The organism is Amycolatopsis sp. NPDC098790 (assembly GCF_044759945.1).
Classification (GTDB): domain Bacteria; phylum Actinomycetota; class Actinomycetes; order Mycobacteriales; family Pseudonocardiaceae; genus Amycolatopsis.
In genome coordinates, this window is record NZ_JBIWAI010000001.1 from 719,906 (window position 1) to 777,576 (window position 57,671).

Genomic DNA, 57,671 nt, shown 5'->3' on the forward strand with positions numbered 1-57,671 from the left:
TGTCGCTGACCGCGCCCGCCGCGTTCCGCTTCACCTTCGACGCGGCGCCGGACCGCCACCTGCGCGTCGCACGCCTGCTGGCGCCCGACTTCGAGTGGCCCGGCGACTTCGCCGACCACCTGCCCGCGGTGCTGATCGACCTGATGCGGCAGATCGGCATCCCGGACGGCATCGGCGCCGTCGGTTACACGGAGTCCGATGTGGACTCCCTGGTCGAGGGAACGCTGAAGCAGCAACGGTTGCTGGCGACCGCACCCCGCGAGGCGTCCGCGGAAGACCTGTCCGGCATCCTGCGCGAGTCGGTGTCGCTGTGGTGACGGGCTACCCGCACTGGCAGACGGTTCCGTTGCGCTGGAAGGACAACGACGTCTACGGGCACGTCAACAACGTGGTGCATTACTCGTTGATGGACACCGTGATCAACACGTGGCTGATCGAGCAGGGCGGGCTCGACATCGAAGCCGGGGAGGTGATCGGGCTGTGCGTCGAGTCGCACTGCGGATATCACTCATCGGTTTCCTTTCCTGGTGCGTTGCGGGTGGGTCTGCGTGTGGCAAACCTCGGGAAGTCCAGCGTGCGCTACGAGATCGGCATGTACGCCGCCGACGAGTCCCTGGTCGCGGAAGGGCACTTCGTGCACGTCTTCGTGGACCGCGAGTCCCGCCGGCCGACGCCGGTCTCCGGCAAGCTGCGCGAGGCGCTGGAAGCACTACAGCCCGGATAACGTCCACCGCCAGCGTTTCACCTCCTCTTTGACGGTGCCGGTTTCCGGCCGGGTTCTTCCCGCGCTTCCGATCATGCACGACGGCACCGACAGAACCGGCCGATCGTCGCGAGTTGTCCACAGGCAGTCGGAAACTCGGCGAGTTGTCCACAGATTCACATCGAGGGCTTCCCCACCCCCTCGACGGCGATAAGCTGGGAAGCGCACGAAATCGGTCCATAGTGGACGGGTGGTCAGCTCACTCGAGCGGCTCGCGACACGGATGGCGACCTAGGCGTCGATCCGGTGGCACCGTTGTGAGAAGGCGACCCGGTCGCAGGTCCGTCGCCGGCAGGCATGTCGGCCACGGAGTTTGTGACACCACGCGGACCACCAGCAGCTGCTGCCCCGTCGCCGGAAGGCGCCCCGGCGGCGGTCGCAGCTGCCGTGCCCAGTGACGGAGGCGCACTGGATGTGGGGCTGTTGCCGGTAGGCGCCCCGTCAACAGACCCACGACTGCCTGCAGGCCGCCGGCCCCCGGTACCGGGGGCCGGTCGGTCGCCTGCGTGGCCCTCCGGTCCAGCACCGGTGGCTGACTCCCCAGTCACCGGTGTCGTCCAGGCCTGCATGAGTTCCGCGTACCGCGCCGACCTGGTCATCAGGTCGGCGTGGCGGCCCAGAGCGGTCTCGCGGCCGTCCATGACGAGTACGCGATCCGCACGCAAAGCCGACGAAAGCCGGTGTGCGATAACCAACAGAACACCACCCCGCGCGGCGAAGGCCCGTTCCGCGCGGGCTTCCGACACCGGGTCGAGATGGGAGGTGGCTTCATCGAGGATCACGAATTCCGCCGAACTGGCGTAGACCCTGGCCAGCGCGAGCATCTGCGCTTCGCCTGCGGAGATTCCTTCGCCGCCGTGACCGATCTCGGCGTCGAGGCCGCCAAGGCGCTGCAGCAACGCGCCCGCGCCCACCGCGTCCAAAGCTGACGAAAGCGTGTCGTCCGAAGCGGACGAAGCAAAAAGGCCGACGTTGTCCCGCACGGTTCCCGCGAAGACGTAAGCCTCCTGCGGGATCAGCGCCACGAGCTCGTGGCGGAGTGCCGCGGGCACATCCCGGACCGGGACGCCGCCCAGCAGGACCCGCCCCTCCTGTGGCGTCAGCATCCCTGTCAACAAGCCGGCCAATGTCGACTTGCCGATGCCACTCGGCCCGACGACGGCTAGGTGCTCCCCCGGCCGCAGACTCAGGTCCAACCCACGGACCACGGGCTCAGAAGCCGCACCCCAGCCGAACGTCAAGCCATGGACCTGGATGTCGGTGCCGCGCGGGATCGCCGTGCCGTCGTACACGTCGGGCAGCTCGGCCGTCTCCGCCAGCCTGCGGAGCGCGACCAGCAACCGGAGGACGACGGTGCCAGCAGTGGCCGCGAGTCCGCGAAGGGCGGGCTGCATCGTCGTGGCCAGGTAGACCAACGCGCCCAGAGCCGCGCCTGCGGTCAGTTCACCACGAGCCACCAGTCCTGGCGCCAACGCGAGCGCGAGAAGCAACGGAACGAAGCCGCCGAGCGAGATCACCAGCGCCCGGAGGGCACTCGACCGCGCCACCCGGATCGCGGCGTTCGCCTGCTCGTCGACCGCGTCGTACATCGCCAGCGCGGCGATCGGCTCCGCACCACACGCCACGATGTCGCGCATCCCGGCCAGGGACGCACCGGCCGTCGCGGCGGTGTGCTCGTCGGCCAACGCCAGCGCGCGCTGCCGACGGGCAAGAGAAGGCAGAAGACAGACGAACGCGACCAGCGAAACAACCACCGGCACCGCGACCGGGATGACCAGTGCGCCTGCGACCGTCACGAGGCCGGCGAGTGCGGAGACTGTGGTCACGAGCATGCCGCGGGCCTGGACCAGCAGTCCGGCGGTCGCATCGCGGACCACCTCGACGTGCTGGGTGATCCGAGCGACGCCGCTGGAGTCCGGTTGATTGCGCGGCGGGGACTCGTCATGCAGCACGCCGCGGACGACGGCGGTCACCAGAGCGTCGCGCAACGGCTCGACCACCTTGCCGAGCTGGTGCCACACCATCCGCGCACCGAACGCGCCGAGGACGGCGGCCAGTCCGAACAACGCCAGCCAGCCGAGGCCGGCGGCCGGGTCACCGACTGAGAATCCGCGGTCGACCGACAACTCGACGAGCCGTCCCGAAAAGAAGGCAGGCACGCCTTCGAGCAGCGAACACACGAGCAGCACGACACCGCCACGCCACTGCCCGGCGAGAGCGGACCAGTACAACCGGCGCAGGCTCACTCGTCGTCCTCCGTGAAGACGCCCCGATATCCGGGCTCCTGCCAGAGCGCGGCGTGCGGAGCCACCGCGCGGATCCGGCCCTCTTCGAGCCAAACCACCAGGTCGGCTCGGGCGGCGGTGCCGGCGCGATGAGTAACGACGACACGCGTACGGCCGGGCAAAGCGTCGGCCACGGCGCGCTCGACCGCGGCCTCGGTGACCGTGTCGAGGCTGGCCGTGGCGTCGTCGAAGATCAGGACGCGCGGGTTGTGCACGATCGCGCGGGCCAGGCCAAGCCGCTGGGCTTCGCCGCCCGACAGCGGCGTCTCGGTCAACGGCGTGCGGTAGCCGTCAGGCAAGCGGACCACGACCTCGTCGACCTGCGCGATCCGGCACGCGTTGCGGATGGCGGACTCGCCGGCCCAGGAGCCGTAGCCGACCGCGTCGGCGACCGTGGCGCCGAGCAGCGCGGGGCGTTCGAAGGCGTAGCCGACGACCGCGCGCAACTCCTCGCGGCGGAGACGCTCGAGCGGGCAACCGTCGAGGAGGACCTGGCCCTCGTCAGGCGTGATCAAGCCGCCGAGCACGCCCGCCAGCGCGGACTTCCCCGCGCCAGAACGACCGACGACCGCGAGGAACGTGCCGCCGTCGATGCGGAGGTCGATCTCCGTCAGCGCGCCCGTGACGCCGACGTGGCGGAGGTCGATGGTGCCGTCGCCGGGCAGGAGCGGGAGCTTGCCCGGCACGGGTTCGGGCTCGTCAAGGACCTCGACGAGCCGCTCGGCGCAGCCGCGCGCCCGGGACAGCATGGTGAGCAGCGGGATCTGGGTGACCAGGCCGAGCCCGAGGGCGACGTAGCCGAGGGTCGCCACGACGTCGCCGATGCTGAGCCGGCCCGCCAGGACGCCGAAGCCGGCCGCGGCCAGCACAGACAGCTCCACCGCCGGCGTCAGCAGGCCGGCGCGCCAGACCATCCGGGCCTGGGTACGCCAAAGCCCCTGGCCGGCGAGCGTCAGCCTCGGCAAAGGGCGCAGGACCCGCTCGGCCTCACGGTCGGCGGTGCCGGACGCGGCGATGGTGCGGAGGCCGGCGACCGCGTCGACCATGCGGGCCGCGAGTTCGCCGGAAACCCGCTGGTAGGTGAGGACGTCGTCGGCGGTGCGGCGGAGGTGGCTGCGCGCCAGCAGCAACGCGAACGGGATGCTGCCCAAGAAGACGAGTGCGAGCCGCCAGTCCAGGAGGGCCAGCAGCACGACCGCGCCGGTGGAGATGACGAGCATCGAGCCGCACTGGATGACGATCGTGACGATGCCGCCGGCGCCGACGCAGTCGCCGGTGAGGCGGCTGATCGCGTCGCCCTCGGCGAAGCGGGAACGGGCGCCGAGCGTGAAGAGCTTGTCGGACACCGTGCGGCGCAGCCACGCCGACGCCGTCGCCGCGAGGCGCGTGGTCAGGATGCCGCCCACGACGTCGGCCGCGATCTCCGCGCCGCCGACCAGCAGCAGCCAGGAGACTTCGGGCCAGCTCGGGCGGCCCGCGACAACGCTGTCGACCGCTGCCGCGAGCGCGCCGGGAAGGAGCAGGCCGGCCGCGGTGGCGACCAGCGCGGTACCCACGACGGCGGCCAGCCGGGGGCGATCGAGTCCGGCCACCCTGGCCAGCAACCGATCGGCGGGGCCGCGCATCTCACTCCTTCGGACGAGGTGCCGCCGAGGCGGTACCGGGGCCACAATGAAGGTGCGGGAGCGGCGCACTTGGCCTGTGCCGCTCCCGCACCGTTCACCTAGGCACTACTTGCCGGCGATCCGCCAGGTCAGTGGCAGGTCAGCAGGCTGATGGTGCTGTCGGCGCAGGAGGCCAGCAGGCTCAGGTTCGACGTGCCGCCGCCGCCGCCACCGTGGCCGCCGTCGAGCACCTCGGGGGTCTCCATGGCCTGCAGGTCCAGAACGAGTTCCATCGGTGTTCCTTCCTTCGTTTCCTTCGGGGTCCGCCGGTCAACGACCGGTGGTCTGGGGGGACGGCGTGCCGCCCAGGAAGGGCAGCACCTCCTTGCCGTCCAGGAGGGCGGCGAGCGCGAGGAGGATCCCCGCGCTGCCGGTTTTGACGTCCATCGACAGGCGCAGCAGCTGGTTGCCGGGGAAGGCGAGGCCGCCCTTGAACGGCACCGCGTACCAGGCCAGCCGCGCCAGGTGCAGGTCGATCGCCGCGCGGATCGGCGGCGACGGGTCCGGGTTCATGCTCAGCGCGACCGCCAGCCCGCACCGGCCGAACAGCAGGCCGGGGTGGATGACGAACTCGCCGCGGCACGATTCGCGCAGGCCGGGGAGGCTCTCGCAGGCTTCGGCGTCCGGGCGGTGCCGGGCCAGCTGCTCGGCGACCAGCAGGATTCCGCTGCTGCCGATGCCGGCGTAGGGCAACGTCCGGGCCGCGCCGTCGCGGACCTGGAGTGAGCCGTCGTCGGACTCGACGCACTCCTCGAGGTCGCGGGTCAGCGCCTGGTCGGCGAAAGACAGCCACGCCGGCTCGCCCGTGCGCTCGAAGAGCCGGATGAACAGCAGCGCGGGTCCGGACCAGCCGGACAGCAGGCCGGCGCGGGCGAAGTTCCCCGGCGGCGCCGCCGTTTCCAGCGCCTCGGCCAGCCGGACGGCCGTGGTCAGCGCCTGGCGGCCGAACTCGTTGTCCTGCCGGACGGTCGCGAAGTGCAGCATCGTCAGCCCGATGCCGGCGAGGCCGCCCTCCAGGGCGTGGTCGGTCGTCTGCTCGACGAGCCGTGCGGACGATGCCAGCAGCTTGGTCGCCTCGGCGTGGTGGCCGAAGTTCTCCAGCACGTAGGCGATGCCGTAGCTGCCGTCGAAGAAGCCGGGCCGGGCCGGCGGTTCACGCCGGACCGAATCGATCAGCCAGCGCTCGTGTTCGGGGAACCGGCCGGCGCCGATGACGTCGAGGGCGTGCAGGACGCCCGCGGCGCCGACGCCGAAGCAGGCGCCGCCGACCCGGAACTGCTCGATGTCGCCGGGGAACAGCCGGTCCTGGCGCTCGGGCGTCGCGCTGGCCAGGATCGCTTCGGCGATCTGCTTGCGGACCAGCGGCCAGTCGGGTTTCTCCTGGTCGAGCTCCGTGTGGACCGGTGCCGGCTCCGCGGGGACGTCACGCGGGGCCAGCACCGCGACTGCGGCGTCCGCGTACCCCGCGGGCAGCGCGAACCGGCGTTCGGCGAAGTCGGCGATGCCGCGCAGCTTCGACGGAGCGAGCTCCATCAGCTGCGAGAGCGGCAGGAACAGCCACAGCCGCAACGCCGCGATCGCGTGCTCGTCGATCTCGAAGCCGACGCGGTCGGCCGGGGCGCGGAACCCCGGCGCGCCCAGCGCCGGGCGGTCGCCGGACTCGACGTCGAACGCCATCTCGAAGTCGATCAGGGAGACGCGGCCGCCGTCGTCCTCGTCGATGAGGATGTTCAGCGGGTGCAGGTCGCCGAAGACGACGCCGCGGGCGTGGATCGCCTCGATCGTCCGCTCGACGCGGGCGACGACGTCCAGCGCGCGCTTGGCGTACGCGGCGAGGTCGGCGTCCGTCGTGCCGCGCCTGGTCAGCGGGTAGTTGCGGGCCAGCCAGTTGCCCAGCGAGTTGCCCGGCATGTACTCCATGGCCAGGTAGTGGTGCTCCCAGACCGTGAAGTGCTCGAACACCCGCGGCACGCCGGGGACGTCGGCCAGCCGGTCGAGCACCTCGTGCTCGCGGCGCAGCCGTTCGACGGCGTCGATGCGCGCCTTGTCCAGGCCGGCGTACGGCCGGGCTTCCTTGAGGACGACCTCGTCGCCGCCCGCTTTGGGGTCGGCGAGGTAGACGCCGCCGCCGTTCGAGAAGTGCAGGGAGCGCGTCACCCGGTAGGGGAACTGCGCCGGGTCGCCGCCCTTGCGCGCGGCGACGCTGCTCTGCAGACAAGCCGGAATCTTCACCCAGTCGGGGACGGAGAACGTCGGTTCCCGCTTGTCCGGCACGAGCCTGCCGTCCGGCTTGCGGATGGCCAGGACGCGGTTGCCGTCGTGCTCCACCCACTGTTCGGCGAATCCGCCGTAACGGACGTAGAGCGGGCCGGCACCGTATCTGAGGTCGCTCAGGATATAGGCACCGTGCTCACCCTCGAGCCGGGCCGCCAGATCTTCCAGAACACGCTCCAGCTCGTCCTCGTCAGCCGGGTAAATGGTGATCAGCTTGGCGCTGCCGTCACGGGGAGCGTATTTCGAATTCCGGGCGAGCAGGATCATCGGCGAGCGGAGGTGCTTGTAGGAGATCCCGTGCTCGACGCAGTACTCGTGCACCTGCACGAGCACGCGCCGCGCGTTGTCCAGGCCAGCGGAAACGTGGATCTTCCACCCTTGGCCGGGAAGCAGGCGACCTTCGGGCCGCAGGGCCCGCCAGACCCCGCGATCGGCGGTGACCCAGCCCGCCGGCGCCGGCAGCGCCTGGGAGAAATCGTCGACCGGCGCACCGATTTCCTGTTGTTCGTCGTAGAACAACGGGTCGGCGAAGCAATAAGCTTCGTAGCGCAGGTCCATCGGAAGATACCCCTTCGTACGTTCTCCCGGGGCGCCGCGGCTCCGGGACGAGGAATATTCCCCCATGCCGGACGCCCTCACGCCTATCCGCCAACCCGGCGGTTCAACTGGGCTATCCGAGGTAGGCAAAAAGGTCACTTACCAGTCGGTAGCCGAACCCAGCGTAATTCTTGGCTGATCGCCAACCACCCTGTCGGGGTGTAACACGAAGCTTTTTCCGACATTCCCCCAGGTCCACACAAGGATTACCCGGAATAAACCGGCGAATTGGCAGAATGCCATCAAGACGTTCCGGTGATCAACTTTCGAGGCGCCGGCACACCTCGTCGGCACCCGATTATCCACTGTGGAACGGCGCGGGTGGCCCACGCCACGCCCCGGGCACCTCGGCGAACGGGCCCACCGGCGCCACGGAGTAAGTTGGCGGCCGGCTGACCGGAAGGAGGAACGGGTGATCTTCGGATTCGCCGTGACGGTCGCCGGGGCGGCCACGCTCGTCGCGCTCTGGAGCTTCGTCCAGTCGGCCCGCAACCGGCTGCCGGACAACCCGCTCCTGATCGGCGTCGCGGTCGTCGAGGTGCTGCTGGTCGTCCAGCTGGTGATCGGGATCGTCCTGCTCGCCGGCGGTGACAAGCCGGGCAGCCTGGCGACCTACCTGGCCTACCTGATCGGCTCCCTGGTCGTGCTGCCCGTCGGCGCCGCCTGGGCGCTGGCCGAGCGGAGCCGGTCGAGCACCGTCGTGCTCGGCATCGCCTGCCTGGCCATCCCGGTGATGGTGCTGCGACTGAACGAGGTGTGGAGTGGAGCAACAGCGTAGGACGGCCTCCGGCCCCGGGCGGGTGCTCGTCGCCGTGTACGCGATCTTCGCGCTGGCCGCGACGTCGCGCGCCGGCGTCCAGATCGGCACGAAGTTCCACGAAGCACCGCTGGCCTACCTGCTGTCGGCGTTCGCCGCGGTCGTCTACATCGTCGCGACGATCGCGCTGGCCAAGCGCGGTGACGCCTGGTGGCGCGTCGCGCTGGCCGCCTGCTCGATCGAGCTGCTCGGCGTGCTGACCATCGGCACGCTCAGCCTGGTCGACGCGGCCGCGTTCCGGCACCCGACCGTCTGGTCGGTCTACGGCGAGGGCTACTTGTTCATCCCGCTGGTGCTGCCGGTCGTCGGCCTGTACTGGCTGCGCCGCACCGCGCCGGCCGAGGTCACGGCCTGACGCCGCGCCCCACCTCGCCGCGGGCTGACCGCGGAACACTACGGGAACAGCACGTAGTCCATCCGGCGAAATAAATACGGACGCCACCGGACTTTCGTCGGTTCCGGACATTCCCCGAAAACTCGGACACTCTTCTCGTTCGGTCCCCACCGGCTTTCGCGTGCGGGCTCTCCGCACGAAAAGGAGTGAACGTGAAATTCGGGAAGTTCGTGCTGCTCGCCGCGAGTACCGCGCTGGCCGTCGTCGGCCTCGGCGGCCCCGCGGCGGCCCAGACCACCCCGCAGGCCCAGCCGTCGATCATCGGTGGCAGCACCGCCTCGAGCGGCCCCTGGGCGGCCCGGCTGTTCGTCAACGGCCAGCAGAACTGCACCGCGACGATCATCGCGCCGCAGTACATCCTGACCGCGAAGCACTGCGTCAGCAGCTCCGGGACGTACACGTTCCGGATCGGCAGCCTCGACCAGTCCAGCGGCGGGACGATGGCCACCGGCTCCACCATCACGCGTTACCCGGGCAGCGCCGACCTGGCGATCGTCCGGCTGACGACCTCGGTGAACGCCACGTACTCGCCGCTCGGCAGCGTCGGTGACGTCTCGGTCGGCCAGAACGTCTCGGTCTACGGCTGGGGCGCGACCAGCCAGTGCGGCTCCGAGATCAACTGCCAGTCGCGGTACCTGAAGGTCGCGACGGTGCGCGTGAATTCGATCGGCTGCAGCGACTACACCGGCGGCGTCGCGGTGTGCGCGAACCGAGTCAACGGCATCACCGCCGGCGGCGACTCGGGCGGCCCGATGTTCGCCTCCGGCCGCCAGGTCGGCGTCGCATCGACCAGCGACCGGTCCAACAACACGGCATACACGAACATCACGCGTTATCGCAGCTGGATTTCGCAGGTCGCGGGCGTCTGATTCCCGCCGGAAATGGGCCCGGCCACTTGGCCGGGCCCATTTCTCGTCAGGACGTCGAAATGTCGTCGAGCTGTTCCGCGGCGGGCCGGACCGGGTAGAGGTCACCACCCGGTTGCACGGGCACGCGCGGCAACGCCGTCCGCGCGGCTTTGTCACCGGCGTCGGCCGCCGCGTGCAGGACGTCGAGCGCGGCGTACTGCCGGAAGTCCAGCTCGGGGTAGGACCACTGACCCGTCGTCGCGCCCGGGATCAGGAAGTCGACGGCCTTGAAGAGCGTCGCGCCGCTGGGTGCGGTGTAGTGCCACAGGTCGACGCCGACGTGCTTGCCGATCTGCGCGAGCCGCGTCAGGGCGACGAGGTTGAAGTTGGAGTAGTGCCAGCTGCGCGTCCGGCTCGCTTCGGCGGGCTGGTAGCCGTCGGCGTCGATCTGCGCCGCGATGCGGTTCGACCCGGCGTCCTGGGTGATGGTCTTCGCCAGGTCCCGCTGCCCGGTGCCGAGCGCGAGCGCCGCCGCGAGCATGTCGTAGAAGCTGCCGTGGTTGTTCTGGGCCTTGGCCTCGTCGGTGCCGTTCTTGCTGGTGCGCAGCCAGGTCAGGAACTGCGAGTACCAGCCGGTCATGCCGGCCTGGTCGGTGTTCGTCCAGCCCGGGGCGCCGGTGGCGAGGATCGCGGTGGCGTCGACGACCTGGGTGAGCGTGTAGGAGAACTCGATGATGCCGATGCCGCGGCCGTCCACCTTGCACGGGATGCCCTGGGCGTAGTTCATGTTCGGGTTCATCTTCGTGGCCGCGTCGAGGAACCACGTACGCAGGTCGAGGGCCGCGCGCTGGGCGTAGCGCGCGTCGCCGGTGTAGTACCAGGCGAGGGCGAGCCGGTAGATCGCGGCGAAGGCGTCGCCGCGGTAGGCGTGGTCGGTGATCTCGTCGACGACGGGGTTGCGCTGGCCGTCCTTCTGCACGAACGGGCAGCCCCACGGGTTTTCGGCGGTCGGCGCGGTGGTGGGCCACCAGTAGGGCGCGAGGCTGAGGTAGTCGTGCTTGTCGCCGCTGGGCGGGACCTGCTTCTTGGTGGTGACGCTCCAGGGCCCGGCGGTGAGGTCGGTCTTGGCCTGCTGGAGCAGATTGCCGAGGGCGGTCTTGGCCGTCCGTTCCCCGACGAGGGCGGCGAACTTCGTGCGCAGCAGCTGGTTGCCGTCGAGAACGGCGGTTTGCGGCGCGCAGATCGCGCCGATGACCGGGACGGTGCAGCCGTGCGACGTCGCCGCGGCCTCGGCGGGCGTCGCAAGAGAGGTGACGATGCCCGCGACGGCGAGCGCGGCCACGACGGTGTGGCGGAGAACCATGTCCGCTCCATTCACAAATATGAACATCAAACCTGTGAGTGAATGGAGAGTACGCATGTGAACTTCACTTCGGCAATGCCCTTGCCGAAGTCAGTCGCGCGGACGGAAGAAGGCTTCGAGCTTCGCGGCGCCGAGGTTCGCCCAGGTGTCGGCGGTGAGGAGCACGGCCGCGGCGCCGGTCGGGAACTTGGCTTGGACCAACCGGGTGTCATCGCCGTAGCCGGCGAGGTCCAGGGTCAGTTCGCTGACGCCGGGCTCGTGCCCGACGAGGGCAAGGGTGGTGACTTCAGGCGGAACCCGACGGGCGGCTTTGAGGAACTCCTCGGGACCGGCGCCGTAGAGGTCTTCGTCGTACTCGACTGGCGAGTTCTCCGGAAGCGTCTCGCTGACGCGCGCCCAGGTTTCCCTCGTGCGGCGGGCGGTCGAGCAGAGGACGTGCTCGGGGAGGTAGCCGTTTTCGGCGAGCCACCGGCCGAGCTTGGGGGCGTCGCGGATCCCGCGTGGAGCCAGGGGACGTTCGTGGTCGGGGAGGTCGTCGGACCAGTCCGATTTGGCGTGCCGGAGGACGATCAGCCGCCTGGTCGCGTCCATGTTCACCGCCTGTCGCCCGGGATTGGTGCTCCGCTCACAGTAGCCGTGAGCTCGAGGTGCTCAGCCTGGCCGAGCACCTCGAACGCCCTAACACCAAAACCAAAGCCAGTGGAACATCAATTCCCTTTCGGAATGCAACCATCGGAAATATTACTGAGCACTGACAGCCAGAGGAATCCCGAGTGTCGCGCTCGCATTGACTGGGAGACTAGGACAGACAGCGCCGTGGACGCAACCCTTTTCCCAAGATCCAGTTACCTACAGTTGTGTCCGTAAATCCCTCAGTGGATCTCACTTGCTCGATAGTGGCTTACACCTGCACGCTTGCGCCACGGAGACGAATAGTTAGAGCCCACGAACGGTCGGTGACCACTCTTTCGGAGGCTAAGAAGAGCGCCGCCGGGGCGGGGCAGGCAGGGATACCGTGTCTTCGTCGCTGATCCGTGCGTCCGGGATCTCGGTCGCGGCGCCGAGCTCGGTCAGGTACCGCTCGACCCGCTCGGCACGGCGGTGACGTTCCCGGTCGCGGTACAGTCCGGCGGCACGGTTCCAGGCGGTTCGTGCCGGTTCCAGGTCGCCCCGCCGTGCCAGGACGTGGCCGAGAGCGGTGAGCGCGCGGGCTTCGCCGGTCGCGGTGCGGGACCGCTCGGCGAAGACCACCGCTTCGTTCGCGAATCCCAAGGCGTCGTCGAGGCGTCCTTCAGCGAGAGCCAATTGGGCTCGCGCGGTGTGAAGCCGCATGACCGCCGACAAGTCACGCACCTTTTCCAGCAACGGAATGGCCTCGCGGCAGTGCGCGTGCGCCGAATCGAATTCGGCCAGATCGGTGTATGCGCCGACGAGTTCGGTGTGCGTTTCCACCAGCGCTGCCGCATCTGCGAGGTCCCGCCGCAGGAGCAGCGCCCGCCGCAGGTGTTCGAGCGCCCGATACGGCTGATCGAGCTCGGCCAGCGTCTTCGCCAGATTGTGTTCGGCCTTGGCCTGCCGTTCGTCGTCCCCGATTTCCCGGGCGGCGACGGCGCACTCTTCGTACAGCGCAGCCGCCTGACCGAGCCGTCCCGCGTGCCGGTGCCGGTGCCCCATGTTGAGCTTGACGGTGACCACGGCGAACGGGACGGCGTGCGCCGTCGCGAGTTCGAGCGCCTGGCGCAGAGGGATCTCCGCGACCGCGTCGTGCCCGGTGAGCAGGTGGATGTAGCCGAGGTCGTTGAGGCAGGCCATGCGAGCGAGGTCGTCCCCCGACGCGCCGGCGGACCGGACCGCGATGGTCAGACCGGCGATCACGTCGTCGAAGTACCCGAAGCGGTTCAGGATCCCGCCGGTGACGTGCGGAAACCGCCAGGCGAGCTCGTGAAGGCCGTGTTCGGCCGCGAACTTGACCATCGTCGTGAGGTTGGCACGCTCGCGCAAGCACCAGCGCATCGCGGCGAGCGGATCGGTGAAGCGGTCGGGCCGGCACCCCGGCTCGACGGGAGGCATCTTCGGTCCGTGCCCGTTCGGGTGGACGATCCGGTGCGCGTTGTGGGCCGTGTGCAGGTAGTAGGAGACCATCCGCCGGCGCGGCCCGTCGACCGGCGTGCCCGGCGTGTTCAGCGCGCGGGCGAAGTGGTGGAACAGGTCGTGCATGCGGTAGCGGTCGCCGTCGCCCGGTTGCTGGACGAGATGAGCCGCGACGAGCAGGTCCAGCGCCCGCCGGCCTTCCGCGACCGAGACGCCGGCCGCGGACGCCAGCGCCTCGACACCGGCCTCGGGTCCCGGGTGCAGCCCGAACACCCGGAAGACGTGCCGCGCGAGCGATTCGAGGCACTGGTAGGACCACGAGAACACCTGGTACAGGTTCATCTCCTCGCCGTCGCCGTCGTCGCTGATCCTCAGCAGCGTGGCCGGGTCGCGGAGCTGCTCGACGACGGTTTGCAACCGGCTGCCCGCCCGGCTGGCGGCTCGTTCGGCGACGATGGTCAACGCCAGGGGGAACCCGTTGCACAGCGATGCGAGGTTCGCGACCGCCTCCGGTTCGCGCATCGACCGATCGCCCAGCCGGCGGCGGATCAGCTCGGCCGACGTTTCGGCGGAGAGCGGCGCGAGGGTGAGGATGGGGCACTGGTGCCGCCGGGCGAGGGCTTTCAGCCGCCGCCGCGCGGTGACGATCACGGCGCAGTCGGACAGCACACCGAGCAGCGGCTCGATGTGCGCGGTGTCCTCGGCGTTGTCCAGGACGATCAGCATCGGCCGATCGCCGAGGAGACTGCGCAGGCGGGCGGCCCGCCCGGCCGCGCCGACGATCTGGTCGACCGGGTAGTTCAACGCGGACAGCAGGGCGCCGACGACGTCGGCGGGCTCGACTCGCGGCGCGGGACCGACGCCGTGCAAGTCGATCAGCATGACGCCACCGGGGAAACGCGCTGCCGCCCTCCTGGCCCAGTGCACGACGGTGCTGGTCTTGCCGACGCCCGGTGGCCCCGTCACCGCGACGACGGTCGGCACGAAGGTGTGGCCGGCCGGCGTCAGCGCGGCGTCCAGGTCCGCGAGAACGCCGGCACGGCCGGTGAAACCGGCGACGTCGCGAGGCAGCTCGCCCAACGGCGCCGGTGGCGCGTAGGGCCGTTCCGCCGGACCCGGATCCGCGCCCGCGGCCAGCGGTTCGGGCGCACGCAGGTGCTCTTGCAGAGCGCGGAGGTCTTCGGCGGCCTGATCGTCGCCGATCCTGCGGAAGTACCGGTACGCATCGAGGTAGTACTCGTTACGCGCCGCGTAGCGGCCTACGGCGGTCAGGGACTGCAGGCGCAGCTTGGCGAACCAGAGCTCGGTGGCGCACTCGTGGCTCAGTTCGTCGAGCAGGAGCAAAGCCTCGTCCGGGCGGCCGACGGTGAGTAGTTCCGAGAGCAGGAACGTATTCGCGGGAACCCAGTAATTCGCCGTGACGGATGCCCGCCAATTCCGCGCTGGTTCGGAGGTGATACCGGCGAGTGGTTCGTCGCGCCACAACGCCAGCGCGGCGCGAGCCGTTTCGCACGCTTCCCGGTGCTCGTCCCGGTCACTCAGTTCGTGCGCCCGCCGCATCGCCGAGCGAAAAGCGTGGAAATCGATCAGTTCCGGATCGATTTCGAGCTGGTAACCCCCGCTGATCGCGACGATCTTCGCCGGTGCTCCCGCCTGGCCGAGCGCCTGACGGATCCGGCCGACGCACTTGTAGAGCGCCCCTTTCGGCGCGCGTGGCCGTTCCTCGTCGTCGTTCCAGGCCCAGTCGACGAGGGTGTCGATCGACATCCGCCGCCCGGGCTGGGTCAGGAGAGCCGCGACGACGTTGCGTTCGCGCCGGTGCGTCCACCTCACGCTCAGATTCCCGTGCACACGCATAGTCGTCTGCCCGAGAATTCCGAACGTGATCTCCATTCTGCGTCCCCTCCCGCAGAGGTGGCACGGCCCACCCGCTCCACCTGACGAGTTTTCCACCCGTCGCCCGGAAACGCTATGACAAGCGCATAACGACGCATGCCGGAAACGGGCTGTCGAACGGTTGTCAGTTTTTTGTCCAACGCACGCAAGGGCCTTGTCGAACGGTCGCTGCACGCTGGCCGCATGGTCGCGACGAATACGGGAGGGTGCGCGAACATGGACAGGTGGATTCGTGGGCCGATCGGGCTGGACGCCGATAGCCGGGTCACCAGGCCGGGATGCCGGAACGCGGTGGTGGTCGTGCCCACCATGACCGCGGGCACCCGGTTGCTCGACGTGCTGCCGCTGCTGGAGGCGGATCACCGGGTGCAGACGGTGTTCACGGTGCCGCACACCGGCGACGGGTGGCACGGCGTCGAGGAGTTCGTCCGGGCACAGCACGGTCTGGTGCTGCCCTGGCACCAGGCTGTGCACCACCGCTTCGACCTGGTGCTGGCCGCCAGTCACCGGCACCTGGAAGAGCTGCACGGCCCGATCCTGCTGCTCGCACACGGCGCCGGGACGGCCAAGTCGCGTCGCTACAGCCGGAAGGCCGGCGCGGCGACCAATCCGGCGACCGGGCTCGACCGGGACCTGCTGACCTACCGCGGGCGGATCCTGCCCGCCGTGCTGGGGCTGGCGACCGACGCGGAACTCGGGGCGCTGCGCCGGTCGTGCCCGGAGGCGCTACCGCGTGCCGAGGTGGTCGGGGACATCTGCCTGGACGAGATGCTCGGGAGCTTCGAGCTGCGGGACAGCTACCGGCACGCGCTGGGCATCGAGCCCGGGCACCGGCTGGTCACCGTCAGTTCGACCTGGTCGGCCGACTCGGTGTTCGGGCGGCTTCCCCGGCTTTGCCGGGCGCTGCGGGACGCGTTGCCGTCCGGTCGCTACGCCGTGGCCGCCATCCTGCACCCGAACATCTGGACCGTGCACGGACGACGCCAGGTCACCGCGTGGTTCGCGGACTGCCTCCGTGACGGCGTGCTGCTCATCCCGCCCGACCGGGGTTGGCAGGCGACGATGGTGGCGTCCGACTGGGTGATCGGTGACTACGGCTCGACCACCGCCTACGCGGCGGCGCTCGGCCGGCCGGTCACCGTCGCCGCGGACGGCGGCTCGGCCATTCGGCCCGGCAGCATCGCGGATCTCGTGTGCCGCAACGCGCCGGCGCTGCGCTACGACGTGTCCTTGCCCGTGCAGGAGGAACTGGCTTCGAGGGCGAGTCGTCGGCTTTCCCTGGTGACGCGGGCGGCCATCACCTCCCGGCCGGGGCAGGCCGCGGCCATTCTCCGGCAGGCGATCTACGGACTCCTCGCGTTGCCCGAGCCGCAGGGTGCGGCGTGCACGCGGTTCGTATCGGCTCCGAACCCGCTGAAGGACGTCGCGTGACCGGCCGGGACCGCCTCGCGGTTGTGGTGCGGCGCGAAGACCAGGTGCCCGGTGTCTGGCACCTGCGCCTCCTCCGGCCGGGCTGGATCGCCGACGTGCTGGTCGTCGCCGAACACGCGCCGAGCGCCTGGCGGGAGGCGGGCGACCTGGTGTTGTGCGGGCCGTCGCCGGACCACACGGCGGCGACCTCGGCGGCGACACGGACGTTGTCCTCAGCCGCCGGAGCCGGCGCCGCGATCGCCGTGTTCCCCGGCGGCTGCGTCTGCGCGACCCGGGGCCGCGATGTCGTCGGCACGTGGGTCACCGAGCCGGGCGTAGAGCTCGCGCGCCTCGGCCTGGTGACGACGGCCGCCCTCTTCGTGGCCGGCTTCCAGCTCGACCTGTCCGAGGGCCGACAGCACTTCGGCGGTGTAGTAGGGCGAGTCGAGATCGCGGATGACCCCTAACGCTTCCAGGAGGACGTTCCGGGCTTCATCGTGTTGTCTTCGCGACGAGCGCAACGAGGCGATGGCCGTGACGGCTCTCGCGTGCTGGACGGGATCCCCGAGCTCGGCCATGGCGTTCGCCGCCGCGGTCAGCTCGGTGATCGCCTCCTCGTCCTGGCCGAGCTCGGCGAGGACCTCACCGCACCGGCGCCGGCACAACGCGACCCCGCGGGGGATCCCGAGCTCGTCCTGCAGCTGCGCGGCCCGCCGGTAGTACCCGAGCGCGGCGAAGAGGTCGCCTTGGCCACGGGCCGCGCGTCCGAGCTGCGAAAGCGCAGTCGCTCGGGTGGGTCCGTGCGCCTGCTGCTCCCCGAGACGCAACGCGATCAGGTTCTGTGCGACGGCATCGTCGAAACGGCGCAGTTTCGCGTACGCGAAGCCGAGCTGCGAACGCAGTCTCGCCTCCGCCAACGGGGCGTCGCACCGCTGCGCCGCGGCCACCCCGGCTGTGTGCATCGAAACCCAGGGCGCGTAGTCGCGGTGGTGCAGGAAGAAGCCCCATGACGCTTCGCAGAGCTGCCAGAGCTCTTCGTCCCATCGCCGCCGGTCGGCCTCGGCGACCACCGCGCGGATCGATCGGAGGTCACGCCGCCACCAGGCCACCGCGGCGGCCCGGTCGGGGAACGCCTTGCCGTGCCGGCTCGGCGGGGTGACGCCGAGCCGGGGACGGTGGGGGTGGATCAAGTCGTCCGCGGCCTGCGCCCGGCGGAGGTACCACCGGGTGAAGCCGCGCACGACGGCGGCCTGGTCGGCCGGCTCGAGTTCCTGTTCGGCGCGCAGGCGAGCGTCACGGCGCAGCAGATCGTGCTGGGCGACGCGGTCGTCCGCGGCGTCGGCCAGGAGGTTGACCGACACCAGCGCGTCGACGGCGTCCTCGACCTGCGCGGGCGGCTCGCCGAGGACGTCGGCGAGCGCGTCGACCGAGACGTCCGGGCCGGGGTGCAGCCCGCACGCGCGATAGATGCGGGCTGCTCCGTCGGGCAGCTCGGCGTACGACGTGTCGAAGACGGCTTGCACCTCGCGCACGTCTTCGGGTGCGCGGGAGCCGGCGCCGAGATGACGCGCGTAGTTGTTCGCTTCGCGCGCCATGCTCCGCAGCGGCCGGGCCCGCAGCCGCGCGCCGATGATCCCCAGCGCAAGCGGCAAGCCACCGCAGATGTCGACGATCGTCGCGGTGGCGTCCGGGTCCGCGGCGATCCGCTCCGGTCCGACGACCTCGCGGAGCAACCGCCGTGATTCGTCCGGGGTCAGCGGGGCGAGGTCGAGCAGCTGCGCGCCGTCCATCGCGATGCCGGTGAGCTGCCGCCGGCTCGTGACCACGACCATCGCCGTCGAGGTGGCGGGCAGCAACGCGCGCACCTGCGCGGCCGAGATCGCGTCGTCGAGCAGGATGCCGAGGTACCGGCCCGCGGCGGCGGCCCGGAACATCGCCGAACGCTGCCCGGGGTCCGGCGGGATCGTGTCGGGAACGACACCGATCGTGACGAGGAACCCGAAGAGGATCTCGCCGGTGGCCACCGGGGCACCACCGGGCCCGGACAGCCTGGCGTGGAGGAGCCCGTCGGGGAACCGTTCCCGGTGATCGGTCAGCCACCGCACCGCGGCAGCCGTCTTGCCGACCCCGCCGATGCCGCTCAGCACCACGATGGGCGGCCGGTCCGCCCGGCGCAACCACGCTCGGTCCAGCAGGTCCAGAGCGGTCTCCCGACCGACGAAGCCCTCCGCCGGTGCCGGAATCTGGACAGGCGGCGTGGGCTCAGGTGTATCGTCCATCCGAGATCTCCCCGTAGGTCTCGAACTTTCCGTTCTACCCTGCGTCCACGCAGCCGACGGCGGTTTCCCGACAATTCCACTCGAACGCGCGTGCACGTGCACTCGCCTTCGCACACGGTGCTGAATCAATACGGACAGCCTGTGATCTCGTACACATTTCAGGTGTCTTCACGCTTAGCGCGGGTGGACGGGCGCAGCTCGACACCTTCAAGCAACAGGAGTTCCCTGACGCGCTTGTAGTAAAGCCCGTACGTCTCGGCGAGGGCGAGGATGCTCGTTCCCGCCCGGTACTCCTCGGCGAGTGTTTCCGGCGGGACGGGCGACTCCCTCGGCCGTGACCGGGACCGCAGCTCAACCCCGGCTTTGAGCAACCGCCGACGTAACCAGGAGTAGCTGAGCCCGCTCATCCGAGCGAGCTCGGCGAGCGAAGAACCGCCCGCGTACAAGTCGGCCAGCAGATCGTCTTGTTGATCGTGAGTGAGGTCGGCGAACGTTCGGTAGTGCGGTGTCCTTTCGTCCATGATGCCCCCGATGCACCGTGTTTGGCGAGGCGGTCCGCGTTCAGGCATGTACGACAGTCTCAATGTCACATCGGAGCGACGGCAAGTTGAGTTACTGCGCATTCTGGTGAATTCAAGCGAAAACCCTGCGAAATCATCGGCCGTACCGAAGACAGTCGATCATTGCGAATTCCATTGCGGATCTCCAGCGGCGCGGAACGCAACGTGGGAATCCCACACCCGGGAAAGCACTGCGATGAGCCCGGACCGGGGCGGCTCGGTGGGAGCCACGGCTGTCGGGACTCCGGCCAGGTCGAGGCTGCCCCTGGGAAGGGACTCGCAGGGATGGGGAGCACGCGCTCAAGCCGCGGCTGTGCAGCCTCACCGACGATCTGGCCCACATCGCACGCCACCGCACCGAGATCGTGGCCCGGCTGAGTGGCATGGTGGAGATAGCGCTCAAAATCCTGCGCACCGCTGAAAGGTCAGCGCTCTGCCGGAAACGCTCGGTGACTGGAAGCCTGCGGTTGCTGCCGGCAACTTCCTCGCCGACCTCGGCACCCACGCCGCGAACAGCCTCGCCTCGTTCGGCAACGCCATGTTCAACCACCTGGTCGACACCGCCGCCGCGGTCGGCGGCATGGCGCTGACCGCGATCAGCTCAGCGGGCGAGGGCGCCGGCATCGCCCTCGACGCCACCGGCGTCGGCGCTATCGCCGGCGTACCGCTGAACGTCGTCTCCGCGGCTGGCATCGCCGTCGGCGGAACGATGACCGTCGGTGCCGTCGGTGACCTCGCTCGACACGCCATGACCGACGACCACGTCGAACCCGTCAAACCACGCGCCAACCCCGACCAAGCCCACAAAGACGGACCGGCTCAAGGAACACCTCACCGATAAGGACCTCGACGGAGCCCGCCGCGAGTTGAACGGCGAGGTCGTCGCCCGAAAGGGTGACGCCACACCTTGGGACCACGTCACCGAAGTCAGGGAGGCCCAGAACGGCCTCTCGAACCAGATCAACCGGTTGAAACGCCAGCTCAGCGACTCGCGGCTGTCGCCGGAAGACCGTCCCGCGTCGAGGCCAAGCTGTCCGAGGCCAGTCAGCTGCTCGACTACAGTGAGCAGTGGGTACCACGCGGATAGCAGCCTCACCTAAACGACAGCTGACACGAGGAGCCGTGGGGATCAGTCCAGACGTCGACGAATCGCTCACCCTCGAGCAGATCGAAGACCACCACTGGGGCAACCCACCAGCCGACGCAACCCGGCTGATTAAAGCCGTCTACGGGCTGCGCCACAAACCAGTCGGCGCCATGGACACCGAAGACCTCCGCGTCCTGCTGCTCCAGCAGGAGAGCGTCGACGTACTGGTCCCCGTCGCGCTGACCCACCTCGAGCAGAACCCGCTCGCCGAAGGCGACTTCTACCCCGGTGACCTGCTCACCGCAGTGCTGAAGATCCCGCAGGCGTACTGGCAGCAGCACCCTGACCAACGTCGCCGCGCTTCGGCCGTGATCACAGCAGTCGAGGCCCTTGGTAACCTCGACGACCACGACGCACCACACGACACGATCTGGCAACAGATCAACGCGTTCCGCAGGCTAACTACAGCCTGATGTAACACATGCCGCACGCGCACGACACTGACCTGTTTGGGCTCGTCGGCTGCGTCGCTTATGAGTCCATGGCCGTCTTCGTACCGCCGCCGTGTCGGGTGATCCTGGGTCGCAGCTGAACCTTGATCGCGCTGTGGGTGAAGGCCAGGTCGCTGGCCTTGCTGGACCAGATATATGCCTCGCCTGGGCGCAGCGCGGTCATCTTCGCCGGGGACAGGTCGGCGAGTGCGGCGTTCGCCTTCTGCAGGTGCTTCAGCCAGGCAGGCGAGTTGAACTTGTGCAGGATTATATGGTTGGACAGTTCGATCAGCGAGATGGGCACCGAGGGTGGATCCTGGCTCGCCACCAGGATACTCATTCCCTTGTGGCGCATTTCGCGAACGCTTTCTACCAAGCCGTCTACCAGGTCGGCGCTGTCGATGTACTTGTGAGCCTCGTCGAAAACTACGAGCTTGTTGAACCGCTGACCGCCGGCGGTGGCCTCGGCGAACAGTTGCATGAGGACGACGAACAGCCCAAGCGCTTCGTCCTTAGCGATGAGTTCGTCCCGCAGGTCCACAATGATCACTCTGCCAGGCCGGACGATGTCGGTGATCCGGACGGAGTCATCGATGTAATCAGCAGCGAGATCCAGCCGGTCCTGTGCGAGCTGTTTGATGTGGTCGGCCATAGCCGACTCGTCGATGCCTTGGCGGATTACGGCCAGGGACAGGTCCCGCCGGTTCGCCCGGACAATCCGCTTGAGCTGGCGGATGTAGGTTGACTGGTTGCCGACCGCGCCCATGAGGAACTGCCAATGTTCGATCCTCAGATCCTGAGAGCCGAACTTCAGTGGCCGGATCTCGATGTCAGGGTATTCGTCAATGCGCTGGTCGATCTGGTCTTCCGGAACGAGCATCACTACATCGGTGAGGGCGTTTGGCTGAACGCCATACCGCTCGCGGAGCTGCTGGACCTGTTGCTCGTCGGAGTTAGGGGCGGTCATGCTGGTGAATTCGGGGGCGTAGTCTAGGGTCGGGCTGTAGTGAAACACAATCGTGGCCAGCGGTCGGGTGAGTACGTTCACCGGCGCTGCGGGTAGTGCCGCGGCTTCAATGATCGAACCTAGGGTGTAGCTCTTGCCTCCCCCTTGCACCCCAAACAGACTGATGGTGTGAGTCTCGTTGAGATCCAGCGCGACCCGCTTGCCGCTGCACTCTCCAAGCACTCCGTACTGAGGTGACTCACCGGTCGTTCCCAGGTAGATATCGGGTCGCCACGCAGGAGTATCCGACGTGGCCGACGAGTCTCGGCTGACAACGTCCACTGTCATGGGCTGTTGTGTTGATCGTTGACGACCTTCCTGTCCTGGAACAGTAGGTTTTGAAGAACTACGGTCCTCATGCACTTGCTCCCCCCGAGTCGCGGTCATTGCATTCTGGGCCGACTCAGCCGCCCTGTCTTCGGGTCCCGGCTCGGCGACCGTGTCCGCTCCCCTATCTCCATCCCTATTCTGGGGAGAAATGCGATGCTCATCGGGGATGGTGTGCGGCCGGACCGGCGCTCTGAACGCAACGTCGCTGAGGCGCGGCAGCGTGAGATCCGACGCAGCTAGCGCAGCGGAGGTCGCCGTATGAGTTGTCTGCCCCTCGGCGAACGGAAACTCTGTGGGGATGGCGTCGAGGAGTTGCTCGATCAAGTCGCGACCGATGCGGTGGAACTCGACCCCATCCTCGCTGAACTGCTCTGTTCCAGCCGAGCCCAGATCGAAGATCAGGCCGGTGCGTGTGATGTCGAACTGGAATCCCCAGTCGAGGTGGTCCAGCAGCCACGATGCCTCAGCAGCCGCGGCCGTCGTCATGATCCCATGCCGGACTGCTCGTCCCACATAGAAGCGTAGGAGAGTGGCGAGTTCGGCGTTGCGAACGCTCCGGTCTGGTCGGTCGTTTGCCGTCGCTGCTGGATCGAAGTTCTCCGCGAGGACCGCGGCGCTCCCGTCAAGTTGTGCCGTGATCGTGTCGCGCAGTCTCTGAACGTCGCCAAGGCCCGACAACGACCCGACGCACTTAACCTCGATAAGTCTGCAAGTAATGGTCTTCTGAGCCGCGTTAAGGGTGAACAGGGCCAGGTCGGTGCGCCGCAGGCCGACACTTTCGGCAATCTCGTTGGCGCGCCGACGCGCGTCGCGGTAGAGCTCGAGGTGGGCGTCGAGGGGAACGAGCACCTGATCGGCGAGCACGTCCTGATACTGCAGGTAGAGCCGGGCCAACGAGAGCCCCAGCACCTCCGTGCGCTGGTTGGGGGCCGCAGAGGCAATCTTGAACGCAAGACTGCCGGAAAGCAGGCGGAGCTGGTCGAAGAAGGTCCGCACGTGCCGGTCCTCGATTCGCAGGCCGTGCTGATCGGTCACCGGCGCAAGCAACGCTTGCAGTTCGTCCACCGACCGGGAACTGACGACCAGGTGGTGTGTAAGCCCTTCGACCGTTCCAGGAGCCACATCGATGATGTATGCGGCGTGACGGCTACTGGCGGGGTTGTCAAAATACTCCACACCCAGGGTCCGGTCGACTGTGATCACCCAGTCGCTGCACTGGTGTGCCTGGAACAATAATGCTCCATCGGACGGTGTGAGGCTGAGGGTTACCTGCGGTACCTGACCGGTGCCGACCTCGCCGGTTGTGACGGCAGCTGCGGCTGCCGACATCACGGCAGGCAACCGGGAAAGCAGGTCTGAGCATTCCTCGGCACCCGGAAGATCGCGGCCGGTGCCGTGCCGGGGACGCTTGTGCCAGGCTACGGCTCCGCCGTTCTCGACGTAGTTGACCGTCATCTGTTGCACCAGCCCGTGGACCGGGGCGGGCGCCGCAGACGGAAGTGCACCGACCTCCGCACGTTCCCCGCTGAAGGCGTCGAACAGCACGGTGACGTGTGCATTGTGCCCGCTGGTCGCGGAGCTGAAGTCGTCCAACGGGAGCACCGCCACGGACAGTTTGGGGGTGCCGCCCGCAGCAGCCGGCGTGGCGAATATTTCTGCCTCGGCGACTGTGCTCCATTGCCCGGTGAGCAGGTCAGCGAGCGCCTGCCCGGCGTCTGGTTGGTGTGGATCGGCGGCGAACAGCCGGACGTCGTAGGTGAGATGCTGCAGTTCCTTGCGGCGTTGCAGGGCGACCAGGGCGCCGGCAATGAGGTCGGCCCGGCCGGCGTTGACGGCGCAGATCACGAGGGTGTGCACGTACGGATGCATACGTACGTAGCGTTCCAGCCGGTCAGCCATCTGGGCCGGGCTGACGGAAAGCTCCGCGCTGCCACGGTCCGGGATTGCGAGCGCAGCGGTCACTTCGGTCAGCAGAGTGTGCGGATCGCCGGTATCGGTGGGGAGGTAGGCGGCCCAGTACGGCGTCAGGTCTGCGGCAGAAACAGAAAGGGTTCCATCGTCGGCGGGCACCACCAGCGGGAACCCCGCCGGACGCAGCGTCAGCAGGGTCCGGTGTGCGGCGACTACGACGGCGCGGTCAGCCCCGGCGGCGTCGACCAGCCAGCGATGACCGAGTTCAGCCCAGGTCACCAGCCACAGCAGCCGCAGGGGGTGGGTCGGGGCTAATAGAGTGACTCGGTAGTGATGACCTCTGATGTCGACCTGGTCGACGGTGACACTATCGATCTGCAGCAATGGGGCCACTTGTCGCAGCAAATCGGGCGCGCCGGCTCTCTCAGCTTGCCGCATCTGCTGGGTCAGCAGCTCGGCGTAGGCCTCGGCGTAGGCGAGTGCCAGTGTGCGTAGTCCGGCTATGTCGCGTCCGGCGAGGACCATCTCATCGCGGCCGCGGACGGCACTGAACACCGCAGCCCTGGCACGCAGGAACGTGCGCAACTCCTCCCCTGCGTCGGCGCCTACCACGCGGACGGCGCGCACATCCTCCCGCATTGCATCACTTTCGGACGCACCGGTACCGCTGTCACGCACCTGGGCCTGCATACCCGGCACAATGTCCACTTGGTACGGTGCGAGGCGTTCCGGGTTAGCCAGGATCGACCGTTCCAGCTGAACAAGCACAGGCGACAGCGGAATCTCCACAGCGCCCCGGCCGCCGAAGCCCGCCTCGACAACGCGACCAGGCTCCTTCCAGGACAAGTGCTTACATTCGATATCAGTCCACTCGCGACGTTCGGCCAGGGCCTCGTAGCGCTGACGCATCAGTTCCTGAGTGACGCCTACGTTGCGCAGCACACGAGCACGCGGCGGTGCCTCGTCGAGGTCGTCATCATCGGCAAGGACGAAGAATCGGGCGGTCTCGTTGTCTGGATGAACCCCGTCGTCGCTGTTGCGGCGGCGAGTCTCGTCGTCGGCGAATAGCATCACCGGCAGCGGCACTCCCGTGGCATCGAGCGGCTCGACACGCAGATAGTGCCATCCGTCGTCTAGTACGGCGGTGCGTAGCTTGGTCAGCCTGGCCCGGTATCCCCGCCTTGTTCGGGAACTGGCCTTCACCGTGGCCCACACACCGGTTGGTCCGGACTCCTCGGACATCAACTCGACTCGGAACGTGGCGAGGCCGCTGATCTCCTCGGGAGCGGGGTCCACCGTGAAGGTCGTCGACACCTGGGTAAGGCCGGTCCTGCCCGCGATCAGGTAGCGTTGACCGATGATGGCGCCGAGGATGTTGTGGTCGGCGTGGGCCGCATGGTCGCCGGCATAAGGCAAGTCGATATCAGTCACCGCGATGTGGATCGGTTGCGCGGTACGGTCCTCCGGTAGGGGCCACCGGTGGAACGACAGCCCCCAGTTGGTGTGGTCCACCACGATTCGACGGGCCCAGTCGCGAGGGTTGTCCAAGTCACTGGCGACCAGGAACGCAGCCAACCTTGATCGAAACGCAGGGTCGGTGAGGTGCAATTCGACTACACGCTGCCGGGGCGTGTGGTCAGCTCGAGTGAGAACCCGTACCTGCCGGGCATTGCGGGCAGCTCGGGTACGCACCTGTGTAGGATCGGTGAACAGCTCGAAGTCGGGTACCAGGCCGAGTTCGAACACTGCAGCACCGGCTACGTCCCGATTGTGGTTGTTCAACCTGAGGGTCAGCAAATACCGGGCCTGCTCCAAGCTGCCTGCGATCGGCGCTCCTGGCTCGGCCGCATCGTGGGCCAAGACATCGAAGACCTCGTCCACGCCGGATCGCAGTTCCGCAGGCAACGCGGCGTGGAGCCGATCAGCCAGGTCCCGATACACATCACCAAGATCGGCCTGCTCGAACGTGGCCACGCCAAAGGAGTCCTCGGCGCTGGCATGAGTACTGGGCGGAATGAACACCAGCAACGGTGGCCGCTGTCGGCCGTCGGCGGCAGGGTTGCGAAGCTCGACAAGCTTCGTACCGGTGACCGCGAGCTCGGCGGGCACGACCGGCGGTGTTCCGAGGACGTGGATCTGTGCACTGGCGCTCGTGGCTGCCCGCAGCCGGCCACACAGGCGCGCTGCGAGCGCCGCAGGTAGGGCCGTGACCCGGACACAGTGACCTGGCTGCCGCGAAGCCAACAGCGACAGCAGCCGGGGAAACAACACGCCTTCCAGCGCGTCGTCGAGGTCGGCGTCGGCAACTTCACGTAGTCCGGTTGTGGTCATCGTCGGGTGGTGTCCGCTTCGATTCGGTAGCGAGGGGCGATGGTCTGGGTGAGGTAGGCGTCGGAGAGATCGTTGTAGAAGCCGATCTCCCGTAGCCGGGCGACGAAAGCGTCCCGGTTAGCCTGCAACGCCTGCTGGTCGGTAATGCTGGTGCCGTCGAAGCCATCGCCCGTTGGCAGGCGGTCGACGTAGAGGCCGTAGCGCGTACGCAGCGTCTCGAGGAGCTCATCGATCCGGATCGGACGCGTATGCAGACCACCCGACCCGTCGCCGCGCAATAATGCCAGCTGTAGGAGGACTTCCAGCAACCGACTGTCCAGCACGAACCGGCGTTGCCCTCCCCGTGGTTGGGCGATCATGGCACCGGGCCGGTTCTTCAGCAGCAGACTGTCGAGACAGTCGGTGAGGTAGCGGCGGTGGAATCGGACCCGGTAGGCGGTGATGATCTCGATATAGGTGGTGAATGGGTCCAGGCCGAGTTCCAGGATGTCGGTGATGTCCCGATCCACGCCCTCTGCGCCGGTTGCCGCGGTGTCGGTCAGACCGCTGAGACGGTTCTCGGCGAACGCCGTGCGGTCGTCTCGGCGTTTCGGGCCAAGCAGGTCCAGCAGATTTTCGAGGGTGAACATCCCACCGGGTGGACGGCTCAGTTTTCGAGCGTTGACAAGTTGGGTCGCCAGCTCGTCGAGTTTCTTGACAGTGAAGGTGGCCAGCACGAACCCAGGAATACGCGCATACCAGGATCGTGCGCTGCGTTCAGCCAAGTGCGCTGTGGCTGTACCCGGGATCCCACCTATGTCGAGAAAGAAACCCCCTTCGGGCGGTGTCGATTGCCGAGCGAGCCTGCTGGGCAAGGACTTCATGATCCGGAAGTGGTATCGGGCGAGGTGGAAGGCAAGGAGAATCTTCAGGTGGTCGACGATCACTGATCGTGGGATGAAGTCTTTGTGGTACAGCAGCCTGATGATGTCGTCGGCCAGCAATTCGGACGCGGCGATCTCGAGTGGCGGGTAGCTTCGGCGGTCGTCGGAGGCGGCCCGGTCCGTGATCTGGTTGCGGAACGCTTCGTTCATGTTGATCAACGTCTGGGTCTCGACGTCGATGTCGGCGCCCGCAGCCGGCCGGTCGGCGAGCAAGTCCATGCCGGCGAAGAAGAAGTCCCGCAGGAGTCCGAGGGTTTTTGGGCCTTTGCCGTCGGGGGCGTGGTGGATCATCCAGTACAGTTGCTCATCGGCACCGTAGGGGCGGGATAACCTACCAACACGGAAGCGGTAGGTGAAGCCGTGCAGCGGCCGCAGTCCCGCGACAGCTTGGGTGGGTTTGCCCCGGTTGACCAGATCAAGCAGGTCGGTTTCCAGCCACCGGCGGGTGATGTCGGGGTCGAAGCCCTCGAACCAGTCGGGACGCTTCATCATCTCCGAGACGAACCGTTCGACGGGTTGGTCACTCGGTGCTCCTTTGAGCACGCTCGGTGGCCCCTTGAACCACAACCTACCCAACAGCCCAGTCAGCACTCGGTCCATGTCGAGCTGCTTGTAGTCGACGTAGCTGACTGCCGCATGGCGGAATTCCTTGTCATTCCTGCGCAGCCCCACCCTGAACCCCCTCCTCGGCAGTCAACGGCTCCATGCGTACTTTCCCGCCCGGTTCCCGGCTCACCCGCCATAGGTCGGCGCCGGTCGTGGTGAGCAGCAACTCCTGGTAGGGCGCGGCAGATAACTCGTTCTTGAAGATTGTTAGTCCAAGGTTGAGACCCTGCCGCTCGGCGACCCCGGGCAGGTAGCCCTGGCCCAGCCGCCATAGCAGTTCGAATAGGTCCAGCCGTACGCGCAGGCGTGCCTGATGACCGCCTGCGCCGTGGTGGACAAGTACCAGTTCCGCGGCACTGCCTTCCACGTAGGGGGTTGTGGGCGCACCGGTGGTGCTGAGCGTGAGGTTTTCCGCCGGGAACAAGCGGTAACTGCGGATCGTTTCTTTCGGCATCATCCGCAGTCGCAGGGCCAGCGCGTCGCCGGTCCTGGCCAATTCTCCAAGACCTTCGCTGCGGTTCAGCGCCGCGATCACGGTGCCCAGCCGGTCTCCGACGAGATCGGGGGTAGACAGCCACGCGGCGAACCGGGCAGCCGATCGGTAGGGCAGCATCCCCGATGAGCGTTCATCGTCCACACATTCGAAGTAGAATCGCCCACGCGCCGCGGCGAGGTAGCGAGTGTGCTCGGTCACCGCGGCTGCGCCGAGCTTGGGGTCTCGGGGCAACTGCCTGGCGAGCTGGGCGAGCATTTTCTCGTCGTGGTTGCCGCGCTGGTCGATGGTCATCAGAGCGCGTCCTCCGTCGGGGCCGACGAAGTCAAGTTTGCGGTCCAGCGCGGGGTCCGTGCCCCTGACCACATCCACTTCGGATAGAAGGGCGAGTAGTCGGTCCGCGGTACCCGATCGTCCAGCCCAGCTCGTGAAGTAGAACCCGGCGAGAATTTCGTCTGCCTGATCGCGGGCGTAGAGCCGGTGGATCTGAGTGCAGTCGCGGCCCGACGTGAGCATGAATGCCAGGGCGGACTGCACGTCCCGGACCGTGATGTGCTGCACGCCTCGCAGTTCGGCAAGCCGGTAGAGCCGTCGCAGGCGAGCGGTGATCTTCGGGCCTGCGCTGCTGTGGGCGAATGTACGAGCGTTGTGCAGCGCATAGCACTGATTGGCTAGATCGCACCCTGCACACTCTGCCCATGCATCGGGATCGGTTAGCCTGGCAAGCATCCTGTCGAACACCGGGGTGTGCCCGGCGTCGTCATCGGGGTCGCCGTGGCTGTCAAGGGCGCTGTGGAACAGACTGCGCCGATTGAGGTTGATCAAGACAACGGTTTGGGCGTCGCTGTCACCATGCTCATCTTCGTCGACTTCGTCGGCCAGGCCAGCTCGCACTCGGGCTGACAGAGCCGGAAATTCGTCTCGATAGCTGTCGATAAAGTCGACGAGCCTACCCTCATTGATGGCGATGAGGCGAGTTTCTCCCACATCCCCAGCCAGGTCGTTGCCGGCAAACGGGCCGAAGAAGTCTCGGAGGACATCGTCGTTGACCTGATCACCCTCGTCTTGGCTGCCATCGTGATTGGTGAGCAACCGCAGGCCGCTCGGCAATCGACACTCGGAACCATTGTCACGTCGGGTCACCAACGTCGAACTGTCGGCATCGGCTTCTGTCAGCAGCCGTTCCAGGTAGGCGGTCTTGCCATCGCCTGCGTTGCCCGTGATGATCACCAGCTGATAGGCGCCGCCCAGCACATCCGGGGTCAGCCTGTCATCCAGAGCAGTTCTGACATAGAGGTCGTACGGCTGATGCGCGCCGCTGCGGGTTCCCGCGTTGCTGCTCGTGCTCTGACTGTAGAGCGTCTTCAGGTGAGCGACGAACCGATTCTCGCCCACGACCACATCCGGCACAGACGATCCCGAGGGCCCTACCAATCCGGTCAGCCCGGTGGAGCTGGTCGCACCAGCCCCCCGTGCGTTCGACGCCTCGTCGGTGCTACCCGTCGGGAGTGCCTGGCCGACAGGAGGTTCGGTTGGGCGGTGGACCCGGTCACCGATGGCTACCAGGGCGTCCCGGAACTCGCGAGCGCTGCCGTACCGGGCGCTGCGCAGCGGCGAGATTGCCCGCAGCAGCACAGCCACCAACTCGTCGGACAGGTCAGCTAGAACCGGACGAGTTCGCGGGTCGACAGGTTCCTGACCCACCGGGCTGACCAGATCGGAGAACGGCCACAGGCCGGTCAGCACCTCATAGAGGGTGAGGCCGAGCCCGTAAATGTCACGGTCGGCGAGATCGGCCAAGGTTACCGGCCTGCGCTCACCGAAATCGGGCGGGGCGTACCGGGAAGTACCGCCAACCCGGGACAAGGTGGAGTCGGCGGCTACCGCGACGTTGAAGTCGAAGATCTTGCAACCCGTGTCCGTGTGCAAGAGGTTCTTGGGCTTGATGTCGCAGTGATAAATACCATTGTCGTGCAGATAGGTCAGACCCTCGGCGACGTCGACACCCAACCGTACGGTGTCGGCGGGGCCCAGAGTGCGCCGCTTGGCCAGCAAGTCAACCTGGGTGCCGTCGACGTAGTCGAAGACCAGATACGGCACCTCGCTGCCATCAAGATAGTTGGCATCGATAACTCGGACCACGCTGGGATGCGACAGTCCCAACAGAATGCGGTATTCAGTCGTGAGTCTTGCGACCACTGACTCACGATCCCGGTACACGATCTTGACGACCCGGTCGAGCCCAGCGAGATTGTCGAAGGCCAGGTATGCGGTACCGAATGATCCGGTGCCCAGAAACCGGCGGATAGTGAACTTGCGGGTCAGCTGGTGCCCTACCGGCAGCGCCGCGTAGTCCAGCCGCCCAGGCGCCGAGGATGAGTCATCTCCTCCTGACCGCGAACCCGCTCCCGGTCTGGACAGGCGCGCCAATTCCCGCAACGCCTCGCTCGCCGACGGCCGAGCCTTGGGCGAGCGCGCGCACATCCGTCGCAGCAGAGCAGTCAAGGCCGGGGATAGTCCAGCCGCCGCCATCGGTGCGGATGGCAGTTCGCTACCGCTGCTGATCTGCTCGGTACTACTGGCAAACGGAAGCTCTCCGGTGAGAAGTTGGAACGCGATCACCCCCGCCGCGTAAACGTCGGACGCTTTGCTCATCCCTTGAGGACGCTGTTGACACTCGGGAGCCACGTAGGCGGCGTCCAGCCGTGCCGCAAGGGCACCTAAGACGGTGTGCTCTCGGGGTTCCTCGGGCTTGCCATAGTCGAACCCAGTCAACACAGCCCGGCCGGTGTCAGCCGACACCAACACCGCAGCCGGGGACAACGCGCGGTGTAGCACGTTGTGCCCGTGCACGTGAGCCAGGCCGCGCAGTAGGTCGGTGGTGAGCCGCAGCCGCGTGTCAGTGCCCAATGCCCGGCGGGGGTTGGCGAGGTACACGGTGAGCGCCTGGCCCCGCACGTCCTCCAATACCAGTACGAACTGGCTGTCGTCCTCGACCGGGAAGAAGTCACGCCGCCCGATCACGTAGGGATTGGGCGGCATCTTCGTCAGTACTTCATAGGCGTTGGCGATCGCGTGTTGAGTGGCGACTCGCTGGTCCTCAGCGGCGAACGCGTCCACGTTGTACACCCGTAGCAGCACGGTATCGGCCGAGCCGACGGTGGCGTTGCGGGCCCGGTACTCCGTGACCTCGTCGTCGCCGCCAAGCGTGTCAACGACCTCCCAGTTGTTAAACCGCTTCGGCCCGGTAGGAACTCGCACCGATCCCCACAGAGCAGCCATTACTACGTCGAAGTGCTGCCGGATGTCACGGTTCATGCCGGTCCGCACGCGCGCGAGATCGGCCAGCATCGGGATCAGACCGTCAAGATCTGTGACGTCCCTGCCGTCAGCGTCATCCTCGGAGCTGCGATCCACCAGATAGGCGCCAGGGACGGGCATGACGACTAGCTGATCCACGTACATACGGGATAACTCGGGGTGGCGGCCGGCGAGCTTGCCCTTCAACGCCCGCGCGTGGCCCCGCAACTTGCGCACCGGAGAGCCGTAGCTGTTTCCGCGCTCCGGGTACCACTTGTACCGCTCGACGACGACGCGCCCGTGCACACCCTTCACATCGATCAGGCACAAGTTGTGGCCGGTCACGACCACGATGTCCACCTCGTAGGCAACGCCGCGCACCGGGATCTCGATGTTGTGCACGACCTGCCACTCGTCTGGACCGTGATCGCGCAGGTGTGCGATGACCAGACGTTCCGCGTCATTGGCCGGGGTACCGCCCCCGACGATCCGTGCCATGTGTCAGCGGGCCGCCTCTCGTATCGCGTCGTCCAACAGGGCGAACGCCTGGTCCTCCTTTCTATCAGCCTCGTCCCTGTCTCGGTATGCATTTCGGACAGTCTCCGCGATCCGCTCCCGGTCGGCCGGGGTGCACTCAGGGACCGGGATCTCTCGTCGCAACGCCTCATGGAGATCCTGCTGTTTGCTTCCCGTACTCATGGACCGAAGCATACGAAATGCGGCTTCTGATCGAAAGAAAGCAAACAGATAGGCGCCTGGATAGTCCGTATCGCCGGACACAACACGCAGAAAGTGCTGCGTGTAGACATTCTTCAGCCAACGTCCGGTGACGAATATAGGTCGACAGAAAACCTCGGTTTCCCCAAGGGTTCCCTGTGCAGCGATCAGCACGGATTCATTCGACGCATATATGCCAGCAGGAGCCTGACGAGGATCTATCCACCGCCCTTCCGGGCGCATCCAGAAACCTTGCCTCTGACCAATAAGCCGTGCACCGTGTCCAGGGTCACTGTTTATGCGCTTGAAGCGGGCCCCAGAAGTAAGAGAACCACCTTTACAGATGTCCGCAAGTCGACGATGTGGCACGGTACTCAATTTAGACACGATCCGCTGAACGCGGGGAGCGAAATTGATGGCACGTAGCGAGGTGGCAGTGGGGCTGGGAATGCTGAAGCCTAGGTCGCGACCCTGCTCATGCCAGTGAAGGTCAAGAAGTTCAGGTATTCCAGCACTTCGGAAGAGATCGTCCGTGGCCGCCGAGACGCCGTCCTCGTAGCGCTGCCGCAACGTCATGGCGTTGGCGATCAGGTCGTCGATATCCTGCTCAACTGAACCTTCGAAGCGGGGCACCGGAAGGTTCGCGACGTGTTCGGCCTCGATATGCCGGACACTAGTTCCATAGATGCCGCCCTTGATGATTGGAATCCCGTAGCGGCTGGCCAGGAAGGTGTAGAGGTAGCCGGACGGAACTCGAGCAAGATCCGGAACGATCCGCAGTACATCCTCACTACAGGCGTAGCCACGCATGCCGAGCCGCGCGTAGGTGACCCGGCCCGCGGTCATGCCAGAACGAGTGACCAATGTCCAGCCGGGCTCCAGTGCGAGCCTGCGGTTTCCTCGGAACGCGTTCTCCGTGATCATCGCCGAATTTGACAGATCAGCTTCGAAGATGTCAGCGCTACCCAGGAAGGGCACCCCGCACTCCGGGGCAGTCGTCCATTCACGACGGAACCGGCCCGGTTGAAAGATGCGCTCCGCAACCTCACCGAGAGGTTCCGTGTGCGGAACGCGGCGAAGGTGCATACGCGCGGCGTATGCCTCAGAAACGTACGGACCAGAGTCGAGGCGACATCCCTGATCAGTCAGCCAGCTCGCATGGACCGGGTCATCGAGGGCTGCGAGTTTCACAGGATCTCCTCGGGTAGCCAATTGCGCAGCGTCTCACGCAACTGTGGGAAGGTGTGTGCCAATCCGTGGACTCGGTCGTAGTCAAGGGAGAGCGAGGGTCTGCTGCGGTCGCGGTATGCCCCGACGTCCATAATCACGCCACTGTTCCAGGTTCGGGATACCGAGCCCGGAACTTCTCGTACGCCTCAGCGATCGTGGGAAGGTCGTTGTCGACGACGGGTTCCATGCGCGTGAACTCGATTGGCCGGCCGCCGTCACCGCGACGCGTGGCTACTTTCTGGCGGCGCTCCACCAGGATCTCCCGTCCGTCCGGGTGACGCTGATAGATAGTATTGCCACGTCTGTCGAAGCCGACCTTCTCGGCTACCGCCATAAAAACGGGATAGTCTTCCTGCTCTCCGAGCATCGCTGCCATGCGCTCCCGCTCTGTCTTCCTCTTCAAGAATAGCAACGACGTTAGAATATTGACATTCGCGTCAACGACGAACGTCTCTACTGGCAGTTCCACACTGGCCAGCACCCAGCAGTTCTCTAGGATCCAACGCCTGACCCCCTCATCTACCGGGCCAGGGTTGGACAGGATCCCGTTGGGCAGGACGATACCGATCTTGCCGCTCGGTTTGACCCACTCGACTGCCCGCTGGATGAACAACTGCTCTGGAGACATCGCAGTTACCCGCCCGGTGGGGCTCGTCCCCACCTCGCCTGTCTCCCGGTTACGCACCCATGGTTGTGCCACTCCTGTCCGGTAATTCTCGAGGATCTGCTCGTCCTCGACCTTGATGTCGGTGCCGAATGGTGGGTTCGTCATCAGCACGTCGACTGTGCCCAGGTGGATGTTTTTGCGGACCTGGTTGATGCCTTCCCGGTGGTGCCCGTTGGGGTAGGCCAACGAGTCCAGATGAAAGACGTTGCCCGGTTCACCGGTGGCCATCATGATGCTCATCTGCGACACCCGCACTAGGAACGGGTCAAAGTCGGCACCGAACAGGAAATTATCAGCATATTCAGCGAGCCGGTCCTCGTGCTCGACGAGTTGTTCACGAGTGTCGAGGTGGCCGGCAGTGCCCTCGGCTGCGCGCCAAGAGTTCAAGCGGTGGCGCAGAACCTCACGAAGAAAACCACCAGTGCCACAGGCCGGGTCTAGAACCGTTTGGTGCTCGCCGGGATTAAGCATGCGCACCATTAGCTCAACTGCGCCCTTGGGAGTGAAGTACTGCCCACGGTCGCCACGCAGGTTGTCTCCGACCAGCTCCTGGTAGGCGATGCCCTTGACGTCGATGTCGGTGTGCGACAGATCGTAGGAGGCGAGTTCGCCCACGATGAACGACAGGGCTCTCGGTGACAAAGTGATCTCGTCCCGCGCGGTAAACATCGAGTGGTCACGCTTGACCTCCTCGAACAATGCGAGCACTCGATCCCGGATCGCCCCTTGTCCTTCTTCACTAAAAGGTTCGTGGGCAAGAGCGTAGAACCTGGGCGGCGTGCCGTGACGCTCAGTAAACCGTTCGTCGTGGATCTTGGCGTAGATCAAGTAGAGAAATTGCCAGAACGCGGCATCCTTGGGCAATCCCTCGTTGCCGTGTACGTAGTTGTGGCAGCGCCGGAACGCGGTCTTGAGCATGGCAGCTTCGCCGCGACGCAGGCGGGACGCCGACCCGAGACTGCCGCCAGCGCCGTCGGTGACATCAATGGGCCAGTCCGCGCGAGGCTCCAGCCTTACCCCGAACGTGGCGGACTCACGATAGAGGAAGAAGAAATCCAGACCATTGGTCCACATGCCATAACGCACGTTGGGCGTCACGGGCGTTCCCAGCAGATCTTCCAACTCTTCAAGGTCGTTCTTGGCCTGGTCGTGAGTCCGAATCTTAGTGACCGCCCGACTCCCCTTGGGCTCGGGCTTGCAGAGCACCACCCGTTCAACGTTTTCCAAAGTGTGCGGAGAGCCGGAAACGAACACGGCGATGTCGGCCCGCTTGGTACCCCGCCGCCTACCTTCGACCTCGATAGGGATCGAGAAATCGCGTTCCATATCATCCAGCGAGATTCCGTACTCGACATACAGCGCCCGAGCGATCCGCTGACGGACCTCCTCGTTACCCTTCTTCTTGACAGGACGCCCTGTAATGAAGTCGATGATCTCGTTCTCACCGAGAGACTCCACCGCGCTGTCCGGAGTTGGGTTGGTCGGCTGGACGCTGTTGTTGTCGTCATATTCGAAGAGCGGTAGCGTCGATTTGTTGCCGTCCGACATCCTGTTACATCCCACTTCTCATCCGATGACTGACCTCGCTGCGGCGCATCTGCGATCTTCGTGCTGGTGGTGCGCCTCGTCGGACCAAAATAGCGGGTCCTCTGACAGGACTGCGCTGCCAACGACGAGGGCAGTGACCGCAGTGTGCCGACCAGACCGTAGCGACCTACCGGCTGGTAGGTCGCTACGGGGCTCGAGCGCCCAACACCTGAAGGTCGAGCCGCTGCCGTTCACTGCCTCGCGCGTCACAAGACGGCAGTCAGGTCGCCGTGATTGTCAGCAATGTTGCTGTTCAGACTGGTAGCCATCATATGTTTATTATAGGTTATGACGGTGGTGAAGTCGAGATGAGGCTGTACCGCGGGAAGCGGCGCAGCACGCTTGTCCACTGGCCGGAAAAGGTCGATCACCGCCTCGACCTGCTGCTGCACCTCGTAGAACAAGCGGGAGAAAACGCGAGTCGCGCTCAGCTCCTCGCCGCGTTGGTCGCGGCGGCACCACGCGACGGCGGGAAACTGGCCACCTTGCTGCGCAAGTACCGCACGCAAGACGAAGCGGCCTTCACACGCGACGAAGAGGAAGCACCGCCGTTGCCGCCAGGCAGACGGAAGCCCGGTCCGCGAGGCTCCTCGCTGGAACAGACCCGACCCGAACAGTAGGACGGGTCCACCGCCGGTGTTCGCCTCCGACCGCCGAACTCACGGATATCGACCGACCAGGGCGAGGTGAGCCGAAACGACGTGGACCATGGTGTCCGACGCCCCGCAGCGGTGCCGCCTCGCTCGTGGAGGACCTCGGAGGGTGGGTGCACAGCCATAATTCGTCGACTAGAAACCACCTATCAGCGCCAGAGTGTCCGGCTTCGACCGACTCTCGCGGACGATTTCGCAGTTGCCGACCGGATCGAGTGCGCTCACAGTTCGATCTACCCGAACTGATCGAGAGGTGCGACATGGTGTCGAAGGGCGTGTTCAAGCGGTGTGGGTGCCGGTGCCCGGTGACAGGGAAGCAGCTGGGTGCGCGTTGTCGCCGCTTGGCTGAGCAGGGGCACGGGTCGTGGTGGTTCGCGGTCGAGGGCGCCAAACTCGTGGACGGGTCTCGTTCCCGATTGCGCCGCGGCGGCTACGCCTCGGAGGCGGCGGCGAAGGCCGCTCAAGATGAGGTGGCGGCGACGATCAAGGGCATCGGGCTAACGACCGGTCACTGGCTGGAGCACTGGATCCACATCATCCGATTGCGTCCCAGTACGCGCCGGAGCTACCGGCAGCATGTCCGCTCGTACCTGATCCCACAACTGGGTCATCTGCCGTTGGTGACCCTCAGCGTGAGCGACGTGCAGAAGGCGTTCACCGCGATCGCCTCCGGCAGCGGCTCCCGATATGGGCGGCTGGCCCCGTCGACGGTGACGCGAGTCCGCGCGACATTGAGCTCCGCCCTGACCACCGCGGTAGGTCACGGACTACTGGCACACAACCCCGCAAGAGGCCGCGAGATCGGCCTCCCGGAAGCGGTGAAACCGCGACCGCACGTGTGGACCGAAGAGCGGGTAGCACGCTGGCGGGCAACCGGATGGCGTCCAGGCCCGGTGTGCGTGTGGACGCGAGAACAAACGATCGAGTTCCTCAACGCCATCGCCGGACACAAGCGCTACCTTTACTACCACCTCGTCGCCGTCACCGGCCTACGCCGCGGCGAAGCCGCTGCCTTGCGCGAGGTCGACGTGGACCTGCGACACAATGAACTATTCGTCATCACCAGACCCGACCCCGAAGAGCAGGAAGACGACGACGGGAAGTTGAAGAGTCCCTGCAGCACGCGGACCATCGCTCTCGACCACGTCACCGCCGGCCTAATGCGACGCCACCTCACGGCTCAAGCCGGGCTGCCTGCAGGACCAGACGGGGAGCGATACCTGTTCACCACCCCCACGGGGATGCCATGTCGGCGTGACCGGTTCACCCACGAGTTCGAGGACCTGCTGGTCGAGCGCACGACCCTGCCGCCGATCCGGCTGCACGATCTCCGACATGGCGCAGCCTCGCTGTCGCTGGCCGCCGGAAACGACCTCAAAAGCGTCCAGGACATGCTCGGACACGCCTCGATGTCCTTCACTGCTGACTACTACGTCTCGCTCTACCCCGGCATCCGCCACCAGGCCGCCGAGAGGATCGGAACGTCCCTGTTCGCCACACCGTCCGGCCGTCTGCACCGTGCGCGGCTCCAACTCCACTGCCGACGCGTAGCGGGCAGTGCCGCCGAGTGTCGGAACGTGCCACCTACTGCCTCGAAACTTGACCCTCGGATGGTGAATCCGCAGGTTCACCCCCTTTCACCAAGCACCAAATATCGCCCCTGAGCTGGGGAAACACGGTCACACGGTGGTGACGGCCCAGCACTCGGGGGCTCCGATGCGTCTCCGTTGCTCACGCCGTTCGGACCGCTCCGGCGCCGTCGGCCTCACGCACGGACACACCACGCCCGACGAACACAAGTGCGGAAACCACGACAGGAGAGCGTCACCCGTCCATCGCCGCGACGACGATTTCCCCGCAGCAGCAACAAATAACGACCGCTGCCCCAGATCGAACATCCACTGCCAGCATGCGTTCGCAGGCCGATCCGAGCACCACGACCGGCGACCTCGGCCACACAACGGGCCACACGCACCCGCCCGACCTGCGAAAAGATCGTCAAATCGACCGTTTCAGCAGGTCAGACGCGTGATCGTAGTGGGCCGCCTGGGGCTCGAACCCAGAACCTACGGATTAAAAGTCCGCAGCTCTACCAATTGAGCTAACGGCCCGCGCCCCAAGTCTAGCCAGGGCCCCGGCACCCACCTGCACTCCGGGTCCGGCTGACGCCGTCGGCAAGGTCAAGACTGGCCCTCCGCCCCGGCCGCCCCGCATGATGCCTGCATGTCCGGTTCGCTGCTCATCCTCACCGGCCCGCCCGGGGCCGGGAAGTCCACCGTCGCGAAGCTCGTCACCGAATGCGCGCCACGACCCACCGTGCACCTGCACACCGACAGCTTCTACGTCTGGATCCGGACCGGGCTCGTACCGCCCTACCTGCCCGAGGCCGCGCGGCAGAACGACGTTGTGCTCGGGGTCATCGCCGAGGCCGCCTGTGGCTATGCGCGCGGTGGCTACGATGTCGTCCTCGATGGTGTTGTCGGGCCCTGGGCGCTGGGTCCCTTCCGCGATGCCGCGAAGCGGGACGGTCTGGACCTCTTCTACGTCGTCCTGCGGCCGAGTCTCGCGGTCACCCTCGCCCGGGGGACCGCTCGGGATGCCGGCGAACTCACCGACGTCGAGCCGCTCACCGGCATGCACGGCGCCTTCGCCGACTTGGGTGAGCTCGAGAAGCACGTCATGGACACCGGCGAGCAGACCGTCGAAGAGACGGCGGACGCAATACGGCGCCGAGCTCGCTCGGCGCCGTATTCGCTCTGATGTGGACTCAGCAGGTCACGTACAGACCTGTGTAGGCCGTGCACTTCTTCGACGCCGTGTCGTTGGCCGCCGCCGGGTCGGCCGGGGTGCTGGCCGCGCGCTGGGCCGTCGCCGTGAACGCGCCCCAGGCGAAGAAGCCGCCCTCCGACGTGAACTTCGCCTTGGCCGACGCGCCCGGTGCCAGCGTGCCGATCGCGCAGCTCAAGCTCGCGCCGGAGCGGGTGCAGCCGGTCATCGAGGTGATCGTGCGGCCCGTACCGGCGTTGGCCGTCACGCGGACGCCCGTCGCGGTCGCCGGGCCGCTGTTCGACACCGTGATCACGTAGTCGACGCGCGCGACCAGGCCGGCGCGAGGCGTGGCCGTCAGCGCGACCTTGACGTCGGCCTTCGCGGGCGGCGTGACCGTGACGGCCGGGCCGTCTTCGACGCCGAACGCGTAGTTGTCGCCCGCGAACTGGTGCTGCAGCGTGAACTCGCCGGCGACGTCTTCCTTCACGCGGAAGGTGAACGTCACGGTGCGGCTTTCGCCCGCGCCCAGGTCGCCGACGCCGCCGCGGTAGCTGCTCAGGTACTGGTCGCAGCCGATCACGCCGGCGCAGGAGACCAGGTCCACCAGCTCGACGATCGGCTTTTCCTTGGCGTAAACCGCCGCCTTCGCGCCGGTGACGGTGAAGTCCGTCGGGTTGTACAGCTGCTCGGTGACCGTGAACGTGTCGCCGGGGTGCAGCGACGAGTCGCTGACGTCGAGCGTGCTGGGGGCCGGCGCCGCGGACGCGACGGCGGGAGCTATGAAGAGGGCCGCTGCGGTCAACGCGGCCAGCACGGCGGTTCTTCGACCGGTTCGCTCCATGGTCGTGATCTCCTGATTCCGGACGAGGGGTGCCGCTCCAACCGGGGTGGGGACGGGTGATCGCAGCAGCTGACGAAGATCAGATCGCCGCACCCGAACATTCGTTACCGACTTCTTGAAACCGTGTCTGAACTGCGGTTTCGCGCCGTTGCCGGGTCACCGGGCACGCCGACGGCCCGAAAATTGTCGGACCCCCGTGGCACGCTCCGCACATGACCGAACACACCACCCCAGTCGTCACCCCGGCCCGCCTGACCGGCGATCGGAAAGACCCGACACCGGTCGCGGACGAGCGGCAGGCCCTGACCGAAAGCCTCGACTACTACCGGCGCACCTTCGAGATGAAGTGCGAAGGCCTGGACCCACCCAGGCTGTCCGAACGCTCGGTACCACCGTCGACGTTGACGCTGCACGGCCTGCTGCGGCACCTCACCGGCGTCGAACGCTGGTGGTTCCGGATCCAGTTCGCGGGCGAGGACGTGCCGAACCTCTACTACTCCGACGACGACCCGGAGCAGGACTTCACGGCGCTCGACGGTGACGTCGGCGAGGCGTTTTCCTTGTGGCACGCGGAATGCGCGCGTTCTCGCGAGGTCGTTGCGGCGAGCGCGATGGACCGGACGGGGACGCGGATCAGCACGGGCGAACCGTTCACGTTGCGGTGGCTCATGCTGCGGATGATCGGCGAGTACGCGCGCCACATCGGACAGGCCGATCTGGTCCGCGAACGGATCGACGGCGCCACCGGCGAATGACGGCTCAGGCTCGGCGGAGCCGGACGAGGAGGTTGACTACGAACGAAATGACGATCCAGCACGCGTAGGCCCAGTGCGTGAAGGCGGCCATCACCGTGCCGAGCGCCAGCCGGCTGTGGGACGGCAGCCGTAGGCGGGAGCGTGCGATGCTGACGCCATGACCGTCGACCCCGATTCCGGACTCCTGTCCCCGGTCCGGGCCGGTACGCCGGCCGAAGCGTCGACCGGCGACGAGGCCTGGTTGCGCGCCATGCTCGACGCCGAGGCTGCGCTCGCGCGGGCGCAGGCGCGGCTCGGGACGGTGCCGGCCGAAGCCGCGGACGCGATCACGGAGGCCGCGGGCAGCGCGCGGATCGACGTCGTCGAACTGGCGCGGGAGTCGCGGGCGACCGCGAACCCGGTGGTCGGGCTGGTGAAGGCGCTGACGTCGGCCGTCGGCGCGATCGCGCCCGAGGCGGCGGAGTACGTGCACCGCGGCTCGACCAGCCAGGACATCGTCGACACGGCGATGATGCTGGTCGCCGACCGGACCCTGCGGCCGCTCGTCGCCGACCTCGACGCGACGGCCGAGGCGCTGGCCGGGCTCGCGCGCGAGCACCGGGACACGACGATGGCCGGCCGGACGCTCACGGCGCACGCGGTGCCGACGACGTTCGGGCTCAAGGCCGCGGGCTGGCGGCAGCTGGTGCTGGACGCGGCCGTCCGGGTCAGGCGCGTGCTGGACGGCGGGTTGCCGGTCTCGCTGGGCGGCGCGGCCGGGACGCTGGCGGCGTACGTGGAGTACGCGCGGCTGGCGGACGCCGAGCGGGCCGGGCACGCGGCGGGGCCCGCGGGCAGTGGGCAGGGCGAGGTGGCAGGGGAGGCGGGGCGACCCGGCGCGGCCGGCGCCGGCGAGCGGGAGGGGTTGGGCGAGCGGGAGGGCGGGGGCGGGGGCGGGGGCGGGGGCGGGGGCCAGGATCTCCCCGATGCGACCGCCGCGGCCGGGCGCACCAGCAACGCCGAAGCGGCCACCGAGGCTGCGCGCACCAGCAACGCCGAAGCGACCGCCGAGGCCGAACACGCCGCCTGCGACATCGCCGGTGGCAGCCACGCCGAGGCGGGACACGCTGGCCGCGGCATCGCTGCCGACGGTGACTACGCCGAACGGCTCGTCGCCGCGTTCGCCGACGAAACCGGGCTGGCCGCGCCCGTGCTTCCCTGGCACTCGCTGCGCACGCCCGTCGTCGATCTCGCCGGGGCGCTTGCCTTCGCCGCCGGGGCGCTGGGGAAGCTGGCCGTCGACGTTGCGACGCTAACCCGGACCGAGCTCGGGGAGGTCGTCGAGCCGGCCGCCGATGGGCGGGGTGGCTCGTCGGCCATGCCGCACAAGCGGAACCCCGTGCTCGCGACGCTCATCCGTTCAGCCGCGCTGCAGGTGCCCGTGCTGGCCGCGGGTGTCACGCAGTCGATGCTGACCGAGGACGAACGCTCGGCCGGGGTCTGGCACGCCGAGTGGCAGCTGGTCCGGGAATGCCTCCGGCTGACCGGCGGCGCCGCGCACACCGCCGTCGAGCTCGCGCGCGGGCTCACGGCCCAACCGGACCGGATGCGGGCGAACGTGGCCTCGACGCACGGGCTGATCGTCTCCGAACGGCTCTCCGCCGTCCTCGCGCCGCTGCTCGGCAAGGCGAAGGCCAAGGAGCTGCTCGGCGAGGCCTCTCAACGCGCCGTGCGGGACGGCCGGCCGCTGCGGGACGTGCTCGACGAGCTGCCCGCCATCACCGACGTCCTCACGCCGGCCGCGTTGGACGCGCTCCTCGACCCGGCCTCCTACACCGGCGCCGCGGGGACGCTCGTCGACCGCGCGCTGGGCGACACCTTCTGACCTGGGGCGAACCAGCGGCGAAAATTCTTTGAACCGCCTCTGGCGGGGGTCCGTGTAGTGGGTATCAGGCAGCCGCACCGAGCGGCGGGAAACCCCAACGGACACAAGGAGAACTTCCATGCTTCGCACGCGCATCGCCGTCTCCGTCGCCGCGGCGGCAGCCGGGCTGGCAGTGCTCACCGCTTGCTCGGGTGCCGAAACTGCTCAGCCGGTCATCGCCCCCGCAGCGGCGGGTGGCACCGGCGGCGGCCAGATCGCCAACGGACAGGTCGGGAACGCCGCCCCGGCGTCGAACGAGTCGAAACTCGTCGTCGCGGACGTCGCGAGCGTCGGGCAGGTGATCACCGACCAGAACGGCATGACCCTCTACCGGTTCGACAAGGACACGGCCAAGCCGCCGAAGTCCAATTGCGACGGTGACTGCGCGAAGGCATGGCCGCCGGTGCTGGCCACCGGGGACGTCCAGGTGCAGGGGATCGACAAGAACCTCGTCGGGAAGGTGACGCGGTCCGACGGCACCGAGCAGATCACCGTCGGCGGGTGGGCGCTCTACCGCTACGCGAAGGACGCCAAGGCCGGCGACGCGACCGGCCAGGGTGTCGGCGGCGCCTGGTACGCCGCCAACGCCAAGGGTGGCAAGGCCGGGCAGGCCGCGAGTGAAGCCGGCGTCGTCAAGCTGAGCGCCAGCAACATCGACGGGCTCGGCGCGGCGATCACCGACCAGAACGGCATGACGCTCTACCTGTTCCAGAAGGACACCAAGAAGGCCAAGACCTCCGCCTGCAACGGCGACTGCGCCAAGACCTGGCCGCCGGTGCTCTCCAACGGCAAGGTCGAGCTGCAGGGCATCGACTCGAAGCTGCTCGGCAGCATCAAGCGCGCGGACGGCACCGAGCAGGTCACCATCGGCGGCTGGCCGGTCTACACCTTCTCGAAGGACACGAAGCCCGGTGACGCGAACGGCAACGGCGTGAACGGCACCTGGTTCGTCATCGAGCCGGCCGGGTGCAAGATCGGCACCGGCCCCAGCGCCACCACCAACCAGGCTCCGGCTGACAGTGGCACTGGGACCAGCAACTCCGGCTCGGGTGGAACCACCTACTGAGCCACGGACTTCCTAGTGGGCGAGGCCCGGCGGACGCTCTTCGCGAGCGACCTCCGGGCCTCGCTCGTCGTGGTGGCGGCGCAGGAAGGAACGGCGACGCGGCTGCTCGGCCGCCGCCGGGACGGTGTCCGTGCGGTCGTTGTCGACGACGCGGTCGCGGTCGGTGCGCTGCTCGACGACCGTCGGCTCGTCGGCGGTCTCGTCCTCGGGGACGAGGATCGTGCGGCGGGCGGGCAGGACGGCGATCAGCAGACCCAGCGCGGCGACGCCGAGGTGCAGCCAGGTGTCGGCGCGGCCCATGTCCATCGGGTTGCCGGCGTTGGCGAACGGGTTGGTCGAGATGAGGCCGTCGATCATCAGGCCCCACACGAACAGGGCGCCGTAGAAGATGAAGAGCAGCCAGCCGAACGTCCGGGCGCGGCCCGAACCGAACGCCAGCAGCAGGCCGACGACGCCGGTCACGACGCGGACCAGGCTCATGAGCGGGTTGCCGGAGAACCGCCAGAACCCGGCGTCGTGGTGGCCGGCGAAGTTCCCGACCCCGGTCCGGGTGAACCCGATGATGCCGACGACGAGGAACGCGATCCCGGCCAACCCGGCCAGCACCTGCGCCGGCTGCAGGCCGCGAACCCGGATGCGTGCGCCTTTCGCGTGAGTCATGACTCCAGTCCTTCCCAGAGTGTGGTGACGATCGTCACCGCACACAGGTACCCCGCGAACACGGGCAGCGAAACGACGGTGCTTGCCCGCAGGGCCCCGGGGCGTTCCCGGATCCGGGCCGGTTCGAGACCTATCCCACAAAGTCACCCGATCCGGGGAACGCCGGAGTGCGCTGCCGGCAATCCGGATCATGCGCAAGCTGAGCGGCATCTTCCTGGTGGGACTGTGCGTGGGGGCGATCGGCGCGGTGGCCGTCACGATCGGTCACGGTGCCGTCCAGGCGCCGCAGGCGATCGCCGTCACACCAGTGGTGACAACGATGTCGGAATCGGCGAGTCCGAGCCCTGAACCGACGCCGACACCCACCCCTACGCCGACTCCCAAGGAGACCCCCAAGAGCGAGCCGCCCGCGGTGGACGCCGCCGAGCTGGACCGGCTGGTGGGGAGCGGGGAGGTCAGCGCCGTCGTCTTCGACCGGCAGCTCGGGAAGACGACCGTCTCGCTGCACGCGGACCGCGGGTACACCTCGGCGTCGCTCGTGAAGCTGCTGATCGCGCTGGCGGTGCTCGAGCGCGGCGGTCCGGTGGCGGACGTGCAGCGGATGCTGTCCCGCAGCGACGACGACCTCGCGAGCCGGTTCTGGTCGGCGTACGGCGGGCCCGCGATCGTGACGGGCTGGGCCAAGAGGATCGGCCTCACCGGGACGCGGGCGCCCGCGGATCCGGGGCGGTGGGGCGACACGCGGATCACGGCGAAGGACGTGGTGAAGATCTACCAGTACGTCCTGGCGCACGGGCCCGCCGCGATCATGGCCGCGCTGCGCGCCGCGACCGAACGGGGTTCGGACGGTTTCCGCCAGTACTTCGGCATCCCGGACGCCGCCGGCGGGCGCGCGTGGGCGGTGAAGCAGGGCTGGTCGTGCTGCCGTCCGACGCGGATGTTGCACACGTCGGGCGTGGTCGGCGACTACATCGTGGTGGTGTTGAGCGAGCACCCGGCTTCGGTGGACTACGCGACGGCTTCGAAGCGGGTGACGGCGGTGGTTTCGGCCCTGCTGGGGTGAGCGGCGGCGCGGGCAGCGGGCCGGACCGGCGGCGGGCGGCTCGCGGCGGGCAGCGGGCAGTGGGCCGGATCGGCGGCGGGCGGCGGGCGGTTCGCGGCTCGCGGCTCGCGGCTCGCGGCTCGCGGCTCGCGGCTCGCGGCTCGCGGCTCGCGGCTCGCGGCTCGCGGCTCGCGGCTCGCGGCTCGGCGCAGGCTACTTCTCCGCTACTGGTCCGTGTCCGCCAACGCGCCGTGCGCGCCGGATCGTGGCAGTGGCCACGGCAGTACTCCGCCCGTGGTCTCGACCTGTCGCCCGGCCGGGGCCGGTGAGGACGTGTGCGCCCCGATCCAGGCCAGTACGTCCGGGATCTGGGACTTGAACGTGTTCATGTTGTGGCCCGCGTCGGCGACCCGCCACGACGAAAACTGCACCGGGGGCCGGGCCGCCGCGCGGATCTGGTCGATCGCGAAACTCTCGTAGCTCTCCTTCTCCCCCGAGATCGCCAGGATTTCCACCGGCGACGGGTGGAGGCGGACGTTCAGCCGGACGTTGTTGGCGTCGTTGATGTCCTGGCGGCCGTGGAACAGGTCCTCCGTCTCCGCGTCGATCTGGGCCTTGTCGTAGCCGCTGACGCTGACCGCCTGGCCGTACCACTGCGGGTGGCGCGTCACCAGGTTCATCGCGCAATAACCACCCGAAGACCAGCCCGCGAGCGTCCACGCGCGACGGTTCGCGGACACGCCCAGCTTCTGCAGGGCCCAGTCGCGCAGGTCCGCCGTCAGGTACGTGTCGTTCGCCGTTCCGTTGACCTCGTCGACGCATTCCGTGTCGTGGCCGACCTTCGGGACACCCGTCGGGTCCGGGACGATCACCACGGTCGGCGGCAGAACCTTCTTGGCGATCGCCGTGTCGAGCTGCTCCGGCATGTGGTAGCCGCTCGTGAAGACCTCGGGCCCGGACGGGTAGTTCGGGATCCACTCGATCGCCGGGAACCGCAGTTCCTTGTACGCCGCGTCGAAGTACTGCGGGGGCAGGTAGACCGTGACGTCGCGGGTCAGCTTGGTGCGCCGGCCGGTCACCTTCATGTGGACGACCGTGCCCTTGCCCTCCTTCGCGTGCGCGACCCCTGTGTCGCGCAGCTTTTCGAGGTCTTCGCCGTTCTGCGACGCCTCCGCATCGGTGCCCTGGCCGGCGTACGCGCCGGTGCCGAGCAGGGAGCCGACCGTCGGGAAGAAGCCGCCGATCATGTTGCCCGCCATGCCGGTCGTGAGGACCAGGAGCACGACCGCGAGCAGGATCGTGGCGCTGCGCCACAACCGCTTGCGCTTCCAGCGGTCCCAGAACCACGGGACCGCGATGATCGCGAGCAGCGTCAGCACGACCACCACGATCATGTTGACCGGCGAATCGAGCCGGATGCTGCTCAAGTTCATGGGAACGGTCCTTCCGGGCGGGCAATGAATGCGCACCCGGAACCCCCCGGACTCGCGTATATATCACGTTTGACCGGGCACGCACGTTGCGACCCTGTGACTTCTGTCATAGGGTCGCAACGCGCAGCTCACTCAGCGATTTCTCAGTTATTCCGCCAATGCGCGCGCCAGGACGGTGATCGCCTGCGTGATCGCGGCCTCGGCCGCGTGGGTCTCGCGCAGCGCGTTGACCATCACGAAGTCGTGGATGATCCCCTGGTACCGGACGGCCGTCACGGGCACGCCGGCCTGACGCAGCTTCGCCGCGTACGCCTCGCCTTCGTCGCGGAGCACGTCCGCCTCGCCGGTGATCACCAGCGCCGGCGGCAGCCCGGCCAGCTCGTCGAGCGACGCGCGCAGCGGCGACGCCGTGATTTCCGCGCGCTGGGCGGGATCCGTCGTGTACTGGTCCCAGAACCACTTCATGCCTTCGCGGCCGAGGAAGTAGCCCTCGGCGAACTTCAGGTACGACTCGGTGTCGAAGTTCGCGTCGGTGACCGGGTAGAAGAGCACCTGCTGCTTGAAGGTGACGTCGCCGCGCTGCTTGGCCAGGATCGTCAGCGCCGCCGTCATGTTCCCGCCGACCGAGTCACCGGCGATCGCGATGCGCGAAGCGTCCAGACCCTGCGACGCACCGTTCGAGGCAACCCACTTCGCGACGGCGTAGCTCTGCTCGATGGCGACCGGGTAGCGCGCCTCCGGCGAGCGGTCGTACTCGGGGAACACGACGGCCGCGCCGACACCGGCCGCGAGCTCGCGCACCAGCCGCTCGTGGGTGTGGAAATCGCCGAACACCCAGCCGGCGCCGTGGATGTAGAGGATCACCGGGAGGGGCCCGGAAACGCCGGCCGGACGCACGATCCGCGTCTCGACCTCGCCGGTCGGGCCGCCCGGGACCTTGATGACCTCGATCGAAGCGTCGGCCATGGCGACCTCGCCGTCCTGGACGCCGTCGACGGCCTTGCGCCCCTCGGCCGGCTCCAGCTGGAACAGGTACGGCGGCTGGTCGGTGGCCTCGGCGAACGCCTGCGCGGCCGGTTCGAGGGCCAGGTTGTGCGGGTTGGCAGTCATGTCGTCCTCCTCGGGAAGCAAGCTGATGCCATGAAGGTAGCTCACAACTCAGTTGTGCACAACTGAATGACGTCCAATGAGATGCAGCGCACTTAAGTTGCCACGCAGTGCGAAGTCCGGGAGCATGGAGTGTTACGAGAGAGGAGGACGCCATGGCTTCGCTGCGGCTGGACGACCAGCTCTGCTTCGGGCTGTACTCGGCGTCGCGTGCGGTGACGTCGCTGTACCGGGTCGTCCTGGAAGACCTCGACCTGACCTACCCCCAGTACCTCGTCATGCTGGCGCTCTGGGAGCGGGACCACCGCCTGGTCAAGGAGCTCGGCACCGAGCTGAACCTCGATTCGGGCACGCTCTCCCCGCTGCTCAAGCGGCTGCAGACCGCCGGGCTGGTCGTCCGGAACCGGCAGGCCGACGACGAGCGCTCGGTCCGCGTCAGCCTGAGCGACGCCGGGAAAGCGTTGCGGGAGAAGGCGGAAGGCATCCCCGACGTGATCGGCACCGCGATGAGCCTCGACGACGCCGGGGTGGCCCGGCTGCGCGCCGAGCTGGACCGCCTGACAGAGTCGGTGAACGCCTACCGGGAGGCAGCGGCACCGGCATGATCAACCACGACGACGCGCTGAAGGCCGTCGAGAGCAGTCTCGACCGGCCGTCCGCGGCACGGATCTACGACTACTTCATCGGCGGGAACACCCACTACGCGATCGACCGCGAATTCGCCGAGAAGGTCCGCGACCGGCTGCCGCTGATGGGCGAGTACTGCAAGACGAGCCGGCAGTTCCTCGGCCGCGCGGTCCGGCAGTGCGTTCAGCAGGGCATCCGGCAGTTCGTCGACATCGGCTCCGGCCTGCCGACCGCGGGCAACGTCCACGAGGTTGCCGACGAAGAACGCGAAGAGCTCGACACCCGCGTGCTCTACATCGACAACGAGCCGATCGCGCTCGCGCACTCGACGCTGCTGCTCGCCGACACCGCCGATCCCGAGCGCCACCACGCCATCGCCGCGGACTTCCTGCAGCCGGAAGACCTCTGGGACCGCGTCACCGCGTCGGAAGTCATCGACGTGCGCGAGCCGGTCGCGCTGGTGATCAACGCTGTCATGCACTTCATCAAGGACGAGCAGGAGCCGGACGAGCTGCTGGCGTTCTACCGCGACCGGCTGCCGTCGGGTTCGCTGCTGGTGCTCTCGCAGATGACGAACGAGAACCCGGTCAACGACGACGAGCGGCAGGCGCTGATCGACCTGCTCGAGTACTACGAGACCACGACGAACCCGGGTTTCCTGCGGACGATGGCGGAGTTCGAACGCTTCTTCGGCGGCTGGCCGATGCTCGAACCGGGGCTCGTCTACGCGCCGGCGTGGCACCCGGACGACGACACCGTGTTCGCCGGGTCGCCGTCGCAGTCGCGGGTCATCGGCGGCGTCGCGCGCAAGCCTTAGGACGCCTCGCGCAGGCCGTCCAGCACGTCGAGGACTGCGCTCTTGCCCAGGTCGACGGCCTTGCGCAGCACCGCGGGGTCGCGCTCCAGCACCGCCACGTCCGGTGCGCCGTTCGGCGGGCGGACGCTCAGGATCCGCGGGTCGGACGCCAGGGTTTCCTCGTCCTCGACGTCCCGGCGGAACGTGTCGCGCCACGCGGGGATCGCGCCCGGGGCCTGGCGGCGCAGGAACCGCGGGACGACGACGTCGTAGGCGCGCGGTGGCGGCAGCGGCAGTTCGTCGGCGCGACGGGTGCGCAGGACGAGGACGTCGGTCGCGCCTTGGGCCAGTGCCGTCCGGTACGGGATGGGCTCGGCGACGCCCGCGTCGACGAACCGGCGGCCGGATAGGGGGATCGGCGGGCCGGCCAGTACCGGCATGCAGGACGACGCCGCGAGCGCGACCTTGATCGCGTCGACGTCGTCGAGGTAGGGGTGCAGGTCGGTCGACTCTCCCGTGTCCGCGTCGGTGGCGAGGGGGTGGAACGTGACCGGGTTGGCCAGGATGGCTGGGAAGTCCATCGGTTCGAGGACCGAATAGACCTGGTGGACGAGGTATTCGAGGTCGATCACCGCGCGGCCGCGCAGGGTGTGCAGCGGGTTGATGATGCGGCGCATGACGACCGGGTTCCACCACGTGCGGACGCCGGTCGAGGAGCGGCCGCAGAGCAGCCAGGCGCCGTTCAGGGCGCCGGCCGAGGAGCCGTAGACCGCGTCGAACGCGGGGGTGACGCCGAGTTCGTCCAGCGCCAGGACCATGCCGCTGGAGTACGTGCCGCGGCTGCTGCCGCCCTCGATGGCGAGCGCGAGGCGCCGGCCGTCGGTGCGTTTTCCCGGGACACTGCCCGCCGCCATCCGTTCGGAGATCAGTTCGAGTACCGGGTGCACTCCTCCCATCCTGGTCTTTTCGATCGATTAGTCGACCCGATTTGCCCCACCCGGGCGGGTGAAGTGATGCGCGCCTCGTTGCACTGCAACTCGTTGCATAGCACGCTCAGGCCATGGCACTGGAGCACGCGATCCTCGTCTCGCTGTCCGAGCGCGCCGGCTCGGGCTACGAGCTGACGCGCCGGTTCGAGAAGTCGATCGGGCTCTTCTGGAGCGCCACCCACCAGCAGATCTACCGCGTGCTGAAGCGGATGGAAGAGGCCGGCTGGGTCGCCGTCGACGTCGTCGCGCAGTCGGGGCGGCCGGACAAGAAGGTCTACACGGTCGGCGACGACGGCCGCGCCGAACTCGTCCGCTGGCTGGCCGAACCGGACCCGTCGGCCGGCCCGGTCGAGCTGGCCGTGAAGATCCGCGGCGCCACCTTCGGCGATCCCGCGAAGGTCGCCGAGGAGATCGTCCGGCACCGCGCCGCGCACGCCGGACGCCTGGACGTCTACCGCCAGATCGAGAAGCGCGACTTCCCTTCGCCGTCCGCGCTGAAGGGCCAGCACCTGCACCAGTACCTGGTCCTGCGCGGCGGCATCCGCGTCGAAGAGGGCCAGGTCGAGTGGTTCGACGAAGTCCTCGCCGCCCTCCACCACGAGAAGGACGCCTGATGACCCCGTACCCGAACTTGCTGTCGCCGCTGGACCTCGGCTTCACGACGCTGCGCAACCGCGTTCTGATGGGCTCCATGCACACCGGCCTTGAGGACAAGGCCGCGCACTTCCCCGAGCTGGCCGAGTACTACGCCGAACGCGCTCGCGGCGGGGTCGGCCTGATCGTCACCGGCGGGTTCGCGCCGAACAAGACCGGCTGGCTGCTGCCGCTCGCGTCCAAGCTGACAACGTCCGCCGAAGCGAAGCAACACCGTCAGCTCACCGCGCCGGTGCACGACGCCGGCGGCAAGATCGCGCTGCAGGTCCTGCACGCGGGCCGGTACGCCTACCACCCGCTGAGCGTGTCCGCGTCGAGCATCAAGGCGCCGATCAACCCGTTCCGCCCGCGCGGCCTGACGAGCCACGGCGTCCGCAAGCAGATCGACGCCTTCGCGAAATGCGCCGCTCTCGCGCGCGAAGCGGGCTACGACGGCGTCGAGATCATGGGCTCCGAGGGCTACCTGATCAACCAGTTCCTGGCCGAGCGCACCAACAAGCGCACCGACGCCTGGGGCGGTACGCCGGAGAAGCGCCGCCGGTTCGCCGTCGAGATCGTGCGGAAAACCCGCGAGAAGGTCGGCGACGACTTCATCATCATCTACCGGCTTTCGATGCTCGACCTCGTCCCGGGCGGGCAACGCTGGGAAGACGTCGTCGCGCTCGCGCAAGAAGTCGAGGCGGCCGGGGCGACGATCATCAACACCGGCATCGGCTGGCACGAGGCCCGCGTGCCGACGATCGTGACGTCGGTGCCGCGCGCGGCGTTCACCTGGGTCACCGGGAAGCTCAAGCCGCACGTCACCATCCCGGTCGTCACGTCGAACCGGATCAACATGCCGCAGGTCGCGGAAGAAGCCCTGAGCAGCGGCGACGCCGACCTCGTGTCGATGGCGCGGCCGTTCCTCGCCGACCCCGAGTGGATCCGCAAGGCCGAGACCGGCCGCGAGGACGAGATCAACACGTGCATCGCCTGCAACCAGGCCTGTCTGGACCACGCGTTCAAGCGCAAGCTCGTGTCCTGCATGGTGAACCCGCGCGCCGGCCACGAAACGACGCTGACACTCGCCCCGACGCGGCGGTCGAAGCACGTCGCCGTCGTCGGCGCGGGTCCCGCGGGCCTCTCGGCCGCGACCGCGCTCGCCGAACGCGGCCACAGCGTCGAGCTGTTCGAAGCCGACGACGAGATCGGCGGCCAGTTCGGTATCGCGCGCAAGATCCCCGGCAAGGAGGAGTTCGCCGAGACCATCCGCTACTACCGGCGGCGCCTCGAAGTCACCGGCGTGAAGCTGCACCTCGGAAAGCGCGCGACAGCCACCGAACTCACCGGGTTCGACGAGGTCGTGCTGGCCACCGGCGTCGCGCCGCGCGTGCCGTCGCTGCCCGGCATCGACCACCCGAAGGTGCTTTCGTACGTCGACGTCGTGAAGCACGGCAAGCCGGTCGGCGAGCGGGTCGCCGTGATCGGGGCCGGCGGGATCGGCGTCGACGTCAGCGAATTCCTCACGCACGCGGACTCGCCGGCGCTCGACCTCGACGCGTGGATGGCCGAGTGGGGTGTCACCGACCCGGAACACGCGCCCGGCGGGCTCACCGACCGGAAGCCCGAGCCGTCGCCGCGGCAGGTGTACCTGCTGCAGCGCAAGAAGTCCGGGATCGGTTCCGGGCTCGGCAAGACGTCGGGCTGGGTGCACCGCGCCGCACTCAAGGCGAAGAAGGTCGAACAGCTCACCGGCGTGACCTACGAGCGCATCGACGACGAAGGCCTGCACGTCACCGTCGACGGCACCCCGCGGCTGCTGGAAGTCGACACGGTCGTCGTCTGCGCCGGTCAGGAGCCCGTGCGGGACCTCGCCGGTGAACTGCCTGCCGACCTGCCGGTGCACCTCATCGGCGGGGCCGACGTCGCCGCGGAACTCGACGCGAAACGCGCGATCGACCAGGGAACGAGGCTCGCCGCGGCGCTATAGCCCGGGAAGCGTCCGGCACTGGCAGGATGGGGCCCGTGCGAGACGTATGCGTGATCGGGCTCGGGCTGATCGGCGGGTCGCTGCTGCGCGCGGCGGCCGCCAGCGGCCGCACGGCGTTCGGCGCCGCGGTTTCCGAAGTGGACGCCGACGCGGCGAGCAGAGCGGGTTACGACGTCACGACGGACGTCGAAGCCGCACTGCACCGGGCCGCCACCGACGACGCGATGGTCGTGCTGGCCGTCCCGCTGCCCGCCGTCGAAGACCTCCTGCGCCTGGTCTCCCAGCACGCGTCGCACTGCCTGCTCACCGACGTGACCAGCGTGAAAGCGCCGGTACTGGACGCCGTCCGCCGCCGCGTGCCGTACACGCGGTACGTCGGGGGGCACCCGATGGCCGGGACGTCGAACTCGGGCTGGCTGGCCGGGGACGCCGCGCTGTTCCAGGGCGCGGCCTGGGTCGTCGCGGTCGAGGACGACACCGATCTCGAGGCGTGGGCCGAGGTCGCGGCGTTCGTGCTGGACGTCGGGGCGCACGTCGTCCCGCTGCCGGCCGAGTCGCACGACGAAGCCGTCGCCCGGATCTCGCACCTGCCGCACCTGCTCGCGGCGATCCTCGCCACGATCGGCGCCGAGGGCGGCCCGCTCGCCATGTCGCTGGCCGCCGGGTCCTACCGCGACGGCACGCGGGTCGCGGGCTCGAACCCGCACCTCGTGCGCGCGATGACCGAAGGCAACCGGGACGCGCTGCTGCCGATCGTCGACGAAGCACTCGGCCGGCTCGGCGCCGCGCGCGGCTCGCTCGCGTCGACCGGCGGGCTGGCGGCCACGATCAACGCGGGTTACGAAGGCGCGCAAGCACTCGCCGCCAGCCTCGACGTCGACCGCGCCGGCGTCCGGATCAGCCTCTCGGCGCCGGACGCGCGGCAGGGCCTGATCGCGCTCGGCGAGCGCGGCGGCCGGATCACCGGCCTCGCGGACGGGATCGCGACCGGCGAAGTCCAGTGACTACCGCGCCGGCGGGTTGTCCGGCGTGTCGTCGAACTTGTTGAGGAAGTCCTTGGCCTTCTCGACGCCGCCGTCGATCTGCGAGTCGTGGCCGGAGAACTTGGACTTCGCGAAGTCCGCGGCCTTGTCCAGGCCCTCCTCGATCTTGTCGTTGTGCTCGCGCAGGGCCTCTTCGGCCTTGCCCTTCAACGCGTCGAAGTCGATTCCCATGCGGCAATTGAACAGCACGAACCTCACGTGCGCCTGTGGTAGGGCAGGAACCGCCGGACCAGCCGCGACGGCGTGCGTTCCACCAGGTCGGGCCCGCGGACGGCGTCGAACGCCGACTCCAGCTGGTCGACCACGCCGGCCAGCCGCGGGCTGTCCGGCAGCGGCACCGACCGCGGCTCGCGCTGCTCGCGGATCGCCGAGGCCAGCTCGTCCAAAGCCGCGGTGAGCAGCTCGATGTCGCCCGGCGCCGGCGGCGGCACTCCCCGGCCGATCGTCACGCCGACTTCGGTGACGGCGTCGGCGACGCGTTCCTGCGCGGCGATGACCGGCCACCACGCCACCGCCTGCCGGCCGTTCGCCGACGGCTCGACGACGACCTGCTGGAACGCCGTCCGCAGGTCGGCGAGCGCCCGGTAGGCGCCGCGACGGGCCCGCGACCGCGCCAGCCGGGCGTCGCCGGAAGAAGCCTCGACCAGTGCGCACGAGACGTACTTCGCGACCGCGTCCAGCCCGTCGGCCAGCCGCCCGCCGACCTGCGGGCGACGGCTGCCCGGCCACAACAGGTAGCCGAAGACGAGCACGATCGCGCAGCCCAGGACGGTGTCGACCAGCCGCGCGACCACGACGTTCCAGCTGCCGGTGTTCGCCAGGTCCATCTGCAGGATGATCAACGGCGTCACGAACGCGCTGAGGATGCCGTAGTTGCGCACCTTCCCGACCGCGACGCCGCCGGCGAAGATCGCGATCAGCGCGACCAGCAGCCAGCCGTGCCCGCCGACGCCGAGCACGACGGCACCCACGCCGACGCCGACGACCGTGCCGATCCCGCGCAGCACCGCCCGGCCGAAGACCGAGCCGAAGTCCGGCTTGAGCACGATCCCGACGGTCAGGGTGATCCAGTACGACCGCTCGAACGGCACGAGCAGGCCGATGACCTCGGCGATCGCGACGCACAACGTCAGCCGCAGGGCCGCGATCCAGGTCAGCGGGCCGGACGCCAGCGCGCCCGCCCACGTCCGCAGCCGCCGGTACCAGGGCGTCGGTTCGCGGCGCTTGCGGTCGTCGCCCTTGCCGATCCGGACGAGGCCGGCGTAGAGCGCGGCGAGCAGCGGGTCGCCGTCGTCGGACGGCAGCGGCGGCGGTTCCGGCAGCGGCTGGCTGGCCAGCACCGTCGCCGAGAGCGCGACGAAGTGGTCGATGACGTCCTGCGGTGGGCGGCGGCCGGCGTTGACCATCGCCACCGACGCCTCGACCGCGGGCGTCGTCGCCGAAAGCAGGTTGAGCAGCTGGCGGTAGGCGGCGTCGCGGCCGGACAGCCACGAGCGCGCGGTGAGCAGCTGGTCGTAGGCGGTGTTCATGGCCGTGGTCAGCCGGTGGCGGGCGACGCGCGAGACGGCTTCGTCGGTCGCCGAGAGCATCGCGGCCAGCTCGACGTAGACGTGCGCGACGGCCGTGCGTTCGGGGCTGGTCGCCCGGAACGTCCAGCTCGCGAGCGCCACCACCAGGCTCCAGACGGCACCGAGGCAGAAGAAGCCGAGCAGGACCTCGACGCGCACGCCGGTCGCGTGCTGGCCGGTGCCGAGCACGCAGAACACGAACATCTGCAGCCCGGCGACCGAGGCGTTGCTGCCGGCCGCGCTGATCAGCGCGGACACCGCCGCGACCAGGATCACCGCCGGCACGGACAGCGCGGGCGTGCCGCCGGTGAGCAGCCCGACGAGGTACCCGGCGGTCGCGGCGAGCGTCGCGCCGCCCAGGCGTCGGGCGCGGTAGCGGTACGGGCCGGCCGATTCGGACAGCACGGCGGGCAGCGCGCCGGTCGAGATCAGCGCGCCGACGGCGATGTCCCCGGCCGCGTAGGCGACGGCGAGCGGCACGGCCAGCGCGACGACCGCGCGGGCGACCATGTTCCACGGCACCGGCACCGGCTTGCTGCGCAGGAGCTGGGTCAGCCAGTGCGGCGCGGCGATGTCGGGACGCGGCGTGCTCACGCCCCCATCTTGACCTACGCTGCCCGCAACGCTTAATTATCAGTCTGTCAACAACGTGGGAGGTTCCGGTGGGCCGCAAGTTCTCCTTCGAGGTCAACCGCACGAGCACGGCTCCGCCGGAGGCGTTGTTCGCGCGCGAGGCCGAGGGCCCGCGCTGGGCGGAGTGGGGAAAGCCACTCATCGTCCAGGCCCGTTGGAAGCGGCCCGGCCCGGGCGTCGGCGCGGTCCGCGAGGTCGGCCTCTGGCCGGTGCTGATCCGCGAGGAGACGGTCGAGTACGAGCCCGGCCGCAAGCACGTCTACACGTTCTTCGGCGCCAACCCGATCAAGGACTACCGGGCCGAAGTGCGCCTCACGCCGACCGCCGACGGCGGCACGCACCTGCGGTGGACCGGGTCGTTCACCGAGCCGGTCAAGGGCAGCGGCCCGGCATTGGCCGCCGGGCTGCGCGCGGTGATCCGGCTGTTCTCCGGCAAGCTGGTCAAGGCGGCCGAAACCGGGCGCTGACCTGGGTGGTCCCGGCCACACAAGATCAGCCGACGCAACTTCGCCCCACACCCCCGCGTCACCCGATCGGGTAGTTCTTCACTACGCGAAAGGGGGACGCGGGATGAAGCGCGTCGCAGCCGTGGTCGCCGCCGCGGCCCTGGCATTGACGGCCTGTTCGACGAGCGAGCCGGCCCAGAAGGAGTTCGGCACCAGCCAGCCGAACCCGGCACCCGGAGGCGGGCCCGGCGCGACGACGCCGGCGCCGTACCCGTTCGGCACGGTCCAGCAGAAAGCGCCCGCGGCCGAGAACGGCCAGGTCCCGGTGGTCCGCCGGATCACCACCGGCAAGCCGTACGTCTTCCTCACCATGGACGACGGCGCCGTGAAGGACCCGGACGCGCTGAAGCTGATGCAGCAGAACGGCACCCACCCGGTGCTGTTCCTCAACCAGAAGTACGTGAAGGGCCACGAGGCCTACTTCAAGCAGATCCTCGACGCCACCGGCGCGACGCTCGGCGACCACACGGTCGACCACCCGAACCTCAAGGGCAAGCCGTACGAGTTCCAGCGCAAGGAGATCTGCGACGACGCCGACGACTTCCAGAAGTCACTCGGGGTCCGCCCGTCACTGTTCCGGCCACCGTTCGGCAACTACGACCAGAACACCCTGCGCGCGGCGGCCGCGTGCGGGATGCGCGTCGCGGTGCTGTGGACGGCCGCGGTCAACGACGGGCACGTCCAGTTCCAGGCCGGCGACAAGCTCAAGCCCGGCGACATCGTGCTGATGCACTTCC

44 protein-coding genes and 1 tRNA gene (2 of these 45 running past the window's edge) are annotated in these 57,671 nt (G+C 68.2%); 22 read left to right on the forward strand and 23 right to left on the reverse strand.

Annotated features, from left to right (window positions below; all coding sequences use genetic code 11):
- Positions 1 to 317, forward strand: partial view of a hydroxyacid-oxoacid transhydrogenase gene (locus ACIQWX_RS03730; RefSeq protein ID WP_400865082.1) — the 3' portion only. Its footprint begins 964 nt before the window's first position; 317 of the gene's 1,281 nt are visible here — the last part of the coding sequence; the start codon falls outside the window, past its left edge; it ends in the stop codon at positions 315 to 317.
- Positions 311 to 724, forward strand: a complete 414-nt coding sequence (locus ACIQWX_RS03735; RefSeq protein ID WP_372671509.1) for an acyl-CoA thioesterase — start codon at positions 311 to 313, stop codon at positions 722 to 724. The genes ACIQWX_RS03730 and ACIQWX_RS03735 overlap by 7 nt, the downstream gene beginning before the upstream one ends.
- Before the next feature lie 233 nt (positions 725 to 957).
- Here ACIQWX_RS03735 and ACIQWX_RS03740 read toward each other — a convergent pair whose 3' ends face one another.
- From ACIQWX_RS03740 to lanKC, 4 genes are all read right to left on the reverse strand, one after another.
- Complete coding sequence (locus tag ACIQWX_RS03740; RefSeq protein ID WP_400865086.1) at positions 958 to 3,009, reverse strand: ABC transporter ATP-binding protein; 2,052 nt, start codon at positions 3,007 to 3,009, stop codon at positions 958 to 960.
- On the reverse strand, positions 3,006 to 4,673 hold the full coding sequence (locus tag ACIQWX_RS03745) for an ABC transporter ATP-binding protein (RefSeq protein WP_400865089.1): 1,668 nt from the start codon (positions 4,671 to 4,673) through the stop codon (positions 3,006 to 3,008). The genes ACIQWX_RS03740 and ACIQWX_RS03745 overlap by 4 nt, the downstream gene beginning before the upstream one ends.
- A gap of 128 nt (positions 4,674 to 4,801) precedes the next feature.
- Positions 4,802 to 4,945 (reverse strand): SapB/AmfS family lanthipeptide, encoded by a 144-nt coding sequence (locus tag ACIQWX_RS03750; RefSeq protein WP_086673630.1) that lies wholly within the window; start codon positions 4,943 to 4,945, stop codon positions 4,802 to 4,804.
- A gap of 37 nt (positions 4,946 to 4,982) precedes the next feature.
- Positions 4,983 to 7,544 carry a class III lanthionine synthetase LanKC gene (gene lanKC / locus ACIQWX_RS03755; RefSeq protein ID WP_400865093.1) on the reverse strand — a complete coding sequence of 854 codons (2,562 nt, stop codon included), beginning with the start codon at positions 7,542 to 7,544 and terminating at the stop codon, positions 4,983 to 4,985.
- A gap of 451 nt (positions 7,545 to 7,995) precedes the next feature.
- Here lanKC and ACIQWX_RS03760 point away from each other — a divergent pair, with 451 nt between their 5' ends.
- From ACIQWX_RS03760 to ACIQWX_RS03770, 3 genes are all read left to right on the forward strand, one after another.
- A complete protein-coding gene (locus tag ACIQWX_RS03760; protein ID WP_400865096.1) occupies positions 7,996 to 8,361 on the forward strand; it encodes a hypothetical protein in 366 nt (121 codons plus the stop codon).
- Between the two features lie 22 nt (positions 8,362 to 8,383).
- Entirely contained in the window at positions 8,384 to 8,755 is a 372-nt protein-coding gene (locus ACIQWX_RS03765; protein ID WP_400869376.1) for a hypothetical protein, read from the forward strand.
- A gap of 191 nt (positions 8,756 to 8,946) precedes the next feature.
- A complete protein-coding gene (locus ACIQWX_RS03770; RefSeq protein ID WP_400865099.1) occupies positions 8,947 to 9,663 on the forward strand; it encodes a S1 family peptidase in 717 nt (238 codons plus the stop codon).
- Positions 9,664 to 9,709: 46 nt separating this feature from the next.
- Here ACIQWX_RS03770 and ACIQWX_RS03775 read toward each other — a convergent pair whose 3' ends face one another.
- From ACIQWX_RS03775 to ACIQWX_RS03785, 3 genes are all read right to left on the reverse strand, one after another.
- The gene (locus ACIQWX_RS03775; protein WP_400865102.1) at positions 9,710 to 11,005 is read right to left on the reverse strand and encodes an alginate lyase family protein; all 1,296 of its coding nucleotides are present in this window, start codon (positions 11,003 to 11,005) and stop codon (positions 9,710 to 9,712) included.
- Positions 11,006 to 11,095: 90 nt separating this feature from the next.
- The gene (locus tag ACIQWX_RS03780; RefSeq protein ID WP_400865105.1) at positions 11,096 to 11,596 is read right to left on the reverse strand and encodes a SixA phosphatase family protein; all 501 of its coding nucleotides are present in this window, start codon (positions 11,594 to 11,596) and stop codon (positions 11,096 to 11,098) included.
- A 384-nt stretch (positions 11,597 to 11,980) separates the two neighbouring features.
- The gene (locus ACIQWX_RS03785) at positions 11,981 to 15,166 is read right to left on the reverse strand and encodes an AfsR/SARP family transcriptional regulator (protein WP_400865108.1); all 3,186 of its coding nucleotides are present in this window, start codon (positions 15,164 to 15,166) and stop codon (positions 11,981 to 11,983) included.
- Between the two features lie 42 nt (positions 15,167 to 15,208).
- Between ACIQWX_RS03785 and ACIQWX_RS03790 the strand changes: the two genes are divergently transcribed.
- Positions 15,209 to 16,423, forward strand: coding sequence for a hypothetical protein (locus tag ACIQWX_RS03790; RefSeq protein ID WP_400865111.1), 1,215 nt, complete (start codon positions 15,209 to 15,211; stop codon positions 16,421 to 16,423).
- Between the two features lie 212 nt (positions 16,424 to 16,635).
- Here ACIQWX_RS03790 and ACIQWX_RS03795 read toward each other — a convergent pair whose 3' ends face one another.
- Both ACIQWX_RS03795 and ACIQWX_RS03800 read right to left on the reverse strand, forming a co-directional pair.
- Positions 16,636 to 18,681 carry an NB-ARC domain-containing protein gene (locus ACIQWX_RS03795; RefSeq protein ID WP_400865114.1) on the reverse strand — a complete coding sequence of 682 codons (2,046 nt, stop codon included), beginning with the start codon at positions 18,679 to 18,681 and terminating at the stop codon, positions 16,636 to 16,638.
- 158 nt (positions 18,682 to 18,839) lie between these two features.
- Positions 18,840 to 19,202 carry a helix-turn-helix domain-containing protein gene (locus ACIQWX_RS03800; RefSeq protein WP_400865117.1) on the reverse strand — a complete coding sequence of 121 codons (363 nt, stop codon included), beginning with the start codon at positions 19,200 to 19,202 and terminating at the stop codon, positions 18,840 to 18,842.
- Positions 19,203 to 19,779: 577 nt separating this feature from the next.
- Here ACIQWX_RS03800 and ACIQWX_RS03805 point away from each other — a divergent pair.
- From ACIQWX_RS03805 to ACIQWX_RS03815, 3 genes are read left to right on the forward strand one after another with little or no spacing between them, the layout of a single operon-like run.
- The gene (locus ACIQWX_RS03805; RefSeq protein WP_400869605.1) at positions 19,780 to 20,082 is read left to right on the forward strand and encodes a hypothetical protein; all 303 of its coding nucleotides are present in this window, start codon (positions 19,780 to 19,782) and stop codon (positions 20,080 to 20,082) included.
- A gap of 25 nt (positions 20,083 to 20,107) precedes the next feature.
- The gene (locus ACIQWX_RS03810) at positions 20,108 to 20,341 is read left to right on the forward strand and encodes a polymorphic toxin type 28 domain-containing protein (protein ID WP_400865120.1); all 234 of its coding nucleotides are present in this window, start codon (positions 20,108 to 20,110) and stop codon (positions 20,339 to 20,341) included.
- Positions 20,342 to 20,363: 22 nt separating this feature from the next.
- Complete coding sequence (locus ACIQWX_RS03815) at positions 20,364 to 20,801, forward strand: contact-dependent growth inhibition system immunity protein (RefSeq protein ID WP_400865123.1); 438 nt, start codon at positions 20,364 to 20,366, stop codon at positions 20,799 to 20,801.
- A 58-nt stretch (positions 20,802 to 20,859) separates the two neighbouring features.
- Here the strand turns inward: ACIQWX_RS03815 and ACIQWX_RS03820 are convergent, their stop codons facing one another.
- From ACIQWX_RS03820 to ACIQWX_RS03845, 6 genes are all read right to left on the reverse strand, one after another.
- Complete coding sequence (locus tag ACIQWX_RS03820) at positions 20,860 to 26,397, reverse strand: hypothetical protein (protein WP_400865126.1); 5,538 nt, start codon at positions 26,395 to 26,397, stop codon at positions 20,860 to 20,862.
- Positions 26,394 to 27,992: a hypothetical protein gene (locus tag ACIQWX_RS03825; RefSeq protein ID WP_400865129.1), complete on the reverse strand. Its 1,599-nt coding sequence runs from the start codon at positions 27,990 to 27,992 to the stop codon at positions 26,394 to 26,396. The genes ACIQWX_RS03820 and ACIQWX_RS03825 overlap by 4 nt, the downstream gene beginning before the upstream one ends.
- Positions 27,973 to 32,217, reverse strand: a complete 4,245-nt coding sequence (locus tag ACIQWX_RS03830; RefSeq protein ID WP_400865132.1) for a protein kinase — start codon at positions 32,215 to 32,217, stop codon at positions 27,973 to 27,975. The genes ACIQWX_RS03825 and ACIQWX_RS03830 overlap by 20 nt, the downstream gene beginning before the upstream one ends.
- A 3-nt stretch (positions 32,218 to 32,220) precedes the next feature.
- Positions 32,221 to 33,627 carry a hypothetical protein gene (locus tag ACIQWX_RS03835; protein WP_400865135.1) on the reverse strand — a complete coding sequence of 469 codons (1,407 nt, stop codon included), beginning with the start codon at positions 33,625 to 33,627 and terminating at the stop codon, positions 32,221 to 32,223.
- Between the two features lie 133 nt (positions 33,628 to 33,760).
- The gene (locus ACIQWX_RS03840; RefSeq protein ID WP_400865138.1) at positions 33,761 to 35,881 is read right to left on the reverse strand and encodes a restriction endonuclease subunit M; all 2,121 of its coding nucleotides are present in this window, start codon (positions 35,879 to 35,881) and stop codon (positions 33,761 to 33,763) included.
- A 245-nt stretch (positions 35,882 to 36,126) separates the two neighbouring features.
- Complete coding sequence (locus tag ACIQWX_RS03845; protein WP_400865141.1) at positions 36,127 to 36,429, reverse strand: hypothetical protein; 303 nt, start codon at positions 36,427 to 36,429, stop codon at positions 36,127 to 36,129.
- 404 nt (positions 36,430 to 36,833) lie between these two features.
- Here ACIQWX_RS03845 and ACIQWX_RS03850 point away from each other — a divergent pair, with 404 nt between their 5' ends.
- Positions 36,834 to 38,237, forward strand: a complete 1,404-nt coding sequence (locus ACIQWX_RS03850) for a tyrosine-type recombinase/integrase (protein ID WP_400865144.1) — start codon at positions 36,834 to 36,836, stop codon at positions 38,235 to 38,237.
- A 374-nt stretch (positions 38,238 to 38,611) separates the two neighbouring features.
- Here ACIQWX_RS03850 and ACIQWX_RS03855 read toward each other — a convergent pair.
- A tRNA-Lys gene (locus ACIQWX_RS03855) sits at positions 38,612 to 38,684 on the reverse strand.
- 112 nt (positions 38,685 to 38,796) lie between these two features.
- Here ACIQWX_RS03855 and ACIQWX_RS03860 point away from each other — a divergent pair.
- Positions 38,797 to 39,333 (forward strand): AAA family ATPase, encoded by a 537-nt coding sequence (locus ACIQWX_RS03860; protein ID WP_400865147.1) that lies wholly within the window; start codon positions 38,797 to 38,799, stop codon positions 39,331 to 39,333.
- Positions 39,334 to 39,340: 7 nt separating this feature from the next.
- Here ACIQWX_RS03860 and ACIQWX_RS03865 read toward each other — a convergent pair whose 3' ends face one another.
- Positions 39,341 to 40,183: a hypothetical protein gene (locus ACIQWX_RS03865; RefSeq protein ID WP_400865149.1), complete on the reverse strand. Its 843-nt coding sequence runs from the start codon at positions 40,181 to 40,183 to the stop codon at positions 39,341 to 39,343.
- 212 nt (positions 40,184 to 40,395) lie between these two features.
- Here ACIQWX_RS03865 and ACIQWX_RS03870 point away from each other — a divergent pair, with 212 nt between their 5' ends.
- The 3 genes from ACIQWX_RS03870 (at position 40,396) to ACIQWX_RS03880 (ending at position 43,907) form a co-directional block, all read left to right on the forward strand.
- Entirely contained in the window at positions 40,396 to 40,938 is a 543-nt protein-coding gene (locus ACIQWX_RS03870) for a DinB family protein (protein WP_400865152.1), read from the forward strand.
- A 157-nt stretch (positions 40,939 to 41,095) separates the two neighbouring features.
- Positions 41,096 to 42,802: a lyase family protein gene (locus ACIQWX_RS03875; RefSeq protein ID WP_400865155.1), complete on the forward strand. Its 1,707-nt coding sequence runs from the start codon at positions 41,096 to 41,098 to the stop codon at positions 42,800 to 42,802.
- Positions 42,803 to 42,920: 118 nt separating this feature from the next.
- Positions 42,921 to 43,907 (forward strand): SCO0930 family lipoprotein, encoded by a 987-nt coding sequence (locus tag ACIQWX_RS03880; RefSeq protein WP_400865158.1) that lies wholly within the window; start codon positions 42,921 to 42,923, stop codon positions 43,905 to 43,907.
- 12 nt (positions 43,908 to 43,919) lie between these two features.
- Here the strand turns inward: ACIQWX_RS03880 and ACIQWX_RS03885 are convergent, their stop codons facing one another.
- Positions 43,920 to 44,567, reverse strand: a complete 648-nt coding sequence (locus tag ACIQWX_RS03885) for a DUF4383 domain-containing protein (protein WP_400865161.1) — start codon at positions 44,565 to 44,567, stop codon at positions 43,920 to 43,922.
- 190 nt (positions 44,568 to 44,757) lie between these two features.
- Here ACIQWX_RS03885 and ACIQWX_RS03890 point away from each other — a divergent pair, with 190 nt between their 5' ends.
- Complete coding sequence (locus tag ACIQWX_RS03890) at positions 44,758 to 45,630, forward strand: hypothetical protein (protein ID WP_400865164.1); 873 nt, start codon at positions 44,758 to 44,760, stop codon at positions 45,628 to 45,630.
- A 203-nt stretch (positions 45,631 to 45,833) separates the two neighbouring features.
- On the opposite strand, the gene ACIQWX_RS03895 is transcribed toward ACIQWX_RS03890, so the two are convergent.
- Positions 45,834 to 47,042 (reverse strand): alpha/beta hydrolase, encoded by a 1,209-nt coding sequence (locus tag ACIQWX_RS03895; RefSeq protein WP_400865167.1) that lies wholly within the window; start codon positions 47,040 to 47,042, stop codon positions 45,834 to 45,836.
- 147 nt (positions 47,043 to 47,189) lie between these two features.
- On the reverse strand, positions 47,190 to 48,152 hold the full coding sequence (locus tag ACIQWX_RS03900; protein WP_400865170.1) for an alpha/beta hydrolase: 963 nt from the start codon (positions 48,150 to 48,152) through the stop codon (positions 47,190 to 47,192).
- Positions 48,153 to 48,304: 152 nt separating this feature from the next.
- Between ACIQWX_RS03900 and ACIQWX_RS03905 the strand changes: the two genes are divergently transcribed.
- Together ACIQWX_RS03905 and ACIQWX_RS03910 are read left to right on the forward strand one after the other, a co-directional pair.
- Positions 48,305 to 48,754 (forward strand): MarR family winged helix-turn-helix transcriptional regulator, encoded by a 450-nt coding sequence (locus tag ACIQWX_RS03905; protein ID WP_400865173.1) that lies wholly within the window; start codon positions 48,305 to 48,307, stop codon positions 48,752 to 48,754.
- Positions 48,751 to 49,593 carry an SAM-dependent methyltransferase gene (locus tag ACIQWX_RS03910; protein ID WP_400865176.1) on the forward strand — a complete coding sequence of 281 codons (843 nt, stop codon included), beginning with the start codon at positions 48,751 to 48,753 and terminating at the stop codon, positions 49,591 to 49,593. Before ACIQWX_RS03905 ends, ACIQWX_RS03910 begins: the two co-directional genes overlap by 4 nt.
- Here the strand turns inward: ACIQWX_RS03910 and ACIQWX_RS03915 are convergent.
- Complete coding sequence (locus tag ACIQWX_RS03915; RefSeq protein ID WP_400865179.1) at positions 49,590 to 50,528, reverse strand: patatin family protein; 939 nt, start codon at positions 50,526 to 50,528, stop codon at positions 49,590 to 49,592. The two genes, ACIQWX_RS03910 and ACIQWX_RS03915, sit on opposite strands and share 4 nt — an antisense overlap.
- Positions 50,529 to 50,632: 104 nt before the next feature.
- Between ACIQWX_RS03915 and ACIQWX_RS03920 the strand changes: the two genes are divergently transcribed.
- From ACIQWX_RS03920 to ACIQWX_RS03930, 3 genes are read left to right on the forward strand one after another with little or no spacing between them, the layout of a single operon-like run.
- Positions 50,633 to 51,175: a PadR family transcriptional regulator gene (locus ACIQWX_RS03920; RefSeq protein WP_400865182.1), complete on the forward strand. Its 543-nt coding sequence runs from the start codon at positions 50,633 to 50,635 to the stop codon at positions 51,173 to 51,175.
- Complete coding sequence (locus ACIQWX_RS03925; RefSeq protein ID WP_400865185.1) at positions 51,175 to 53,184, forward strand: FAD-dependent oxidoreductase; 2,010 nt, start codon at positions 51,175 to 51,177, stop codon at positions 53,182 to 53,184. Before ACIQWX_RS03920 ends, ACIQWX_RS03925 begins: the two co-directional genes overlap by 1 nt.
- Before the next feature lie 50 nt (positions 53,185 to 53,234).
- Positions 53,235 to 54,188, forward strand: coding sequence for a prephenate dehydrogenase (locus ACIQWX_RS03930; protein ID WP_400869378.1), 954 nt, complete (start codon positions 53,235 to 53,237; stop codon positions 54,186 to 54,188).
- On the opposite strand, the gene ACIQWX_RS03935 is transcribed toward ACIQWX_RS03930, so the two are convergent.
- Positions 54,189 to 54,398 (reverse strand): antitoxin, encoded by a 210-nt coding sequence (locus tag ACIQWX_RS03935; RefSeq protein ID WP_400865188.1) that lies wholly within the window; start codon positions 54,396 to 54,398, stop codon positions 54,189 to 54,191.
- Between the two features lie 23 nt (positions 54,399 to 54,421).
- Positions 54,422 to 56,389, reverse strand: coding sequence for an FUSC family protein (locus tag ACIQWX_RS03940; RefSeq protein WP_400865191.1), 1,968 nt, complete (start codon positions 56,387 to 56,389; stop codon positions 54,422 to 54,424).
- A 68-nt stretch (positions 56,390 to 56,457) separates the two neighbouring features.
- On the opposite strand from ACIQWX_RS03940, the gene ACIQWX_RS03945 reads away from it, so the two are divergent.
- A complete protein-coding gene (locus ACIQWX_RS03945) occupies positions 56,458 to 56,895 on the forward strand; it encodes an SRPBCC family protein (RefSeq protein WP_400865194.1) in 438 nt (145 codons plus the stop codon).
- 103 nt (positions 56,896 to 56,998) lie between these two features.
- Positions 56,999 to 57,671, forward strand: partial view of a polysaccharide deacetylase family protein gene (locus tag ACIQWX_RS03950; RefSeq protein ID WP_400865197.1) — the 5' portion only. Its footprint extends 92 nt past the window's final position; the window shows 673 of its 765 coding nt (coding positions 1-673); the start codon lies at positions 56,999 to 57,001; its stop codon lies off the right edge, out of view.

What these genes read in the sequence shown, in the direction of transcription:
- ACIQWX_RS03745 (WP_400865089.1), bottom strand. Translation starts at nt 4,673, where the DNA reads ATGCGCGGCCCCGCCGATCGGTTGCTGGCCAGGGTGGCCGGACTCGAT.
- ACIQWX_RS03750 (WP_086673630.1), bottom strand. Translation starts at nt 4,945, where the DNA reads ATGGAACTCGTTCTGGACCTGCAGGCCATGGAGACCCCCGAGGTGCTC.
- lanKC (WP_400865093.1), bottom strand. Translation starts at nt 7,544, where the DNA reads ATGGACCTGCGCTACGAAGCTTATTGCTTCGCCGACCCGTTGTTCTAC.
- ACIQWX_RS03775 (WP_400865102.1), bottom strand. Translation starts at nt 11,005, where the DNA reads ATGGTTCTCCGCCACACCGTCGTGGCCGCGCTCGCCGTCGCGGGCATC.
- ACIQWX_RS03780 (WP_400865105.1), bottom strand. Translation starts at nt 11,596, where the DNA reads ATGGACGCGACCAGGCGGCTGATCGTCCTCCGGCACGCCAAATCGGAC.
- ACIQWX_RS03790 (WP_400865111.1), top strand. Translation starts at nt 15,209, where the DNA reads ATGGACAGGTGGATTCGTGGGCCGATCGGGCTGGACGCCGATAGCCGG.
- ACIQWX_RS03795 (WP_400865114.1), bottom strand. Translation starts at nt 18,681, where the DNA reads ATGGACGATACACCTGAGCCCACGCCGCCTGTCCAGATTCCGGCACCG.
- ACIQWX_RS03800 (WP_400865117.1), bottom strand. Translation starts at nt 19,202, where the DNA reads ATGGACGAAAGGACACCGCACTACCGAACGTTCGCCGACCTCACTCAC.
- ACIQWX_RS03805 (WP_400869605.1), top strand. Translation starts at nt 19,780, where the DNA reads ATGTTCAACCACCTGGTCGACACCGCCGCCGCGGTCGGCGGCATGGCG.
- ACIQWX_RS03820 (WP_400865126.1), bottom strand. Translation starts at nt 26,397, where the DNA reads ATGACCACAACCGGACTACGTGAAGTTGCCGACGCCGACCTCGACGAC.
- ACIQWX_RS03830 (WP_400865132.1), bottom strand. Translation starts at nt 32,217, where the DNA reads ATGGCACGGATCGTCGGGGGCGGTACCCCGGCCAATGACGCGGAACGT.
- ACIQWX_RS03840 (WP_400865138.1), bottom strand. Translation starts at nt 35,881, where the DNA reads ATGTCGGACGGCAACAAATCGACGCTACCGCTCTTCGAATATGACGAC.
- ACIQWX_RS03850 (WP_400865144.1), top strand. Translation starts at nt 36,834, where the DNA reads ATGGTGTCGAAGGGCGTGTTCAAGCGGTGTGGGTGCCGGTGCCCGGTG.
- ACIQWX_RS03860 (WP_400865147.1), top strand. Translation starts at nt 38,797, where the DNA reads ATGTCCGGTTCGCTGCTCATCCTCACCGGCCCGCCCGGGGCCGGGAAG.
- ACIQWX_RS03865 (WP_400865149.1), bottom strand. Translation starts at nt 40,183, where the DNA reads ATGGAGCGAACCGGTCGAAGAACCGCCGTGCTGGCCGCGTTGACCGCA.
- ACIQWX_RS03870 (WP_400865152.1), top strand. Translation starts at nt 40,396, where the DNA reads ATGACCGAACACACCACCCCAGTCGTCACCCCGGCCCGCCTGACCGGC.
- ACIQWX_RS03875 (WP_400865155.1), top strand. Translation starts at nt 41,096, where the DNA reads ATGACCGTCGACCCCGATTCCGGACTCCTGTCCCCGGTCCGGGCCGGT.
- ACIQWX_RS03880 (WP_400865158.1), top strand. Translation starts at nt 42,921, where the DNA reads ATGCTTCGCACGCGCATCGCCGTCTCCGTCGCCGCGGCGGCAGCCGGG.
- ACIQWX_RS03885 (WP_400865161.1), bottom strand. Translation starts at nt 44,567, where the DNA reads ATGACTCACGCGAAAGGCGCACGCATCCGGGTTCGCGGCCTGCAGCCG.
- ACIQWX_RS03890 (WP_400865164.1), top strand. Translation starts at nt 44,758, where the DNA reads ATGCGCAAGCTGAGCGGCATCTTCCTGGTGGGACTGTGCGTGGGGGCG.
- ACIQWX_RS03895 (WP_400865167.1), bottom strand. Translation starts at nt 47,042, where the DNA reads ATGAACTTGAGCAGCATCCGGCTCGATTCGCCGGTCAACATGATCGTG.
- ACIQWX_RS03900 (WP_400865170.1), bottom strand. Translation starts at nt 48,152, where the DNA reads ATGACTGCCAACCCGCACAACCTGGCCCTCGAACCGGCCGCGCAGGCG.
- ACIQWX_RS03905 (WP_400865173.1), top strand. Translation starts at nt 48,305, where the DNA reads ATGGCTTCGCTGCGGCTGGACGACCAGCTCTGCTTCGGGCTGTACTCG.
- ACIQWX_RS03910 (WP_400865176.1), top strand. Translation starts at nt 48,751, where the DNA reads ATGATCAACCACGACGACGCGCTGAAGGCCGTCGAGAGCAGTCTCGAC.
- ACIQWX_RS03915 (WP_400865179.1), bottom strand. Translation starts at nt 50,528, where the DNA reads ATGGGAGGAGTGCACCCGGTACTCGAACTGATCTCCGAACGGATGGCG.
- ACIQWX_RS03920 (WP_400865182.1), top strand. Translation starts at nt 50,633, where the DNA reads ATGGCACTGGAGCACGCGATCCTCGTCTCGCTGTCCGAGCGCGCCGGC.
- ACIQWX_RS03925 (WP_400865185.1), top strand. Translation starts at nt 51,175, where the DNA reads ATGACCCCGTACCCGAACTTGCTGTCGCCGCTGGACCTCGGCTTCACG.
- ACIQWX_RS03935 (WP_400865188.1), bottom strand. Translation starts at nt 54,398, where the DNA reads ATGGGAATCGACTTCGACGCGTTGAAGGGCAAGGCCGAAGAGGCCCTG.